57 protein-coding genes, 1 tRNA gene and 1 other annotated feature (2 of these 59 cut by a window edge) are annotated in these 57,671 nt (G+C 40.2%); of the genes, 19 read left to right on the plus strand and 39 right to left on the minus strand.

Annotated elements, in window-relative coordinates; genetic code table 11:
• Positions 1-226, minus strand: a sequence feature (16S ribosomal RNA rRNA prediction is too short); it reaches 44 nt to the left of the window's first position.
• 747 nt (positions 227-973) lie between these two features.
• The 3 genes from BMX30_RS14215 to BMX30_RS14225 all read left to right on the plus strand — a co-directional run bounded on the left by BMX30_RS14215 (position 974) and on the right by BMX30_RS14225 (position 3,787).
• Positions 974-2,461, plus strand: a complete 1,488-nt coding sequence (locus tag BMX30_RS14215) for a potassium/proton antiporter (RefSeq protein ID WP_090746920.1) — start codon at positions 974-976, stop codon at positions 2,459-2,461.
• A gap of 121 nt (positions 2,462-2,582) precedes the next feature.
• A complete protein-coding gene (locus BMX30_RS14220; RefSeq protein WP_090746924.1) occupies positions 2,583-3,497 on the plus strand; it encodes an aldo/keto reductase in 915 nt (304 codons plus the stop codon).
• A gap of 95 nt (positions 3,498-3,592) precedes the next feature.
• Positions 3,593-3,787 carry a hypothetical protein gene (locus BMX30_RS14225; protein ID WP_090746926.1) on the plus strand — a complete coding sequence of 65 codons (195 nt, stop codon included), beginning with the start codon at positions 3,593-3,595 and terminating at the stop codon, positions 3,785-3,787.
• 158 nt (positions 3,788-3,945) lie between these two features.
• Here the strand turns inward: BMX30_RS14225 and BMX30_RS23950 are convergent, their stop codons facing one another.
• Positions 3,946-5,109, minus strand: coding sequence for a CAP domain-containing protein (locus BMX30_RS23950; RefSeq protein ID WP_244532603.1), 1,164 nt, complete (start codon positions 5,107-5,109; stop codon positions 3,946-3,948).
• Between the two features lie 160 nt (positions 5,110-5,269).
• Here BMX30_RS23950 and BMX30_RS14235 point away from each other — a divergent pair, with 160 nt between their 5' ends.
• Positions 5,270-5,551 carry a hypothetical protein gene (locus BMX30_RS14235; protein WP_090746929.1) on the plus strand — a complete coding sequence of 94 codons (282 nt, stop codon included), beginning with the start codon at positions 5,270-5,272 and terminating at the stop codon, positions 5,549-5,551.
• Positions 5,552-5,607: 56 nt separating this feature from the next.
• Here the strand turns inward: BMX30_RS14235 and cotJC are convergent, their stop codons facing one another.
• The 3 genes from cotJC to BMX30_RS14250 form a co-directional block, all read right to left on the minus strand.
• On the minus strand, positions 5,608-6,177 hold the full coding sequence (gene cotJC, locus BMX30_RS14240; protein WP_090746932.1) for a spore coat protein CotJC: 570 nt from the start codon (positions 6,175-6,177) through the stop codon (positions 5,608-5,610).
• Positions 6,178-6,329: 152 nt separating this feature from the next.
• On the minus strand, positions 6,330-6,596 hold the full coding sequence (locus BMX30_RS14245) for a spore coat protein CotJB (RefSeq protein WP_090746935.1): 267 nt from the start codon (positions 6,594-6,596) through the stop codon (positions 6,330-6,332).
• Positions 6,593-6,841, minus strand: coding sequence for a spore coat associated protein CotJA (locus BMX30_RS14250; RefSeq protein WP_090746938.1), 249 nt, complete (start codon positions 6,839-6,841; stop codon positions 6,593-6,595). Before BMX30_RS14250 ends, BMX30_RS14245 begins: the two co-directional genes overlap by 4 nt.
• Before the next feature lie 196 nt (positions 6,842-7,037).
• Here BMX30_RS14250 and BMX30_RS14255 point away from each other — a divergent pair, with 196 nt between their 5' ends.
• The 4 genes from BMX30_RS14255 to BMX30_RS14270 all read left to right on the plus strand — a co-directional run bounded on the left by BMX30_RS14255 (position 7,038) and on the right by BMX30_RS14270 (position 10,267).
• The gene (locus BMX30_RS14255; RefSeq protein WP_090746940.1) at positions 7,038-8,075 is read left to right on the plus strand and encodes a hypothetical protein; all 1,038 of its coding nucleotides are present in this window, start codon (positions 7,038-7,040) and stop codon (positions 8,073-8,075) included.
• Between the two features lie 64 nt (positions 8,076-8,139).
• Positions 8,140-8,667 carry a UGSC family (seleno)protein gene (locus BMX30_RS24095; RefSeq protein ID WP_273701397.1) on the plus strand — a complete coding sequence of 176 codons (528 nt, stop codon included), beginning with the start codon at positions 8,140-8,142 and terminating at the stop codon, positions 8,665-8,667.
• 81 nt (positions 8,668-8,748) lie between these two features.
• Positions 8,749-8,880: a DUF6254 family protein gene (locus BMX30_RS23955; RefSeq protein ID WP_244532604.1), complete on the plus strand. Its 132-nt coding sequence runs from the start codon at positions 8,749-8,751 to the stop codon at positions 8,878-8,880.
• A gap of 430 nt (positions 8,881-9,310) precedes the next feature.
• The gene (locus BMX30_RS14270; protein WP_090746946.1) at positions 9,311-10,267 is read left to right on the plus strand and encodes a DMT family transporter; all 957 of its coding nucleotides are present in this window, start codon (positions 9,311-9,313) and stop codon (positions 10,265-10,267) included.
• Between the two features lie 65 nt (positions 10,268-10,332).
• On the opposite strand, the gene ppc is transcribed toward BMX30_RS14270, so the two are convergent.
• The 3 genes from ppc to BMX30_RS14285 form a co-directional block, all read right to left on the minus strand.
• Positions 10,333-13,095, minus strand: a complete 2,763-nt coding sequence (gene ppc, locus BMX30_RS14275; protein ID WP_090746948.1) for a phosphoenolpyruvate carboxylase — start codon at positions 13,093-13,095, stop codon at positions 10,333-10,335.
• Between the two features lie 227 nt (positions 13,096-13,322).
• A complete protein-coding gene (locus tag BMX30_RS14280; RefSeq protein ID WP_090746951.1) occupies positions 13,323-13,649 on the minus strand; it encodes an ArsR/SmtB family transcription factor in 327 nt (108 codons plus the stop codon).
• Positions 13,650-13,665: 16 nt separating this feature from the next.
• Positions 13,666-15,426: a SulP family inorganic anion transporter gene (locus BMX30_RS14285; protein ID WP_090747416.1), complete on the minus strand. Its 1,761-nt coding sequence runs from the start codon at positions 15,424-15,426 to the stop codon at positions 13,666-13,668.
• 243 nt (positions 15,427-15,669) lie between these two features.
• On the opposite strand from BMX30_RS14285, the gene BMX30_RS14290 reads away from it, so the two are divergent.
• The 4 genes from BMX30_RS14290 to BMX30_RS14305 all read left to right on the plus strand — a co-directional run bounded on the left by BMX30_RS14290 (position 15,670) and on the right by BMX30_RS14305 (position 19,637).
• Complete coding sequence (locus BMX30_RS14290; RefSeq protein WP_170843894.1) at positions 15,670-16,134, plus strand: YusW family protein; 465 nt, start codon at positions 15,670-15,672, stop codon at positions 16,132-16,134.
• Positions 16,135-16,274: 140 nt separating this feature from the next.
• On the plus strand, positions 16,275-17,159 hold the full coding sequence (locus tag BMX30_RS14295) for a YitT family protein (RefSeq protein WP_090746954.1): 885 nt from the start codon (positions 16,275-16,277) through the stop codon (positions 17,157-17,159).
• A 333-nt stretch (positions 17,160-17,492) separates the two neighbouring features.
• Complete coding sequence (gene yhfH / locus BMX30_RS14300) at positions 17,493-17,603, plus strand: protein YhfH (RefSeq protein WP_090746955.1); 111 nt, start codon at positions 17,493-17,495, stop codon at positions 17,601-17,603.
• A gap of 351 nt (positions 17,604-17,954) precedes the next feature.
• Positions 17,955-19,637: a glycosyl hydrolase family 28-related protein gene (locus BMX30_RS14305; protein WP_090746957.1), complete on the plus strand. Its 1,683-nt coding sequence runs from the start codon at positions 17,955-17,957 to the stop codon at positions 19,635-19,637.
• Positions 19,638-19,959: 322 nt separating this feature from the next.
• Here BMX30_RS14305 and BMX30_RS14310 read toward each other — a convergent pair whose 3' ends face one another.
• A complete protein-coding gene (locus tag BMX30_RS14310) occupies positions 19,960-20,181 on the minus strand; it encodes a DUF3953 domain-containing protein (RefSeq protein WP_090746959.1) in 222 nt (73 codons plus the stop codon).
• A 419-nt stretch (positions 20,182-20,600) separates the two neighbouring features.
• On the opposite strand from BMX30_RS14310, the gene BMX30_RS14315 reads away from it, so the two are divergent.
• Together BMX30_RS14315 and BMX30_RS14320 are read left to right on the plus strand one after the other, a co-directional pair.
• Positions 20,601-21,494 (plus strand): YitT family protein, encoded by an 894-nt coding sequence (locus BMX30_RS14315; protein ID WP_090746963.1) that lies wholly within the window; start codon positions 20,601-20,603, stop codon positions 21,492-21,494.
• A gap of 114 nt (positions 21,495-21,608) precedes the next feature.
• A complete protein-coding gene (locus BMX30_RS14320) occupies positions 21,609-21,845 on the plus strand; it encodes a helix-turn-helix domain-containing protein (protein WP_090746966.1) in 237 nt (78 codons plus the stop codon).
• A gap of 76 nt (positions 21,846-21,921) precedes the next feature.
• On the opposite strand, the gene sigH is transcribed toward BMX30_RS14320, so the two are convergent.
• Complete coding sequence (sigH, locus tag BMX30_RS14325; protein ID WP_211482079.1) at positions 21,922-22,569, minus strand: RNA polymerase sporulation sigma factor SigH; 648 nt, start codon at positions 22,567-22,569, stop codon at positions 21,922-21,924.
• Between the two features lie 332 nt (positions 22,570-22,901).
• Complete coding sequence (locus BMX30_RS14330) at positions 22,902-23,336, minus strand: acyl-CoA thioesterase (protein WP_090746972.1); 435 nt, start codon at positions 23,334-23,336, stop codon at positions 22,902-22,904.
• Positions 23,337-23,540: 204 nt separating this feature from the next.
• Between BMX30_RS14330 and BMX30_RS14335 the strand changes: the two genes are divergently transcribed.
• Both BMX30_RS14335 and BMX30_RS14340 read left to right on the plus strand, forming a co-directional pair.
• Positions 23,541-24,740 carry a chromate transporter gene (locus tag BMX30_RS14335; protein ID WP_090746975.1) on the plus strand — a complete coding sequence of 400 codons (1,200 nt, stop codon included), beginning with the start codon at positions 23,541-23,543 and terminating at the stop codon, positions 24,738-24,740.
• Positions 24,741-24,942: 202 nt separating this feature from the next.
• Complete coding sequence (locus BMX30_RS14340) at positions 24,943-25,761, plus strand: GDSL-type esterase/lipase family protein (protein WP_090746978.1); 819 nt, start codon at positions 24,943-24,945, stop codon at positions 25,759-25,761.
• Between the two features lie 72 nt (positions 25,762-25,833).
• Here BMX30_RS14340 and BMX30_RS23575 read toward each other — a convergent pair whose 3' ends face one another.
• A complete protein-coding gene (locus BMX30_RS23575; protein WP_170843896.1) occupies positions 25,834-26,007 on the minus strand; it encodes a hypothetical protein in 174 nt (57 codons plus the stop codon).
• A gap of 231 nt (positions 26,008-26,238) precedes the next feature.
• Here BMX30_RS23575 and BMX30_RS14345 point away from each other — a divergent pair, with 231 nt between their 5' ends.
• Positions 26,239-26,427 (plus strand): aspartyl-phosphate phosphatase Spo0E family protein, encoded by a 189-nt coding sequence (locus BMX30_RS14345; RefSeq protein ID WP_090746981.1) that lies wholly within the window; start codon positions 26,239-26,241, stop codon positions 26,425-26,427.
• A 182-nt stretch (positions 26,428-26,609) separates the two neighbouring features.
• Here BMX30_RS14345 and BMX30_RS14350 read toward each other — a convergent pair.
• The 12 genes from BMX30_RS14350 to BMX30_RS14405 all read right to left on the minus strand — a co-directional run bounded on the left by BMX30_RS14350 (position 26,610) and on the right by BMX30_RS14405 (position 38,082).
• Positions 26,610-26,683: transfer RNA gene (locus BMX30_RS14350), tRNA-Arg, on the minus strand.
• A 189-nt stretch (positions 26,684-26,872) separates the two neighbouring features.
• Positions 26,873-27,649: an enoyl-CoA hydratase/isomerase family protein gene (locus BMX30_RS14355; RefSeq protein WP_090746985.1), complete on the minus strand. Its 777-nt coding sequence runs from the start codon at positions 27,647-27,649 to the stop codon at positions 26,873-26,875.
• A gap of 169 nt (positions 27,650-27,818) precedes the next feature.
• Positions 27,819-29,369: an AMP-binding protein gene (locus tag BMX30_RS14360; protein ID WP_090746988.1), complete on the minus strand. Its 1,551-nt coding sequence runs from the start codon at positions 29,367-29,369 to the stop codon at positions 27,819-27,821.
• Between the two features lie 19 nt (positions 29,370-29,388).
• Positions 29,389-29,826 carry a MaoC/PaaZ C-terminal domain-containing protein gene (locus tag BMX30_RS14365; RefSeq protein ID WP_090746990.1) on the minus strand — a complete coding sequence of 146 codons (438 nt, stop codon included), beginning with the start codon at positions 29,824-29,826 and terminating at the stop codon, positions 29,389-29,391.
• Positions 29,827-29,838: 12 nt separating this feature from the next.
• Positions 29,839-31,362: an acyl-CoA synthetase gene (locus tag BMX30_RS14370; protein WP_090746993.1), complete on the minus strand. Its 1,524-nt coding sequence runs from the start codon at positions 31,360-31,362 to the stop codon at positions 29,839-29,841.
• Between the two features lie 41 nt (positions 31,363-31,403).
• Positions 31,404-32,942: an acyl-CoA carboxylase subunit beta gene (locus tag BMX30_RS14375; protein ID WP_342028075.1), complete on the minus strand. Its 1,539-nt coding sequence runs from the start codon at positions 32,940-32,942 to the stop codon at positions 31,404-31,406.
• Positions 32,943-32,966: 24 nt separating this feature from the next.
• A complete protein-coding gene (locus BMX30_RS14380; protein ID WP_090746998.1) occupies positions 32,967-34,142 on the minus strand; it encodes an acyl-CoA dehydrogenase family protein in 1,176 nt (391 codons plus the stop codon).
• 18 nt (positions 34,143-34,160) lie between these two features.
• Positions 34,161-35,309 carry an acyl-CoA dehydrogenase family protein gene (locus tag BMX30_RS14385; RefSeq protein ID WP_090747001.1) on the minus strand — a complete coding sequence of 383 codons (1,149 nt, stop codon included), beginning with the start codon at positions 35,307-35,309 and terminating at the stop codon, positions 34,161-34,163.
• 10 nt (positions 35,310-35,319) lie between these two features.
• Positions 35,320-35,664 carry an AtuA-related protein gene (locus BMX30_RS14390; protein WP_090747005.1) on the minus strand — a complete coding sequence of 115 codons (345 nt, stop codon included), beginning with the start codon at positions 35,662-35,664 and terminating at the stop codon, positions 35,320-35,322.
• A 5-nt stretch (positions 35,665-35,669) separates the two neighbouring features.
• On the minus strand, positions 35,670-37,034 hold the full coding sequence (locus BMX30_RS14395) for an acyclic terpene utilization AtuA family protein (RefSeq protein WP_090747010.1): 1,365 nt from the start codon (positions 37,032-37,034) through the stop codon (positions 35,670-35,672).
• 18 nt (positions 37,035-37,052) lie between these two features.
• Positions 37,053-37,271, minus strand: a complete 219-nt coding sequence (locus BMX30_RS14400) for an acetyl-CoA carboxylase biotin carboxyl carrier protein subunit (protein WP_090747012.1) — start codon at positions 37,269-37,271, stop codon at positions 37,053-37,055.
• A gap of 25 nt (positions 37,272-37,296) precedes the next feature.
• Entirely contained in the window at positions 37,297-38,082 is a 786-nt protein-coding gene (locus BMX30_RS14405; protein WP_090747015.1) for an enoyl-CoA hydratase/isomerase family protein, read from the minus strand.
• Positions 38,083-38,404: 322 nt separating this feature from the next.
• Here BMX30_RS14405 and BMX30_RS14410 point away from each other — a divergent pair, with 322 nt between their 5' ends.
• Positions 38,405-40,543, plus strand: coding sequence for a sigma-54-dependent Fis family transcriptional regulator (locus tag BMX30_RS14410; RefSeq protein WP_090747018.1), 2,139 nt, complete (start codon positions 38,405-38,407; stop codon positions 40,541-40,543).
• A gap of 57 nt (positions 40,544-40,600) precedes the next feature.
• Here BMX30_RS14410 and BMX30_RS14415 read toward each other — a convergent pair whose 3' ends face one another.
• Entirely contained in the window at positions 40,601-42,169 is a 1,569-nt protein-coding gene (locus tag BMX30_RS14415; RefSeq protein WP_170843897.1) for an AMP-binding protein, read from the minus strand.
• Positions 42,170-42,412: 243 nt separating this feature from the next.
• Positions 42,413-43,192 carry a carbon-nitrogen family hydrolase gene (locus BMX30_RS14420; protein WP_090747024.1) on the minus strand — a complete coding sequence of 260 codons (780 nt, stop codon included), beginning with the start codon at positions 43,190-43,192 and terminating at the stop codon, positions 42,413-42,415.
• Positions 43,193-43,276: 84 nt separating this feature from the next.
• Between BMX30_RS14420 and BMX30_RS14425 the strand changes: the two genes are divergently transcribed.
• Positions 43,277-44,440, plus strand: a complete 1,164-nt coding sequence (locus BMX30_RS14425; RefSeq protein WP_090747027.1) for a pyridoxal phosphate-dependent aminotransferase — start codon at positions 43,277-43,279, stop codon at positions 44,438-44,440.
• Between the two features lie 408 nt (positions 44,441-44,848).
• Here BMX30_RS14425 and BMX30_RS14430 read toward each other — a convergent pair whose 3' ends face one another.
• The 14 genes from BMX30_RS14430 to BMX30_RS14490 all read right to left on the minus strand — a co-directional run.
• On the minus strand, positions 44,849-45,502 hold the full coding sequence (locus BMX30_RS14430) for a CoA transferase subunit B (RefSeq protein ID WP_090747030.1): 654 nt from the start codon (positions 45,500-45,502) through the stop codon (positions 44,849-44,851).
• Positions 45,503-45,514: 12 nt separating this feature from the next.
• Positions 45,515-46,204: a CoA transferase subunit A gene (locus BMX30_RS14435; RefSeq protein ID WP_090747033.1), complete on the minus strand. Its 690-nt coding sequence runs from the start codon at positions 46,202-46,204 to the stop codon at positions 45,515-45,517.
• A 64-nt stretch (positions 46,205-46,268) separates the two neighbouring features.
• Complete coding sequence (locus BMX30_RS14440) at positions 46,269-47,807, minus strand: acyl-CoA carboxylase subunit beta (RefSeq protein ID WP_090747035.1); 1,539 nt, start codon at positions 47,805-47,807, stop codon at positions 46,269-46,271.
• A 54-nt stretch (positions 47,808-47,861) separates the two neighbouring features.
• The gene (locus BMX30_RS14445) at positions 47,862-48,656 is read right to left on the minus strand and encodes an enoyl-CoA hydratase (protein ID WP_090747038.1); all 795 of its coding nucleotides are present in this window, start codon (positions 48,654-48,656) and stop codon (positions 47,862-47,864) included.
• Positions 48,653-49,570, minus strand: coding sequence for a hydroxymethylglutaryl-CoA lyase (locus BMX30_RS14450; protein WP_090747041.1), 918 nt, complete (start codon positions 49,568-49,570; stop codon positions 48,653-48,655). Before BMX30_RS14450 ends, BMX30_RS14445 begins: the two co-directional genes overlap by 4 nt.
• Before the next feature lie 12 nt (positions 49,571-49,582).
• Positions 49,583-49,795, minus strand: coding sequence for an acetyl-CoA carboxylase biotin carboxyl carrier protein subunit (locus BMX30_RS14455; RefSeq protein WP_090747044.1), 213 nt, complete (start codon positions 49,793-49,795; stop codon positions 49,583-49,585).
• A 13-nt stretch (positions 49,796-49,808) separates the two neighbouring features.
• Entirely contained in the window at positions 49,809-51,167 is a 1,359-nt protein-coding gene (locus BMX30_RS14460; protein WP_090747047.1) for an acetyl-CoA carboxylase biotin carboxylase subunit, read from the minus strand.
• 19 nt (positions 51,168-51,186) lie between these two features.
• Positions 51,187-52,824, minus strand: coding sequence for an AMP-binding protein (locus BMX30_RS14465; protein ID WP_244532605.1), 1,638 nt, complete (start codon positions 52,822-52,824; stop codon positions 51,187-51,189).
• Between the two features lie 16 nt (positions 52,825-52,840).
• Positions 52,841-53,983, minus strand: a complete 1,143-nt coding sequence (locus tag BMX30_RS14470; RefSeq protein ID WP_090747049.1) for an acyl-CoA dehydrogenase — start codon at positions 53,981-53,983, stop codon at positions 52,841-52,843.
• Between the two features lie 125 nt (positions 53,984-54,108).
• Complete coding sequence (locus tag BMX30_RS14475; protein ID WP_090747052.1) at positions 54,109-54,747, minus strand: TetR/AcrR family transcriptional regulator; 639 nt, start codon at positions 54,745-54,747, stop codon at positions 54,109-54,111.
• A gap of 206 nt (positions 54,748-54,953) precedes the next feature.
• Entirely contained in the window at positions 54,954-56,066 is a 1,113-nt protein-coding gene (locus BMX30_RS14480) for a GerAB/ArcD/ProY family transporter (RefSeq protein ID WP_170843898.1), read from the minus strand.
• Positions 56,015-56,239, minus strand: a complete 225-nt coding sequence (locus tag BMX30_RS23580) for a hypothetical protein (RefSeq protein WP_170843899.1) — start codon at positions 56,237-56,239, stop codon at positions 56,015-56,017. The genes BMX30_RS14480 and BMX30_RS23580 overlap by 52 nt, the downstream gene beginning before the upstream one ends.
• Before the next feature lie 4 nt (positions 56,240-56,243).
• Positions 56,244-57,401, minus strand: a complete 1,158-nt coding sequence (locus tag BMX30_RS14485) for a Ger(x)C family spore germination protein (RefSeq protein ID WP_090747058.1) — start codon at positions 57,399-57,401, stop codon at positions 56,244-56,246.
• A protein-coding gene (locus BMX30_RS14490; protein WP_090747060.1) for a spore germination protein crosses the window boundary here: on the minus strand, positions 57,401-57,671 show its end. It continues 1,289 nt past the right edge of the window; the window shows 271 of its 1,560 coding nt (coding positions 1,290-1,560); its start codon lies off the right edge, out of view; its stop codon occupies positions 57,401-57,403. The genes BMX30_RS14485 and BMX30_RS14490 overlap by 1 nt, the downstream gene beginning before the upstream one ends.

Raw genomic sequence — 57,671 nt, forward strand, 5'->3', positions numbered from 1 at the left:
GCCTTGGTGAGCCGTTACCTCACCAACTAGCTAATGCGCCGCGGGCCCATCTGTAAGTGACAGCCGAAACCGTCTTTCAGCTTGTCCCCACGCGGGGACAAGAATTATCCGGTATTAGCCCCGGTTTCCCGGAGTTATCCCAGTCTTACAGGCAGGTTGCCCACGTGTTACTCACCCGTCCGCCGCTAATCTTTAAAAGCAAGCTCCCAAAGATCCGCTCGACTTGCATGTATTAGGCACGCCGCCAGCGTTCGTCCTGAGCCAGGATCAAACTCTCCAATAAGATGAGACTTCCGTCACGGGGCGTTCTTCCCCGTGATGGTTAGTCGAATCAATCAGGCGATTACGAACAGTTTTATTCTCGCCGTTAGGTGGGAATATTACTGTTCGTTGAAGCGTGATAAAAGTAGAGTGATTAGCTCATAAAATAAAACGTTGGCTCATGTTCTCTATTTAAATAGAAGAAACATGATAAATAGTGTTTGTTGACGCTTGTTTGTTTAGTTTTCAAAGAGCAATTGTTTCACCATCGCTCAGAAGCGACATGTGTTATATTAACAGAACCAAATACTCATGTCAACACTCTTTTTTACAAGTTATAAGAATTTGAAACTGGATTATTTCCGTTTGTTACGACGGAATAACAATATACAACATTTCCATTCGTTAGGTCAACACTTTCCTAAAATAATTTAAACTAAGTTTATGAATGTGGTGATAATGGAATAGCTAAACTGAATATCACCTCCACCTGATATGAAAAAGAGTAATTATCCCCACTTCCATCTTAGGTGCTTTAGATAAATCTATTACAAGTAGAATTTTATGAACTCAATTAGGCACCATCATAATTCCACTCAAAATTTATAATAATAGAGCTTATCATTATCTATGTTACATAAAATAATGATACAATTATTTTAGTTACATCAATATTCGGATAAGTTTCATAATAAATGGAGGGTGATTTATATTGATTGAAAGTGGTGGTAGTACTGATGCCATCGTCCTGCTAGCTGGCATCTTATTAATTGTCGGTGTATTGACCACGAAGTTTTCCTCTCGCCTTGGCGTGCCCTCTCTTGTACTCTTCATGATGGTCGGTATGGTCATGGGAAGTTTTGTTTATTTTGATAATGCCAAGATTGCCCAAATGATTGGGGTACTAGCACTTGTTATTATCCTATTTGAAGGCGGAATTCAGACAAACTGGTCCTCACTTCGACCAGTGATTGTCCCTTCGCTCTCGCTTGCAACTATTGGTGTTTTAATTACTTCTGGGATTGTTGCCGTGGCTGTAAAGTTTATACTTGGATTCGATTGGCTCGAGGCTATCCTTTTCGGAGCCATAATCGGCTCTACAGATGCAGCTGCCGTGTTTGCGGTTTTAAAAGGACAAAATATCAAACCTAGACTCGGTGCAACCCTTGAAGCTGAGTCAGGTTCAAACGATCCAATGGCTGTATTTTTAACTATTTCCATGATTGAACTGATTACCATCCCGGACCTAAGTATTTTCTCCTTAATCGGTGCATTTTTTGTTCAAATGTTCGTTGGAGTGGTCGCAGGGTTACTATTTGGAAAATTAGCTGTATGGGGTTTAAACCGAATTAATCTTGACTCCGGAGGTCTTTATCCTGTTTTTGCCATAGCTTTTGCCCTCCTTACCTATGGAGTCACAGCGTTCTTCCAAGGTAGCGGATTACTCGCTGTATATATATCTGCAATCATTATCGGAAATACGGATATCGCTTATCGACACTCCATCTTCCGGTTCTCAGAAGGACTTGCTTGGATGATGCAAATAACCATGTTTGTCATCCTTGGTCTTCTCGTTTTCCCTAACGAACTGTTTACTGCAGGGAATTTGATGAACGGAGTCTTAATATCTTTCATTCTGATTCTAGTAGCTAGACCAATTGCTGTTTATTTATCAACGATAAAAATGAATTTTAGTCATAAAGAGCTCATCTTTCTGTCATGGGCAGGATTAAAAGGTGCTGTACCAATTGTTCTAGCGACTTTTCCGCTACTAGCAAATATCCAAGGGAGCAACGAAATCTTTAATGTTGTTTTCTTTGTTGTCCTGATTAGTTGTTTGGTTCAGGGGTCAACGATTACTCCATTAGCTGAGAAACTTAATTTGGTGGGTCCTAAGGTTTCGGAACCGACTCATTCACTAGAATTGATTTCACTAGGTAAAGCCGATGCAGAAATGCTGGAATATCGAATGGAAGAGGGTGCTGAAATCGTGGGAATGAGTTTGTTAGACATCCCTTTCCCCACAGGTTCACTTGTGAATGCGATTATAAGAGAAGATAAACTTATCCCACCGACAGGCAATACGGTATTAGAAGCCGGAGACTTCCTCTATATCCTTGCACCAAGAAAACACAAAAAACAAATTAAAGAACTGCTTGAAAAAAAGAAAGATACTAAAAATGAAGAACAAGTAGGGTGAACAAAACCAGCAGCTTAAAAAGCTTGCTGGTTTTGTTTTTTTTACGACAATAGCGCCCCTTTTTTACCTCTGTATCCCAACATGATAAAATACTTATACTAAAGGAAATTGAGGTGAGGATATGAAGTATCGTAGACTAGGTAAAACGAATCTACACGTTTCAGTTGTTGGAATTGGTACTTGGCAATATGGTGGAGAATGGGGAAAGGATTTTACCCAAGAAGAAGTCGATCAAATTTTAGACAAAGCCCAAGAAACGGGAATTAACTTTATTGATACCGCTGAGTGTTATGGAGACCATCTTTCAGAACGCTTTATCGGAGACTATCTCAGTCGAAGAAAGAGAGAGGATTGGATTGTGGCGACTAAGTTCGGCCACCATTTCCACGGTTATTTAGAGCGTTCAAGGCATTGGAGTCCTGATGAGGTCTTGCAACAATTGGATGATTCTCTTAAATCATTAAATACGGAATACATAGATTTGTATCAGGCACATTCCTGTTCAGATGAGGAGTTTAACAATGATGAACTTTGGACCATGCTTGATAAACAAGTTCAAGCCGGTAAAATTCGACATCTTGGGGTATCGCTTAAAACGAATAATGAAAGCTATCAAACCGAAAGAGCGACTGAATACAATGTAAAAGCACTTCAAGTCGTTTATAACCGTTTAGATAAGGCACCAGAGGCAACTATTTTTCCGTCTGCAGAGAAGCAGGATTTAGGAATTCTTGCCCGGGTACCGTTAGCAAGCGGCTTTTTAAGTGGCAAGTATAAACCTGGAGCTTCCTTTGGAAAAAATGATGTACGATCTAGAAATGAGGATGCCGAGATTCAACAAACTTTAAGACTCGTCGAAGAGATTGCCAAAACTGAAGTGCCAGAAAGCGTACCAATGGCTGCTTGGGCTCTAGCCTGGTGCTTACAACATCCTGCAGTGACAACAGTTATTCCAGGTTGCAAAAACCCAGACCAAGTTGTTGCGAACGCAAAAGCCGCTGATTTGGTTTCAACTGACCATCCACAAAATATTTAAAAATTTTTTTCGACAAAAAAACCACTAGTATTCTTATAAATCCTTGTTATAATGATTGAAGATTTATTAATATTTCATTGTAAAAGGTGGGCATTATGGGAAAGTCTTCTTGTAGGTATGTAATCAACGCTCAAGGAAAAGGTGGAGAAACCTACTATACCCATTGTAAGGACAAAGCCGAGGTAAAAAAATGGATAGCCACTCATGAAGAGAAATTATCAATGAAAGAATTAAAGATAATTGATAAACAAAAGCATCCATTATTAAGCTGGTTATCCTTTAAATTTTAGCATGCTAAAGGCCGTAATCCAATATAGATTACGGCTTATTAAGTTTTTCGTATCCGATTAAAATATATAATTTAAAAGTGATTTATATATACTACAGTCTTAACAAAAGAACAATGGCTAACTTCCATATGGGTTAGCCATTGTTTTAGTTCTTAATATTATTTTCCAATAAACATTTGGGTCCAGTGATGACCGCTCGCATCATATCCCACACCAATATGGGTGAAATCGGGACTGAGAATGTTTTTGCGGTGCCCTGGACTGTCCATCCATGCCTTAACAACCGCTTCAGGTGTCTGTTGTCCTTGGGCAATATTCTCGCCTGCGGTCTTATAACTAACACCAGAGTCACGCATCATATCAAATGGCGACCCATAAGTAGGACTTGTGTGTGAAAAATAACCATTCTGTCTCATATCAACTGATTTTTTCTGGGCAACACCACTAAGTTGTGGATCCGCTTGTAAAGCAGGCAACCCATTTTGTTTACGCTGTTCATTTGTTAAATCAATGACTTGCTGAGCAACCTGACTTATCCCTGCAGGTGCTTGTTGTTCTTGTGTTCCCTGTTTAGGTTGGGCTGCTTGTTCTTGTTGATTTGTGGTTCCTTGATTCGGCTGAGCTTGTTCTTGTTGATTTGTTGGCGCCTGCCCAGCTTGGCCTTGTTGTTCGTTCGGTGTTGCCTCTGGTTGATTTTGTTCGTTTTGTTGTGCCTGGTTCGGTGTAGCTTCCTGTTCAGTATTTTGTTCGTTGTTATTTCTTTGGTTGAATCGCTTTTGTAACTCTCCAGCTGCCCATTGGCGATCTCCACGGCCAATCGGGACATATTGATACTTTGCCTCTCTAATCAAGATCGCTCTTGTATGAGGGTAATCCTTACTTGATTTATTGGTCTTGTAACTAGAGATATTCATCTCGTCATTATCTCTACTTGAATTTTTGCCATATAGGTTAACATCACGATCGTTATCTGCACGATAATTATCTACGCCATTACCCGCGTTGTTTGTATTAAGGTTGTTGCCGTTTCGTTTTGTTCCGGTAAAATTTAAATCACCTGGTTCTTTTTCGTAGTCCTCTGTCAGCGGACCATTATTATCAATGCCACCATCATTGACTTGTCCAATATTATTGGTGTCGAGTCGATTCCTGTTCCCATCTGCGCCATAATAGTTATTTCCATAGGTCCCCATCTGGTTACCAGTCCCTGATGTACCTAATCGACTATTTACATCATTGCCTGCATGATCATTAGCATTACACGCTGCAAGGCCAAGCGTCAAAATCCCCGCTGCAAACAATCCAAATTTCTTATTTATCAAATTGGCCATACCTCCTTTTTATTTTATCTCTGTTATTTTTCAGTTATTTCGAAAAAAATATAGGTGGGAAATAATGAAAGAAGACGCAAATCCATTGCGCTATATAGAGGATTCCTGTAAGGTTAACTGAACAGATTTTTCTTGAAAGGTGGCCCAGTTCATGCTGATTTCACATCCATACATAAAAGTTAATCGGAAAATTATGAACAATGAACAGCACCTTATCGAAATAGAGGAAAACCTTGTCCTATATAAAGATAAAGTCATAAGCGCCTCAGACTATTTTCACTTACAGGACGTTCTAGATATGTCATTTAAGTCAATATCAGGAGATTCTGGTTTTTTATATTTACATACAAATAGAGGTGTATTCTCCTTCCATACAAAAACGAACCCAGTTGAATTCATTCATTTTTATCACCACTTAAAAGAAAAACGCTGACATCAAGCAATGGCTAACCCCATCCTTTTTAAAGAATGGGGTTTTGTTTATGTTATCTAGAATATCGTTTTCTTTCCTCGCTCATCTTTTAGAATTTCAACTGCCTCTCTAAACCTTTGTGAGTGTACAATTTCACGTTCACGTAAAAACCTTAAGCTATCATTTAAATCTGGATCATCTGACATATCAATAATCCATTGATACGTCGCTCTTGCTTTCTCTTCTGCTGCAATATCCTCATATAAATCAGCGATAGGATCACCTTTAGCCTGAATATATTCAGCTGTAAAGGGGTTACCTGCCGCATTATGGTAAAACAAAGCACTATCATGATTAACATAATGGGGAGCTAAGCCAGCAGCTTTCATTTGCTCTGGTGTAGCGTCTTTTGTTAGTTTATAAATCATCGTTGCAATCATCTCAAGGTGCGCAAACTCTTCAGTCCCAATATCGTTTAGCAGACCTATAACCTTATCGGGAATGGTATAGCGCTGGTTAAGGTACCTTAGAGCAGCAGCTAATTCCCCGTCAGCACCCCCGTATTGTTCAATTAAATATTTGGCAAGCGTCGGGTTACACGTACTAACCTTTACAGGGTATTGAAGTTTCTTCTCATAAATCCACATGTTGTGCAGCCTCCTTACCGTTTAAGGGCGTTCAGAAGTCTCTTATCCCCCTATTTCTTTAACTGTGTTAAACATGGCTGTTTTTTCATTTCTATATCTCACTTTGACGGATGCAGTAAACCAAAAGAATTCTTAGCGTTTAAAACAGGAAATTACACCTGCCATGGCCATGGAGCGGATCCCCAACTCCAATTACCATCTGAATAGCTGTTTCCATAATTCTGAAGACTGCCGTACCTTGCTTCAAATTCTTTTTTTAGCTTCTTCGAGTATTGTGCATATTGATTGTACTGTTGGATCGCAGCCTGATCTTGGGGATGTGTATCTAAGTAAAGATTCAACTCAACAATCGCAAAATCAATTGCCTGAATTTCCTCTAGCCGCTGGTAATAATCCTGCGGTAGCTGCTTTTGTTTCATGGAGTATCCCCTCTTTTCGTTTCATACGGATTCTGGTAATAATCATAAAATGCAGGCCACAATGTTCCCCGATAAAGAGCCTCTTTCGGAGAAAATTGCTGTAAATTGGGTGGTTGAAACCCAATATATAGATGTGGAGGTGTCCAGTAATATTTAACTCCAATCGGTCTACACGGGTCATACGGACTGTGGAACGGTTGAAAAGCTTTTATATGGGTAAATTGAGCTTTTGGTTGTTCGGACATGAACACGCCACCCCTTTCTCATTGCTTATCAATGCATTATATACATGCACAGATTGTCTATATGTCGAAAATATTCAAGCACGGATGGTTTAAGTCAATTAATAATATTCAGATAATAAAGGGAAAGAGCATCATCAGCCCGAATATATTTCATTATAAAAACATCTATTAAGAAAATGGAGGTGGAAAGTGTATTATGCTTCAAGCTGAAAAAATTGAAATTAAAAATGCTCTAGAGGCTATTGAATACTATTACCAAAAAGGTTGGACTGATGGATTGCCCATCGTTCCCCCAACGGAGGAAAGAATTTACGAAATGCTCTCAAGCGTAAAAATGGAACCAAACACTGTGATAGGTTCTATCTCTGAAAGAGGAAGGGTTTTTACTGCTGAACTTGTGGCAATAAATGCGGTTATGGCAGGTTGTCTGCCTGGTTATTTTCCCGTAGTAATGGCGGCGGCTCAAGCAATCTCGGATCCTGAGTTCGGACTGCATGGGCCTAGTGCTAGTACACATGGCGCCGCCATTATGATTGCTGTGAATGGCCCTATTGCTCAACAAATTGGCATGAATGATGGTCCAAATGCTTTTGGTCCTGGAAACCGTGCCAACTCAACCATCGGACGAGCCATTCGATTACTTATGATTAACGCTGGAGGTTCTCCAGAATTTGATCGCTCAACACTAGGAACTCCGGCCAAATATAGCTTTTGTTTCGCCGAAAAGGCTACAGAATGGATCCCTCTCCATGTCCAGCGAGGATATAAAAAAGAAGAAAGTACAGTTACTGTTTTTGCCTGCGAAGGACCGAACCAAATTCAAAACCACGCTGCCCTTAAAGGTGAAAGTATTCTTAAAACAATGGCCGACCGAATGTCCCCACTAGGAAGCTTTAATATTGCGAGTGAAACAGAAATGGCCGTCGTCCTCTGTCCCGAGCATTACCACCACTTAGAAAAGGAGGGCTGGACGAAAGAATCTGTCCAACAGTTTCTTTTTGAACATGCTGTTAAGACCCTATCCGATATGAAAAAAGGTGGAATTATCGAAGAGCTGATTTCTCCTGGTGATGACAAAATAATTAAGCACGCAGTACCTTCCCCAGAACAAATTCTATTAATGGTTGCAGGAGGGGAAGCTGGTAGGTTTTCTGCCTGCATGCCTGGTTGGTTTAGCTACAAACAATCTAGAGCAGTTACAAAGTCAATCAACTCTGCTACAGGATTTACTTGAAGCGAATGCTAGATGACCAATCGGCGATTGGTCTTTCAAATTCCAATGAAGAGGTGATTCCATTTTGAGTTTTATTGTGTATAACCCAACCAATAGTCCGAGTATTAAAACAAAAAATATGGCGCCAAGAAACAAGAGTTTAAATGGTAGCGTCATCGGCCTTATCGATAATGGCAAGAAGAATTCGGATATTGTTGTACAGGGTGTTGCTGAGGGACTAAAGAAAAAGCACCAAATAAAAGAGGTCATCATTTATAAAAAACACTCTTTCTCACACGGGCTCAGCAAAGATGACGCGAAGATGCTTGCTGATAAATGTGATTTCATTATTTCAGGGGTAGGCGATTGAGGTTCCTGTAGCTCGGGCAGTTTGCTCGATGGAGTGATTATGGAAGAACAAGGAATTCCGACAGCAGTTATTGTAACCACCCCTTTTATAGCTTCTAGCAAAGCAATGGGCATTGCTCAAGGGATTCCTGAGTATCCTTTTGTGACGATCCCTCACCCTATAGCAGCAACAGAAAAGGATATTTTAGATAAATGGGTGGATAAGATTATAAACGAAGTTGAAGGAATTTTAATAAACGAGTAGCGTTAACAAATTAATTAATTGGATTAAATCCTCTCCCATGGATATTCTACTATTGATTACATCTCGAAAGGGGACGACAATATGACTCAATCACAAAGCCAGAGAGAAAGACAATGGAGAGAACGTAAACAAGAACAGAATCCTCATGGCAAGGTTAAATCCTTTGAACAGCTCGCTGAAGAAGCTGGCAAAACCGAAAGAGAAAACCGCTAAAAATTCATTTTATGCTGAAACTGTTTGAATAAAGTAAGTATTGATAATCGGTTATATTTAAGATAATCCACCTTAACTGGTGGATTATTTTTTATCGACTAGATTACTGAATTTATTGAATATTCTTCTGTAATCGGTTATAGTTTTTTTATCGAAAATGAACGACGAATAGTCATCTCCCCTAACTACTGGAAGTTAACTGACCATATATGGTTTTATACGGCTCTTTTCTCAAATTTGTTGCTTTTTAAGCTGAACACTAAGTGTCGGGACATATATAGGAACTAGAGTTAACAATCATGAGAAAAGAGTTTGCAAATTTACATTTGACGTACAAAATAGCTTTTCGCACGGTAAAATCGGTCTTAAGATTTTAACAACACTCTTTACGAAAACACCTTTTATAAATAGAGAAAGGCGAGGTGGCTACATGAGGCCAATCATTTTAGGGTTATTAGCGGCGCTTTTTTTTGCTGTTACGTTTGTAGTTAATCGGGCAATGGACCTTTCAGGTGGTAGTTGGATTTGGAGTGCATCCCTCCGTTACCTCTTTATGGTACCATTTCTAATCATCATCGTATTAGCACGTAAAAATCTTCGACCATTAATAAACGTAATGAAAGAACAGCCAAAAAGCTGGCTTCTTTGGAGTTTTATAGGCTTTGGTTTGTTTTATGCACCGCTTTGCTTTGCTGCCGCGTACTCTCCTGGTTGGCTCATTGCAGGAACCTGGCAAATTACGATAATTTCAGGTTCCCTACTAGCACCTCTTTTTTGGGAAACAATCGGAAATAAGCGGATTAGAGGAAAAATACCTTTAAAGGGACTCTTAATGTCATCCATCATCCTGTTGGGGATTATATTAATGCAAATCGAACATGCCCAAAGTATACCAATGTCGATCGTTTTATTAGGAATTCTTCCTGTCATTATCGCATCTTTTGCCTACCCGCTGGGAAACCGTAAAATGATGGAAATATGCAACGGACGTTTGGACGCATACCAACGGGTACTCGGAATGACCATCGCTAGTATGCCATTTTGGTTCCTTCTATCCATATTTGGATTATTTACTGTTGGACCCCCTTCGTTACAACAAAGTGTTCAGGCTTTAATCGTTGCCATTTCTTCCGGTGTAATCGCTACTGTGCTCTTTTTTATGGCGACCGATCTTGTAAGAGGAAATATGCAACAACTAGCTGCCGTAGAAGCGACTCAATCCATTGAGGTCCTATTTGCACTCGCTGGAGAAATCGTCCTTTTATCACTTCCGATCCCCTCTCCACTGTCTTGGATTGGTATGTTTATCGTCACTTTTGGGATGATTGCCCATAGCTATGTTTCAAGAATTAAAAAAGAACCTGCAAGCAAGGCTTTGAATGTTTAACACAGCAAAATAAAAAGCAACAGCCTCCCATCCGTAGACGAGAGGATGTTGCTTTTTTATTAAAATCATCCTGTATTTCTTAAACCAGCCGCGACGCCACTTATTGTTAATAATACTTGGGTCACAAGCTCTTCATCCGGCTCTTGGGCATCTCGAATTTCTTTGATGAGCTCTACTTGAATGAAGTTTAATGGATCAACATAAGGATTGCGACGATGAACTGATTCTTTAATATTTGGTGTATGATCAAGTAATTCCTCGTCCTCAACAATCTTTAAGAGGATTTCTTTAGTTCGGTTATACTCTTCTACGATATTAGAGAAAATACGCTCAGCCACGTTTTTATCGGTAACCAATTCACTATACTCTTTTGCCGTGGTAAGGTCAGCTTTCATTAAAGCCATCTGCAGATTATCAACCGTCGAACGGAAAAATGGCCACTCTTGGTACATTTCCTGGAGAAGCTTTAAATTATCCTCGCTTTGTCCAGCAAAGCTTTCAAGTCCAGATCCCGCTGCATACCACCCCGGAAGAAGCTGTCTGCTCTGAGTCCAAGCAAATACCCAAGGAATCGCTCTTAAGTTTTCAAACTGAGCACTATTTTTTCGGCTCATCGGACGTGAACCTATATTTAGTTCCCCTATTTCATGAAGTGGAGTCGCTTCATTAAAGTAAGTAATAAAATCTGGATCGGCAAATACTAAATCTTGGTACTTTCTTAGGGAAACTTCTGTCATTTTTTCAATCGCTTCAACCCAGCGAGCATCCCGATGATGTGCCTGTTCGGACTCATTTAGAACATGGGCTGCGGCTCTCAGCAAGGTGGAAGTCGCTTGTTCAAGGCTTCGGTAAGCAATATCCTCAATTAAATACCTTGAGGAAAGAACTTCACCCTGTTCGGTTATTTTAATTCCTTCGCCGAGTGTTTCTAGCGGTTGAGACATTAAACTACGGTGCAACGGACCACCGCCACGACCGAGAGACCCGCCACGGCCATGGAAAAACTTAAGACCAATCTGATAATTCTTAGCCATTTCTTGAATTTCAACCTGAGCTTTGTAGAGTTTCCAGTTAGCGGTTAATGTTCCCCCATCCTTGCTACCATCAGAATATCCAAGCATAATTTCCTGCTGATTATTCAGTGCTAGTAAATGTTCACGGTATAATGGCATTTGGAACAACGTCTCCATGATATTCCGACCGGCTGTCAAGTCATCAATGGTCTCCAACAATGGAGCTACATTCAGGTCACTTTCCACTGAACCATCTGCATGCAAGCGGTAAATCCCCGCTTCTTTTGCTAGAACAAGAACCTCTAGGATATCACTTGGAGATTGAGTCATTGATATTAGATAAACAGATATGGATCTTTTTCCAAATTCCTTATGTGCTTTTTTAATCAAGGTAAATACATCAAGCATTTGTTGAGTTTCTTTCGAGTAATCCTCGTGTAATAGCAAGAGCGAACGCGGGTCTTCAAGAATTGATTGTAAGACTTTAACCTTTTCCTCTTCTGATAAGTTTTGGTAGTTGTCAGCGACTCTCGCCTTTCGCAAGATTTCCGTTATTGCTGACTCATGCTCCCCACTATGATTACGGATATCAAGTGTAGCCAAATGGAATCCAAACAGCTGTACTTGGCGTATCAGTTTTTGGAGCTTCTTCAACTCATGATTTGTAGGATGATGTTGATAGACACTTCTCTTGATCATCCGTAAATCATCCAGTAGTTCTTCCGAGGATTTATACCCAACCTCAGACTCTCCTACTTCTTTTAAGCGTTGAATAATAACGGCAAATTTCCGACGGTAGACCTCATTTACAATTGGCCATCTTCTATCCTCTTTCAGGTAAGCGGCTTCATCAGAGGGTAGAGATTCTAAAAGTTCAGTGCTCACTTGTACCCTAGCAGTCGAATGACTAAAACGTTTCATCAATTCAACAAGTACATTTTTATATTTCTTTAAAACTAGTCGTTTCTGCTTGTTGAGAGTTTCCCAAGTAACATCAGGTGTAACATGAGGATTTCCATCACGATCTCCTCCAATCCACGATCCGAAACGGAGGAAGTTTGGAACATTCCACTCTTGATCTGGATAATGCTCTTCTAGGCTTTCTTCTACTTCCTGATGAATCTCAGGTAGAACATCAAACAGTGTTTGATCAAAATAATATAACCCGTTACGAACCTCATCAATAACGGTTGGCTTTCGGTGCCGTATTTCATCGGTCTGCCAAAGGGCCATCATTTCATTGAAAAGGCTTTCCTTTAATTTCTTTCTTTCTTTTTTAGAAAGTAGTGGGTTATCAAGAGTTTTTAAAATATCAGCAATTCGCTTTTGAAGCTCTAGAATGGATCTTTTGGTAGCCTCTGTTGGATGAGCTGTTATGACTAGCTCTAGAGAAATTTTATTGAGAACATTTTGGATAAGATCTGAGGAAATTTGATTATCTTTTAAGGATTGGACAGCATGTTCAATTGACCCAGGCTGCGCATTCGTATCGGTCTGAAGCTGGTATTCCCGACGTCTTCTAATCCGGTGATTTTGTTCTGCTATATTAATAAGATGAAAATAAACCGCAAAGGCACGTATTACATGTTTCCTCATTGGGCCATCGAGTTTGGCGATTTCCTGTTTCAGTTTTTCATAGACTTCTGTTTTATATTCACTTCGCAGGTCTTTACACATAATCCGAATCTTTTCAACCTTGTCTAAAAGCTCATTCCCCCCATGATACACAAGGATTTCCCCAAGCATTGCTCCTAACATTTTTACATCACGACGCAATGGAAGACTGCTATCATTTACCATTAATCCTGTTGTCATAACTTCACCTTCCCTATTAGTACAGTTCTTTGAATTTTTTAAATAATATACCATAACTTTGGACGAAGGTGTAGTGAAAAGTAAAATTTAAAGGGTATTTTTTAAAAATAACCCGACTAAATCCTTGAATAATACCCCATGACTGCATATGGATTTCCTTGGTTTTTGTAGAGTACTAATATAATAAACAGGGTTACTCCAACTCTATGTAGCACTTCTATTTATCCTTATGAATCATTCATTTTATCTAGCATTGATATTGCATCTACTAAATGATTATTAAAAATCTGTCGTGCGACGGCAAGAAGTTCGACAATCATAGGGTCTCGCAACGAGTAGATAACTTGATTCCCCTCTTTTCTACCAGTAACAATATTCTTATTTCGTAAGACAGTTAACTGTTGGGAAACTGCAGAGCCCTCACTTCCGATAAGACTCTTCATTTCATTTACGTTTTTATCCCCTTCTGACAACAACTCTAGAATCCGTATTCTGAGGGGGTGAGCTAGTGCTTTAAAAAATTCTGCTTTAAACTGTTGCATCTCTAAGTTCAATCTAATTTCCTCTCTTTCAACTATTAACTTGAAAAAGCTGCTTATTTTCGTTTATCTCTTGCTTTGTTACTGAAAGGAACCCGCATTCTTTAAATGCGTAATGCTTACAGCCGAGGCATTTATTTTGATTAATTTGACTAAGTGCGTAGCTAATTGCTTGCCCGGTATGGTCAAAGAAATGCTCTTCTCCAATGAGATGATATAGACCCGTTTTTTCAAGAAGTACCTTTGGTTGCTGTTGAATTCCTGATACTAACACGACCCCCTGATTGGAAAAATGCTTAACGATACTCGAAAAATTGGCTACTCCAGTCGTATCCATAAAAGGTACTTTCCCCATTCTTAATAGCAACACCTTAGGCTTATAATGTAGCGTATTCATGATTGAATGTTCAAACGTTTGGGCAGCCCCAAAAAAGAGCGGTCCCTCCACATTATAGATTGTCACTTGAGGGCAATCATGTGTATGGGATACAACATGACTCTCTACCTTTTCATGCTTATGTTTTCGGTTTGGCAAGACCTTTGTTATCACCATTATATCACTCATTCTTTTCGTGAAAATAATCACGGCCAAAACAAGCCCAACTTCTACTGCAACGGTTAAATTCACAAAAACAGTTAATAGAAAAGTAACAACTAGGATTAGAGAATCTGCTGTTCTTGTTTGTAACAAATGATAGAAAACATGTCTTTCACTCATATTCCAGGCGACCATCATCAGAATTGGAGCCATGCTTGCTAACGGAATTTTCGATGCGTAAGGAGCAAACAATAGTAACACGAATAAAACAACCATTCCATGAATGATTCCGGACATTGGGGAAACAGCACCATTTTTTATATTTGTCGCTGTCCTGGCAATGGCGCCTGTTGCCGGAATTCCCCCAAATAATGGTGTAATCATATTCGCGACTCCCTGGCCTATTAATTCGCGATTGCTATCATGTTTACTATTTGTCATTCCATCCGCTACAACTGCGGATAACAAGGACTCAATTGCCCCTAAAATTGCAATTACTAACGCCGGCCGAAGTAATTGCTGAATTTTTTCAAAAGTGAGTTCTGGGAACGAGAAAGTCGGTAAAGTATTGGCGATTTCTCCATAAGTTGAACCAATTGTTGCTAGGTGAGTTGGGTATAGAATCGTCGCAATTAGCGTTGAAATTATTAACCCAATTAACGGCCCAGGAACCTTAGGAAACAGTTTAGGTGTTAGAATTACGGTGGTTAAACAAATTAACGCTGTTAAAACACTATAAAAGTTAATTGTCTCAAGATGGAGGGCGATTTCCTTCATATTATCGAGAAATCTTTCATGTTTCTCTACACCTGAGAGGCCGAGGAAATTCGGAATTTGTCCCGTAAAAATAATGACAGCGATTCCTGCTGTAAAGCCAATTGTCACAGGCCTTGGGATAAACTTAATTAATGATCCTAATTTAAAAATCCCCATTAAAACCAGGATGATGCCTGCTAAAAATCCTGCTATAAGAAGATTTTCGAAACCGTAAGTCATCACAACCCCAAACAAGATGGGGATAAAAGCCCCTGTTGGTCCCCCGATTTGATACCTAGATCCTCCTAATAAAGAAACGAGAATACCCGCAATAATCGTAGTGTATATTCCATACTCGGGTTTAACACCAGAAGCAATAGCAAACGCCATCCCTAATGGAATTGCAATCACACCAACGACAATCCCGGAACTCAAGTCTTTTTGGAACGCTTTAAGTGAGTAGTTTTCGTATCTCCCCTTAAAAAAACTCTTTTGCATCACTATAATACGCCCTCCATCATTTATTAATATTTGTATATTCGATTATTTGAATATACTATTATATGAATCTACACCTGTTTCTTTATGATGTCAAAGGCTTTTTTTCGACCTTAAAAGGACACCTTATGACATTCTTCTTACCCACTCCCTTGAGAAAATAGAAAAAAAATCTATTTAGTTTAGTTCGTTTTAGCTAGCTATTTGTGGCTAGAATAAGTAATAAAAAGGAGGTCTTTGGTTTTGAAAAACAATCATATACTCTTGTCTATAATTTTTTTGCTTTTCCTTCTTACCGGGTGCAACACAGACAATGACAGGGTATCAAACCCGCCACCGGATGCACCCGTCGAAGAAGAAACCAACAAGTTAAAGACTGCGGATAGGAATTTATTCGCATTTACAAGTTTTGACTTAGAAGTAGAGTATGAAAATCATCGTTCATTTGAAATAAAGTATGATAATGAAATAGATGGAATGGAAGTTGAACTAGAGGATGACCGAACAAATAAAAGTCAAAGCGGAGACGAGGCATTTGATCAGATTGAGCCAATCTTCCAAACATTTACGTTTGACTCGTCTACTCCAAAGGATGAGGTTATCGCTGAAGTCCTCGAAGCGTTTGATCTGGATACAAATTATCAGAAGTTTGAGTTAGATGTAGATTTTTCTGATGGCAGTGAAAAAGATTACAATAATTATTCATAGTTCTGAACCCGCCTCCCTCTTGGGAGGTGTTTTATCTACGAACTTTAACCAGTTCTATTGTTAGCCATTACAATGATTCCCCGTGGTTACAGTTTGAAACTAAAGAAATTTGTCTATATTAACATTTGTGGAGGAATGTTATGACAAACAAGATTGAAGAAACTGTTGTTCACCACAAATTACCGTTAATTAAAGTAATCGGGCGAATAATTATGATAGCCTTTGGTGCCCTACTCATGGCCATTGGTTTGGAAATTTTCCTCGTTCCTAACAAAGTTGTTGATGGCGGTATAACCGGAATATCCATCATGCTTTCCCATATAACGGGGTGGAAACTCGGAATCTTCCTCTTTCTATTGAATCTCCCATTCGTTTATATCGGGTATAAGCAAATCGGCAAAACATTTGCCTTATCAACGACATTTGGAATCACCATTTTATCGCTTTTCACGTTTATGCTTCATCATGTAGAAGCCTTTACTGATGATGTATTGCTCGCTACTGTTTTCGGTGGCATGTTAATTGGAATTGGTGTTGGAACGGTTATCCGGAGTAGTGGGGCCTTGGATGGAACGGAAATTCTCGCCATCCTAATAAGTAAAAAGGTTCCTCTTACTGTAGGGAACATCGTGATGTTTTTTAATTTCTTTATTTTAGCTGCGGCGGGTTCTGTGTTCACTTGGGACCGCGCTATGTATTCCCTATTGGCTTATTATATTGCTTCAAAAGCTATTGATGCTGTCGTCGAAGGCTTCGAACAGTCAAAGTCTGTTTGGATTATTAGTGATTTCTCTAAGGAAATTTCTGATAGTATCAATGCCCGGCTTGGGCGTGGTGTTACCTTTTTAAACGGAGAAGGCGCCTATACAGGTGATGACAAACGGGTAATATTCGTTGTCATCAACAGAATTGAAGAATCGAAATTAACAAGAATCGTTGAGTATTGGGATCCCAACGCCTTCTTAGCTATTGGAGACATTGCAGAGGTGCGAGGAGGTCAGTTCAAAAAGAAAGATATTCACTAGATCCTCTCTGGATCCTCATCAAAACGGATTAGACAATGGCTAACCTTTTTAAGCCATTGTCTCTTTGTGTTCTATAGGTGGTTGAAAAACAATAATACAAGGTTTCGGAAATATGATAACTCTGAGGAAGACAACCCAATTTAGACCCTAATCCTTAACGTTACCTTCTTGAAGTGGATGATAATATTATCTGTATGTAAGTTTAAATCCAGCCTCTAAAATGCTCGGTATTGAAAATTCAAAAAAATTTAAAAATAATTATATAACAGTATTGATTATTCAAATCTGTTATAGTACAATGAATTTACAATCAACCGACTGGGGGAATAATAAATGAAAAATCCAACTGTAAAAGAGTGCCGTGAATGTGGATCAAAGTTCCAAGAAAAGCAGGAATCGTTTCTATATGAATGTGAACACTGCATGAGAAAACATGAAGAATAAAGTTTAAAAGGAAGCCCTTCTTAGTATCTGAGAAGGGCTTCTTTTATTGTTATACAACACACCCCTTTCTCTGGTTCTGCCTTTGTTTGTTTTATACAGCCATCCACGTCATTCATCACATAGTCCCAAAGTTTAAAAAACGGCATTTACTTTTTTCTGGCACACTGCCTATACAAGTAAGCTATCTTATTATTTTTGATTCGTACACAGGTTTCATCAGGTCTAAAGGGTTAGAATTTTTCCCTCTCAACTCTGACTTAGGCACCCCTAGTAGTGTTCTTATTATTTTTACTTTATCATAGCTATAAACGAGTAATCTTAAGTAGCAATCCATTTAAAGGTGTGGTGAACATGCTCTACTTGAGTAAAAAGCACGACCCTCTAAAAAATGCAGCTTTAATTGAAAGATATTCGCGCCATAAACCTGAAATAAAATCAGCGATTGATGATACGGGTGTTATGTTAAAGAAGTTAACTCAGCATCCCATTAAATCACAGCGGCCTGAACCACAATCATCTCTTAGTTCCTTTTTCGAAAAGATTGTATCAGCGCTGGCAAGGTTCAGCATTGCTACTTCTACCAACGCTGAACTGTCGGCATACGGGACAATGGTTGACCATCAGGGGGCTGTCTTTCCAGAATGGAAACCCAAATTGGATGAAGAATATTTAGAGCTCTTAAAACAGACTACTCGAGAAGTCAACGTACTTGATTTCGGTGCAATTGGTGATGGAAAAACAGATAATACAGTGGCTTTCAAGAAAGCTATCAGCAATGGACGGGTCAAGATCCATATCCCTGAGGGCGTCTTTATTGTAAAAGGGATTCAACTCCCCTCCTGGACTTGTCTTGTTGGTGGTGGTAAAGGAAAAACAATCATTAAATTGAGTGATGACGCCCCCAAAGGTCGAAGGCTCGTAAGCAATTCTAATTTCTTACGTGGGAATCACCACATCTTGGTCGAAGGAATGAGTCTAGATTGGAATGTGGAAAGGCTTGGCGAGGCCAGAAAGACAGCTACATGGGGAAACTACTCTAGCTGCCTGACTTATGCCAATGTGTCTTACGGATGGGTGAAAAACGTTGAAGCAATAAATGCCGGTTTACATGGCTTTGACGCTTCCGCTTCCTTTTATGATTATTCTGGTGACGGCAACCGTGCCCGTGGCGCTAGTCAATATATTTGGTTTGACCAGTTGAACGCTTACGGTTTTGGGGACGATGGAATTACCACCCATCATAGTGAGAACTTGTTTATCTCTAACTGTCACTTGTCCGACCCGAGCGGAAAGGCACATGATAAAGGGTACGCTAACTCGAACGGAATTGAAATCGACGATGGCTCGAGAAATGTTTGGCTTGTGAATAACTCAACAACCCGATGCTTCGGCGGGATTGAAATTAAAGCACATCATAATTCTTCGGCTGCAAATAACGTACAAATCATAGGCCATCTTTCTGTTAACGATAATAGAAGCTACAATTTCCGTCATATTGGCCACCATAAAAAAACAGATCCAAATTCAAGAACGGCTTACCATATTCGAGCAACAAATATAATTTCGATTGCTCCTGTATTCTCCGATTTATATGAAGGATCTACACCACGAGGTATGGTTGTTTCCGCTTATGTTTATGTTGCAGTGAACCATTTTACTTTAATTGGGGACCCAGATTATGATTATCGTCATAACCCAGTCATTGCAGTGCAATACAAAGCTAGAAATATTTCAATGAACCATATTTCCATTAGAGGTTTTCATACAGCTAGTAGCGATATTCGAATTTTCGGTGGCGAACAACATGCTGATAATGTGTGTTTAAAGAACATAGGAATAGAAAACTCCGCACCTATAGCTATAGATATCGGAAAGAACGTTAAACATGTTTCCCTACAAAGCCTCAAGGCCATTTCAACCACCGGAAGGTATGCTATAAAAGCGGATAAAGTTCCAGATGACTTTATAGATATTACGGTTAAAGGATACACCGCACCAGCTATGATTAAAGGAGAAGAAATTAAATATTTTTAAAATCTTTGACCCCAAGTGGAACGTGTTCTCCAACCCCAATAGCTACCGTCAATCGAAAAAGGGCGTGAAAACATAAGAGAAGGTACCATGTACCTTCTTTTTCAAAATATAACCCTTAGCTGTTTGTGTGCTTATTAACTGGGCTCATTTCTTAAAAAATGTTGTTTTTGCTTTAAGTTGGATTACGCTTTGTTTCACGGCAAGTTAGCAATTTTTTATGGGAAATGAGCTTACAAACTTACTATCACATAACAATTACCTTACCTTGCATTAAAATCGGCTTTAGGATTTTATCAACAATCCCTACGAAAACAACCACTAACTAAAACGTATAAATGAAGACGATGAAGAGAAATATTCCTACACCCATTGAAAGAAAGCCTGATTTTCTTTTTTCTTCTTTAAATTCAGTCCAGCCGAGAACCAACATTAAAATCGATATGAAAAGCTGTGCCCATGGAATGACTGAATGGTCCCCTGTAATAACAGAGTATACGGATAGACAAATGACAATGACACCTAGCATGATTTTCACGGTTTGCATCAGGTTACACCTCCATTCTATCTCGACCTCTATTCATACTGTCACGTCTTATAACCCATGCACTAAGATGGAATACCCATATCAAATTTCATTTCTATATTTTATGTATCTATACAATAATTGTAGCAAAAAAGATTCTAATTCCATCTTAAGATTTTGTCGTCTTTCGGGAACGGGACAATACCTTTTAATAGATTCGTTAAGGAACCTTGTTGTTGCTCACGGTTGAAGAGTTTTTACCGAAATCCACAGTCTGATTCAAAAAGGTTTTTTAATAGAGATGTTTTGTTTTGAGATTATTCAGTTTATTTATTTCGTTTCTCTCTAATAGAATATAAAATATGCTAAAATTTTCTATAAATAGCTATGAAAACATTTGATTTATATATTAAGAGTTATTGGGGAGGAAAACATGACTCATGAATCGAGAACAGACTAAAGAGAACCCAAAAAATAAACATAAGGGTACACCAAAGTCAAAAGTAGTAAAAAGGATATTCTTTATTGTTATTGGAGCAATTTTAATGGGTGTTGGAATCGAGGAGTTCCTCGTCCCCAACCAAATTCTTGATGGGGGCATCGTTGGTATCTCAATTATCTTATCCCACCTCACTGGTTGGAGATTAGGTTTCTTCATCTTCGTTCTGAATATTCCTTTCTTCTTTATCGGCTATAAGCAGATTGGAAAAACCTTTGCGTTATCAACTCTTCTAGGAATTACAGTTTTATCGATTACAACTACGCTATTACATAGCTTCCCCGTATTTACAGAAGATTTACTGCTAGCGACCGTTTTTGGCGGTATTGTCCTTGGAACTGGGGTAGGAATTGTTATTCGTTTTGGAGGATCCCTTGATGGTACCGAAATCATGGCGATATTAATGAATAAAAGACTTCCCTTCTCTGTTGGGGAAATGATTATGTTTTTCAATATTTTTATTTTTGGAATTGCGGGATTCATTTTTGGCTGGGACCGGGCAATGTACTCCCTACTAGCTTACTTTATTGCTTTTAAGACGATTGACATTGTTATCGCTGGACTTGACGAATCGAAGTCAGCCTGGATCATCAGTGACCAATATCAAGAAATTGGTGAAGCCATTCTCGCGCGTTTAGGACGGGGAGTCACCTATTTAAACGGGGAAGGTGCTTATACTGGTGATGATAAAATGGTGATTTTCTGTGTCATCACACGACTAGAAGAGGCAAAGTTAAAAACGATTGTCGAGGAGCTAGACCCGTCTGCTTTTCTAGCTGTTGGAAATATTGCTGAGGTCCGCGGAGGGCGATTCAAAAAACGTGATATTCACTAATCAAGGTCAATTATTTTATTCTTATAATCTATTTTTAATTTCTACTAAAAACACTTTGACAACCTTCATTGTATACGTTAATTTAAATATAGCTCGTTGGAAGGGGTGATGTGATTGAATAAGGACATTATTAAATTTCTAAGAAAAAGCCATAATTTAAACCAGCGAGAGTTTGCAAGAATGGTCAATTGTAGTTTCGCCCTGATTGGCCTAGTAGAGGTTGGAAAAAGAAGAGTCACTGAAGACCTTGAAAAAAAAGTAAAGGAAGCCTTTGACCTTGACGATAGCCAAGTTCAATCCATTACTGCCATCATCAAAACCTTAGGTGAAGGTATACCGCCAATTATGTGATACAGCGGTATTTTTTTATGTTAAAAATAAAAAGAGCTGCATATACGCAACTCTTTTTCCCTTTACTGTTCGACAACTAGAGAATGACTTCTTTCCTTTCCAAGTACCGTTCCATTTTTCTTTTTATTCGTTGCAAAGCATTGTCAATCGATTTAACATGTGTGTTTACATTTTTGGAGATTTCCACATAGGAGTGACCGGCGATATGGAGCTCTAAAACTCTCTTTTCTAAATCACTTAACTTTTCTGACATTTTCTTTTCCAAATCACTAGCCTTTTCTTGATCAATGATCATCTGCACAGGGTCCATGTTCACTGGACCAGTGATGATATCCATTAAAGTATGATTGGATTCTTCTTCATAAATTGGTTTATTTAGAGAAATATAAGAATTTAGTGGGCCATGCTTTTGGCGAGTAGCTGATTTTACAGCCGTAATGATTTGTCTAGTAATACACAGCTCAGCGAAAGCCTTAAAAGACGAGAGCTTGTCCACTCTAAAATCCCGAATTGCTTTATAAAGACCAATCATCCCTTCTTGGACGATATCTTCTTTCTCCCCACCAATTAAAAAATATCGACTAGCCTTTGCACGAACAAAACTCCGGTATTTCCGCATCAAAAATTCTGACGCTTCCCAATCTCCGTCTTGGAACAGCTGGACTAAAAATTCATCATTCATTTCCGCATAATAATCTTGCATCAGATTTTCTTTGATGACCATACTCACACTGTTACCTCCGACAATATTATTTGTTTTAATATTCCGACCCATTCCAAAAAGTTAGAACACCCGACATATATTTTAATAGTAACGTAGTATGGTCATAAAAGAAATTTAAACTTATCGACTTTTTTTTACACAAATCGGTAATGAATGTAGTAAGGAGACAAAAATTATACGCTAGCGATGCGTTTACTGTATGGTTTTTATTGTTCGTGTCGAATTTCCTTGGACGTTTTTTCTCATATTTTTAATTTTAATTAAAAAAATAGATGAACCATAGTCCATTCAGCACGGTGAATTTCCTCATTTATTAGGGATATTTGCTATTTCTAGTTTTTCCCTGATTCGATTTCAGCAGAATTACCCTTAGCTACCATTTTATCAAAGTCTATCAAACTATCTCGATCTAATAAGGAGCGTATTCCTTGGGGAACCTTAACCTTTGTACGTGTCTGTCGATTGATTGTGGTTAATACAACCTCTGCCGAAACTACAAGTTCCTCTAAATGATTCACAATCGTCTGGTTTAGCGTATAACTAGTATTTCCCACACGGGCCAGGGTCGTCCGAACAACTAGTTTATTTTGATTGAAAACTTCTCTTTTATAATTAATTCCAATATGGACAACAACTGATTCTACGCCATTTAAAATACTATAGTGGTACCACTTTTTTCGTGCCTCATCCAAGTATTCAAATAACGAGACATTATTCACATGTGCCGTTTTTGTTTCTGCTGCGATTCTCATTTCTGTATAAGCCACTGTGCTTCCCCCAAAAAAATTTTATTGTCGTATATTCTTATATTTCGACTATTTATAATAAAAAACCTGCTAATATATTTAAATCTGCTCATTATTGTAAAGTTATTGTAAAAATTATTATTATGAATACAGTTTGGAAATAGTTATTGTTATAATCAGTTGGAAAAAAGGCAAAAGAATATTTACCCACTTAAGGAGATGAAGATGAAAAAAAAACATCAATCTAGAGATTTTAAAACATTATTGGAATTATTGACTGTATCCACTCGCCTTGGCTTTACCTCATTCGGTGGTCCGGTTGCACACTTAGGATACTTCCATGAGGAGTACGTAAGAAGAAGAAAGTGGATGGATGAAAAAAGCTACGCCGATTTGGTAGCATTATGTCAGTTCTTACCTGGGCCAGCCAGCAGTCAGGTTGGGATTGGAATTGGCGTGATGAAAGCTGGTTTACTCGGTGGGATTATTGCATTTATTGGATTTACACTCCCTTCTGTTTTAGCTTTGATTCTATTTGCTCTGCTTCTACAGGGATTTGATGTCGGAAATGCCGGCTGGATACAAGGTTTAAAACTAGTCGCCGTTGCCGTTGTTGCTCATGCTATTGTAGGGATGGCGCAAAAACTCACGCCAGACCTGAGCCGTAAAGCCATTGCCCTTTTGGCACTCGTCGTAACCCTGTTATGGCAAACAGCCTACACCCAAGTAGGGGTTATCTTATTGGCTGCTTTTATTGGTTTCCTCCTTTATAAACAGCATGCTACCCCTAACGAATCCGAGCGTAAAAATTTCCCGATTTCACGTGGCTTTGCGATTGGCTGTCTTGTGTTATTTTTTGGTTTGCTCTTTCTTTTACCTATTCTAAGAGAAACCACATCATTGCATTGGGTCGCCTTATTCGATAGCTTTTACAGATCTGGATCACTAGTTTTCGGTGGCGGTCACGTTGTCCTCCCCTTATTAGAGCGTGAAGTGGTACCGACAGGATGGATGACCGATGAAGCATTTCTAGCTGGATATGGTGCTACGCAGGCTGTCCCAGGTCCGTTGTTTACCTTTGCTGCGTATTTGGGGACAGTAATCAATGGATGGCAAGGTGGTCTATTGGCAACTGTGGCAATCTTTTTACCAGCTTTTTTGTTAATCCTTGGTACACTGCCGTTTTGGGATGACTTACGACAAAACCCAAAAATTAAAGGGGCGTTAATGGGAGTAAATGCTGCTGTAGTTGGAATTCTGATTTCAGCCTTTTATCATCCAATTTGGACTAGCTCTATCCTCTCACCAATTGATTTTGCCTTTGCTGCGGTGCTGTTTAGTATGCTTGTATATTGGAAACTCCCCCCTTGGGTCATTGTCGTTACTGGGGCATTAGGTGGCTCTTTACTTACATTGTTATCGTAATATCCTAGGAAGAATTCAATTCTTCCTTTTTTTGGGTGTGTTAAAGCACACTGATGATTTTACATATTGTTGATTGGCTCGGAACATTTTATCTCTTCAGTTGAACATTTTCCCTGCATGCTTTTACTATATGAGGAAAATACTACCTAGGTATTGCTAAATTTCTCTTGATATAATATTGAGATATAAAGGGGAGATTTCAATGAAGGTGTTTAAGTATTTGCTAATTTTCTTCCTCTCTATTGGGGTAGCCATTACTACTTGGGTCTTTTACCCTCAATATCAAATTCAAAAAATGAAGAATGAATCAATGGAAGTGGGAAAGGATTTGAGTCGAGAAACGTACTTAGAATATTATCGACAGTCGAAAAAACAGGATATTCATCATCTCGCAATCGGAGATTCGATTATACACGGATTTGGCGTGGATGAAACAGAAAATTTAGTCTATAGCTTCTCTAATCTCCTTGGTCAAAAAATCAACAAAACCGTTCATTATAACAATAAAGGGATTAACGGAATGACGAGTTCCGGACTGAACGAGTTGGTCCAAGAGGGAAACCTTGACGAAGACATTCGAAAAGCAGATATTATTACGATTAATATCGGTGGGAATGATGTATTAAAGACAGCACGCAACCAAGATTACTACGCGGCAATTAATTCTTTCGATACACTACAGTCTACGTTTACTAAAAATCTAACAAATATCTCTGATAAAATTAAAGAAATTAATCCCAAGGCAACGATTGTTTTTTTAGAGCTATATAATCCGTTACCTGCTGACCACCAACTATCAGATTTAGCTGACAGCTTGCTTCCTAAGTGGAATGTGAAAATATATGAGGTAGCTCAACATATCCCATCCTCGATTGTCATTCAAACTACAAAAGTCATTAATGGCAATAATCCACAAAATCTATCATCTGATGGTGTTCATCCAAACCCAGCTGGCTATGCTGCAATTACTGAGCAAATGCTGGTACAATTTGCGAAGGAATATCGGAAACAGGCGGTTTAAAAAGACACAGCCCATCATAGATAGGGCTGTGTCTTTTTAAGTGGAATAAGCCTTGTAAAACCAGTTTATGGATCATTTTATCCTCTCATTTGATAATAGATTTTCAGCTTCAGTCAATCTTCCGAACTTATATCCCTCGACTAGAATATGTTTTTCATGATGCGATAATTTACGGCTCCACTTTTGTTCTAAATGATAAATCACTTCATTATAGAAAATTTGATCGTACTCAAATGTGTGTTTCATAGAAAAATCCTCCATTTATGTAGATGTGAACATTATTCACATACTTATGAGCTTTTAACCATATCCAAGAGCTTTTGCATCAACTAATCCAAAGCTCGTTTAAAAGCTACTATTGCTCATTCCATAATTTGCGGTATTTCCAATTCTATTCAAATTGGGGCTTCCACTTTTTATACTAAATTGGTAGAATGAGTATTAAATTTATATTCTTATTCAAGGAGAAATTACACTATGGAAACTATGATTTCTTCCGTTTTAACCGAGCGTGAACTCTTAGGTTATATCGAATTTTTAAGAAGCGATTTAATAGATATCGGTCTTACCCATGGATTTAATAATCACCGAACCATAAAAGCAAGCCAGGAACTTGATTATTTTATTTTTGAATATCAAAGGCTAACTAGCGCTCTAGGTAATTGAAACAGCGACTGTTTAGTTATTATTATGTACTAACGAACAATATAAGGCTTCGCCTAAAAAAGTATCTTTAATTTTTAATTGTGCCTAAAATACACCTAAAGGGGCTAATGGCAAATCGTTATAAAGTGCGAAGTAACCATAAAAAATACAAAAAAACCCTTGAATAACAAGGGTTTTTTTAGCGTCCCAGAAGAGATTCGAACTCCCGACCTACAGTTTAGGAAACTGTTGCTCTATCCTACTGAGCTACTGGGACATATTAAAAGCGACTCATTTATTATACGATGTCTTCAAAGATTTTTCAAGGATAAATTTACTAAATATAAGAAAAGCAACAGTTTTCGCTAAAAACCTACCTATAACTCCTCCTCCTTTACTCTTAGGTAAAGGAGGAGTTTATACTTCTATAAAAAAACGAACAGCAAGAGTACTGTTCGCTTAGAAACTAATTTCCTTTAAATTCAGGCGCTCTTTTTTCAATAAAAGCGCGTATCCCTTCCTTTGAATCATTGCTTTTAAAGGCAGCCTGTGAATAGCTCCACTCTTCACGAAAACCTAAATCCATCGGCAGATTCATTAATCTTAAAACCGCTTTTTTCGTGCTTTGGACAGCAATTGGCCCATTTTTGCAAATGATATCTGCGTATCTTTCAACTTCATCCATTAGTTGATCCCTAGGCACCACCTTATTAATGAGACCAATTTCTTTTGCTTCTTGAGCAGAAAGTTGTTCTCCTGTAAGAAGAATTTCCATTGCACGGCAATAAGGGATTTGTCGAACTAGCCTGACAAGCGAGCCGGCAGCAGCCATGATTGACCATTTTGGTTCTGGCAGGCCGAACCTTGCCTCCTCACAAGCAATCCGAATATCGGTTGCTTGTAAGATTTCCGTTCCCCCTGCAAGGCAGAAACCGTTAACAGCAGAAATGATTGGCTTCCATACCGGGGTATTCTTCAACATCGCAGCATCCGTTTTTTCAGGATCAATCTTACCTTCCATGATTAATGGAATGGTTTCTTTTAAATCAGCACCTGAACAAAAAGCCTTATCGCCAGTTCCTGTCAAAATGATAACGCGAACATCTTGATCTTCTTGCGCTTTAAGGAAGTATTGCCCTATCATTTCAAAACCCTCTGGTGTCATTGAGTTCATTGCTTCAGGTCGATTCAGGGTGATATACGCCTTATATCCTTCTTTCCTATATAACACAGGTTGGGACATGCTATTCCCCCTCAGTTGGATGATTTTATTTTTCAGGATCCTCTTATTTTAACATCTTGAAAGAACCCCATATCTTTCGAGGTTCTTTATCCTCTAACAATGAGGGGGCGTACTCACCTCTCATTGTTAGAGACTGGTAGTTCCTCAACAAGATAAAGCGCTTTCAAAATTAAATATTTAATTGATTATAATGACTTTGAAATTGCTTCCTTAAATTATGCTTCTGAATTTTTCCCGTAGCCGTCATTGGCAACTGATCAAGGAATACGACTGATTTCGGAACTTGAAAGCCACCCAATTGCTCCTTACAATGACGAATGATTTCCTCTTCTGTACAGGAGGTTCCCGGCTTTAGTACGATGAAAGCAGTTACCGCTTCTGCCCAATGCTCGTGGGGTAATCCAACAGCCACAGCGTTTGCAACTTTTTCATGCATCAGCAATGCCCCTTCGACCATAATCGAAGCAACATTTTCGCCGCCCGTTTTAATAATATCCTTTTTTCTGTCTACAAAGACGAGTTGACCATCTTGATCCCAATAACCGAGATCTCCGGTATGATGCCAACCAAACTCTCTACTTCTCTGTGTTTCCTCTTCATTCTTAAAATAGCCGTTCATAACATTTGGACCACGATGGACAATTTCCCCTACTTCTCCCTTTGGCAGAATAAGACCGTTATCGTCCATAATCGCAGTATCATTAATGAGGGAAGATGTTCCCCAATACGATCCAAAACGACGGAGCTGTTCTTCTGGTCTAAATACCATTGTTGAAGGGTACATCTCTGTTTGACCGGTTCCTAAAGCAAATTCAGGACAGATTTCATTGATACATCTTTCTAATGACCTTTTATCCATTGGAGCCATTGCATACGTGCATCTTTTTAATGAACTGAGATTATATTTAGACCTATTTGGATGGTCAAGAATCATTTTATACATCATTGGCAAGGCAAACATATTGGAAATTTTCTGTTCTTCGATGGTTTTCATTAAAGTTTCTGGTTCAAAACCACTGATAATCACACTTTTCGCCCCGCGATGTAATGCGGACATGGTGAATGTATGCTGGGCACAATGGAATAACGGCATCATTGTTAGTATGATTTCGTCTTCCCCGAAGTTAGACTCAATGATATTTCCAAGACTAGCAATATAAACAGCAACATGACTTGTCATCACGCCTTTTGGCTTGCCAGTCGTTCCACTCGTGAACATGATCTGAGCAACATCCCTGTCTTGTATTTCAACTTCGGGTTCTTTCTTTGTCTGCCCATCTAAAGCCAGTAAAAAGGTATTGGTGTCACCAAGATTCCCTCTTACTGATATAATATTGGAACAAACCTTCCTTAGCTCTCCAAGGTCGTTTTGAACCAATGGCGCATCCGCTAGAATCAGCTTCGCTTCAACTTGATTTAAAATATAAAGTTTTTCATTTACAGAAATGGCAGGGTTCATTGGTACCCAGACGAGACCCGCTTTGGCAATCCCATTGAAGATAACCACGTATTCCCATGAGTTTCCACAGATGGTCGCAATTGTATCGCCCTTTTTTAATCCAGAACTTAATAGAAAGTTGGCAAACTGATTAGCCATTTCATCTAGTTCTTGATAAGTTATTTCCTTTTGCCCATCTAGCAGCGCCACCTTCTCCGGAAATCTCGCAGCATTTCGCCTAATGATATCACCAATGGCAACTCGATTGATTACGTTTTGCATTCTCGCTTTCCCCCACTCATTATATTTTTTCTTTCTTAACAAGTCCCTTAGCAATTCCAACAATACAAACTTCGCCGGTTTGCTTAACAGTTGACTGTTTTACCGTGACAACTCCTGTTCCATTGCCTTTATCTTGAAGGTCTAGAACTTCTAGTTCAACATGGATTGTGTCATGGATAAAGACGGGTTGAATAAACCTTAATTTATCAATACCATAATTGGCGACAATGATATCGGGATCCATTTTCGTCAAACCTGTGGCAAAGGAAAGGACTAGCATCCCATGAGCAATCCTTTGCTTAAAAACAGTGTTCTTGGCATATTCAATATCCGTATGAAGGGGATAATAATCGCCGGTCAGTGCGGAGAACATGACTAAGTCCGTCTCCGTAATCGTCCGACCTCTTGACTCCCATTTTTCACCAATCTCAAAATGTTCAAAATATTTATCGTACACGTCATTTCCCCCTTACACTTGTACTTGCTGTCTTAAAACGGTTTTAAGAATTTTACCAGTCGCATTCCGTGGCAACGCTTCAACAACTTCGACTTGCTTTGGAATTTTAAACCTAGCTATCTTTCCATCTAAGAAGCTCGCTACGTCCTGGACCGTAAGTGTTTGACTCTTATCCTTCAATGAGACAATCGCTTTTACTGATTCGCCCCACTTTTCATCAGGGTAGCCGATTATGGCAACTTCAGCGATATTTTCATGGCGGTATAAGACTTGTTCAATCTCGATTGGATAGACATTCTCCCCACCGGTTATGATCATATCCTTCTTCCGATCAACAATATAAATAAAACCTTCATCATCGAATTTAGCTAAATCACCTGTATAGAACCAACCATTTTTAATGGCCTCTTTCGTTGCCTCAGGTTTATTCCAATATCCGAACATTATATTAGGTCCCTGGACAATTAACTCACCAACCTCACCTGGAGGGACATCACGGTCATTTGGATCAACAATTCGGACGGTAGTATGAACAGGTTCCTTCCCTACCGATCCATTTTTTCTGACCGTATTCTCTTTATCAAGGATGCTTACAAATGGTGCTGTCTCAGTAAGCCCAAAGCCCTCATAGAACGGGATATTCCGCTTTTGGTAAAATTCAATGACTGTAATTGGGCAAGGTGCCCCACCGGAAACAGCAAATCGAAGGGACGAGATATCATAAGATTCAAAGTTCGGAACAACTGTAAGAGCTTGCCACATGGCTGGAACAAGGAAAATACTAGTGATTTTCTCTTCATGGATTTTTTGTAACACCCTACTTGGATCAAAACCATCATCCAAAATTACTGTTCCACCTTTATATAACAATGGCAAAGTAAACACGCTCATGCCACCGATATGAAATAAAGGTGCCACACATAAGGTGATATCGCTATTATCAGAAGGTATACTGTGGATGCAGTTAATGGCATTCCACTGGGTATTTCCATGACTTAGCATAGCTCCCTTTGGCTTCCCTGTTGTCCCCGATGTATACATCATCAAATGAATATCATCCAAAACCACATCAAATTCCGGTTCGGCGTTTGATGCGCCTGCAATTAACTCCTCATATAGTGAATCTTCTTCATGAGGATTGTTCCCCACATGAATGTACTCTTGTAAACTAGAATCCTTCAAGCGTAGCTGGTCCACTACCGGTCTCATTCGCACATCATAAATAAAGTGATAGGCTCTTGAATCATTCACGATATACAGAACTTCATCAACACTTAAGCGGAAATTAATAGGTACAAAGATGGCTCCAATCTTTGCACAAGCAAATACAGCTTCCATCATTTCATTTGTATTTAATAAAAGTGCATCGACACGATCACCCTTTCGCACTCCCAAGTTTAGGAGCGCATGAGACAGACGATTCACTCTTTCATTAAATTCAGCGTACGTAAATCGCCTTTCGTTGTAGACAAGTGCAAGTCGCTCAGGGCTCACTTTACTATGTTTTACAAGCCAGCTTCCAATTCCCTTTATCATTTAACAATCCCCCAAAATAAAAATATCGAAAACTTGTAAACTTAACTAAGAATCGTAGAATGCTTTTTCTCTGGAAGTGGGTAATCTTTGTTTTCAAAGGTTTCATAGCGACTAATTAATTCTTTTCTTAATTCACTTGGCACAACTAAATCATCGACCACTAGTTCACTAGATAGCTTGACAATGTCATACCCTGCTTTGTATTCCTCGCGAAGTTTGTTCACCAACTCAGCCCGTTCTTCTGGATCTTCTACGGCTTGAATTTTATTATAATAAACCGCATTGATGGCCGCTTCTGGCCCCATGATGGCGATTTCAGCTGACGGGAGTGCGATCGTTGTATCTGGCTCATAGGCTGGGCCAGCCATGGCATAAATTCCTGCTCCATACGCTTTCCGGACTATTACACACATCTTCGGAACATTGGCACTAGAGCTGGCGAAAATGAAGTTTCGACCTTTCCGTAAAATTCCTTCCTGCTCGACCTTTGTTCCAACCATAAATCCAGGTGTATCACATAAATAGAGCAACGGGATATTGTAGGCGTCACACGTCCAAACAAACTTTGCACCTTTATCCGCTGATTCAGGGAAAATCGCTCCGCCCTTTTGCATCGGTTGATTTGCAACAATCCCAACCGTTTTTCCATTTAGCCTTGCAAACCCTGTCACTAACTCTTTTGCGTAATTGGCTTTTACTTCTAAAAAGCTGTCTCCGTCGACAACTGCTTCAATTAGCTTACGGACATCATAAGCACGGTTCGGTTCCTTCGGAATAATCTTGTCAATTTCGCTAGAATCCCTCGTTGGTTCAACCACTGGGAAGACAGGTGTTTTTGCATCAAAGGAATCTGGCAGATAAGATAATAGTTTTTTGACAATTTCAGCGGCATCCTCCTCCGTTTTTGCTACAAAGTCAGCTGAACCACTCTTGGTCGCATGCATGGTTGCCCCGCCGAGTTCTTCAATATCGACTTTTTGCCCTGTGGCCATTTGCACCATACGTGGGGAAGCAATCGCCATTCCTGAAGTTTTATCAACCATAATACAAAAATCCGAAAACACCGGCATATAAGCTGTGCCCGCAAAACATGGGCCATAAAGAACCGCTATTTGCGGTACCCTTCCTGAAAGTAAGCTATGATTATACCAAATTCTCCCTCCAGAATACTTTTCGACATGATAGCCACCGGCTTCATCAATCCTTCCGCCGGAAGAATCGATCATGTAGATAATCGGTCGTTTTCCACGGATTGCTGCTTGTTGAATTCTCAAGATTTTTTCGCTATGGTATTTCCCCATACTTCCAGCTTTAACGGTGTAATCACTGGCCATAAAAAAAGCAATGCGATTATCAATTTTTCCTGTCCCGACAACTACACCATCAGCAGGCAACTTTTCCTTATTCGCGTTCGCAAACAAGCCGGTTTCATAGAAAGGCTGTTCATCATCGAAATAGAGTTTCAACCGGTCACGAACAAATAATTTTCCAAGCTTTTTGATTTTCTCATGATCTGGTCCACCCTTTTGGATTCGTTCTCGTTCTGCGAGTATTCTCCGTTCACGTTCCAAAGCAAGCACATCCTTTTCGTTGAATAAAATAGTTTATTGGGTTTGCAATTTGCTAGACTGAGTAATAATTCCTAATTGTTTTGTTAAAATTTCATTCATGATTTGGGTCGTTCCACCACCAATTGTTTGGATCCTCGCATCTCTCCAAATTCGTTGAATTGGATACTCCATCATATAGCCATTCCCACCATGTATTTGTAAGGCCTGATCGGTAACACGGTTCAGCATTTCTGAAGCAAAAGCCTTCGCCATCGTTGCTTCCGTGACACAATCTTCTCCTCTGTTGTATAGATAAAGTGCTCGATAGGAAATATTTCTAGCTTTTTCAATGTCAACCGCCATATCAACCATTTTATGACGAAGCACTTGGAACTCAGAGAGTGGCTGGTTAAACTGAATTCTTTCTTTACTGTATTTAATCGCTAACTGCAACGCTTTTTCTGCCGCACCAATACACCCAAGTGCAAGTGTCATTCTTTCATATTGGAAGTTGTTCATGATATAAAGGAAACCTTCATTTTCCTTCCCAATCAGGTTCTCCTTCGGAACTTTTACATGGTCGAAGAAAATTTCTCCCGTATCAGATGAGCGCCAACCTAATTTCTTTAGCTTTTTCCCAACGGAATAACCCTTTGAATTGGTTTCGACGATAAACAAACTAATATTGCGATGGGTCGGTTCTTCTCTCGTCTTTGCAGCTACGATTACATAGTCTGCGTTGACACCGTTTGTAATAAATGTTTTTGAACCATTTAAAATGTAATAATCTCCATCCTTTTTAGCGGTTGTTTTAATCCCTGAAACATCTGAGCCACCGCTAGGTTCTGTTACCCCTAATGCAGAGATTGCTTCCCCCTTAATACCAGGTACCAAATATTTCTGTTTTTGCTCATGGGTCCCATATCGCCAAATATTCGTCATCGCAATCGTTGTATGAGCGCCAATCGCTGCCCCAACGCCACCAGCACCACATCGTGAAAGTTCTTCCGTAAAGACGGCCTCCATAATTAAATCGAGTCCACTACCTCCATACTCTTCTGGAAACTTAATCCCCAAATATCCTAATTCACCCATTCTTCGGTACAAGCTTCTAGGCGTTTCACCCTCGTTTTCCCATTGTTCAATGTATGGAGTTACTTCCTTTTCTAAAAAAGCCCTGACCGCTTTGCGAAACATTTCATGTTCTTCAGTAAAAATCCAGTGCGACATCATACCCCTCCTCTCTTTTTACAACCCAATTTGTTTGGAAATGATTTCTTTCATAATTTCATCCGTCCCTCCACCAATCCGTGGTAAGCGACTATCCCTCCATGCTCGTTCAATTGGGTATTCAGCCATATAACCATTCCCACCGAAAATTTGCAGCGCTCGGTCTGCGACCCAATGCCCCATTTGTGCAGCAGCGAGTTTCGTGATTGAAATCTCCTTTGAAGGAACTTCTCCATTCGAGAATCTGTAAGCGGTTGCATAAGTTAGTTCACGACAAACTTCTATTTCTGTTTTCATTTCGGCAAGTAAATGGGCAATCACTTGAAAATTTCCAATCGGCTGATTGAAGGCTTCTCTTGATTTCGCATAAGTTAATGCCTGCTCATAGGCATATTCAGCTCCACCGATTGCCCCAGCTGCTCCGATCATTCGCTCTCCCTGAAGCTGCCACATGATTTGGTAAAAGCCATGGCCTTCTTTTCCCAATAGGTTTTCATGGGGGACACGGACGTTATCAAAGATGAGCTCTGCTGTGTCAGAAGAACGCATTCCCACTTTGTCTAGCTTTTTCCCTACAGAGAAACCTAGCCGATCTGTTTCAACGATAAACAGACTAATTCCCTTAGGTCCTGGGTCTTCAGAAGTTCGAGTAACGAGAGTGACAAAATCAGCACGCGTCCCGTTCGTAATAAACGTTTTCGTCCCATTGATGACCCATTCATCGCCATCTCGTTTGGCTCTTGTTTGAATGCCCATCACATCGGAGCCATTATTCGGTTCTGATATTCCGATTGCTGCAATCTTTTTCCCTTGAATGGCTGGCTTTAAAAACCGCTCATGTTGGTCTTTCGTTCCAAATTTAAAAATTGGCGGCGTTGCCATATCTGTTTGAACTGCAATCGCCATTGGCAAGCCACCGCATCCACATTTATTAATTTCCTCTGCAAGAACCATACCTGAGAAATAATCACCACCTTGACCGCCAACTTCTTCCGGATAGTGCAAGCCCAAAAGGCCAAGTTCTCCCATTCTCGTAAACACAGATCGAGGAAATATCCCTTCTTCTTCCCACTCGTCAACAAAAGGAGCAATTTCCTTTTCAACAAACTTACGAATCATATTCCTTAATTGAACATGTTCTTCCGTAAAATATGGTGCATACGTCATCTCTTTCACCTCATTTTTTTATATCTACTAATAAATGATCAGCGACTTCTATTTCCAATCGAAGCATATTCGAACCAAAGCATTTTCCAAGGTTATCAAGTCGGAGAGAGGAGGAGCCTCCCCCTGCCAATGCCTCTTTGCAAACAAAATTCAATCCAAATATATTAGGTAGCTCATAACGAAGAACCTCCCCTTTGACCAGGCCTGCGAAATGAGCTTTTATCCGCTCTGGTGTCAATTGTGCTAGAAACTCTTCATAGATTGCTTGATTAGGAGCGAACACACCAATATTGACAATGTTGCCTTTATCACCAGAACGCGCCTGGGCAATGTCCTTCAGTTTTACAACCGCCATCCTCTCTACACCTCCGCGATTTCGACTTTAATTTGCTTTTCGACTTCTTCGCGTGGAAGCAGTGTTGCCCACATCCCTAATAACGCTCTTGGAGCCGTGTTCCCGGAAAATCCACTCATCGATGGTGGTCCATTTAGTGCTAGGGGTGGAAAGAGTCGACTAAACAAACCTGCTTCTTGCTTTGTTTTTGCTTTGACAGCCATTCGCAAATACACTTCGTTTAATTCACTTTCATTTTCATGAGCGAGTGGACCACTTAATGAGTTATATCCCATAAAATCAGTCCTAATCTCTTCATAATTTAAGCCCTTCCGCTCCAATTGAATCCGGATAATTTCATCAACCTTTTTGGCCTTCAGCATCGCATCTGGCCAAGAGAACCCGACAATAACTTGGCCGGCATAACCGTTCTCATAGCCCATCACCACTTTTAATGTATCTGGTCTGGGTTTTCCTCTCGTCCCAGTCACTTTCACTTGATTAGGTCCGACATTTTCCAACCTCACATTTGTCAGGTCAACGATGACATCCGGTGTAAGATACGCTGATGGGTCGTGGATTTCATACAGCATCTGTTCTTTCACTGTATCGACCGTAACTAATCCTCCCCGCTCCTCAACTTTACTAACGATAAATTCCCCGTTCCGAGAAACCTCGGCAATCGGATAGCCAATCTGGTCAAAGCCCTCAATATCCTGCCAGTTTCCGCTAAAATTCCCCCCTGTTGACTGGGCCGAACATTCAAGTAAATGTCCCATAAACACACCACTCGCTAATTTATCCCACTCCTCTTGACCCCAATCAAATTCATAGATTAATGGGGCTAAAAACTGGGCTGTATCCGTTGTTCTTCCTGTCACAACAATGTCAGCACCTGCCTCCAAAGCTCGAACAATCGGTTGTGCGCCAATGTATGCGTTTGCAAATTCTAATTTTTCTTTAATGTGATCAATCGACTCGTCAGTATCTAAATGATTAAGAGAATAGCCTTTCTCCTCAAACTCTGGAATTCTATCTAATACATTGTCACCTGTTACGACTGCCACTTTTAAATCTTTAATTCCCATTTCCCTTGCCACTCGAAGGATTTCCTGCTGAGCCCCAATGGGGTTGATTCCGCCACCATTTGTTAAAAGCTTGATTCCTTTATCTTTTACATATGGAAGCAGTGCTTTCATTTGAACTGAGATGTCCTTCGTAAAGCCTGCATTCTCATTTTTCCGCTTATCCTTAACCAAAATCGCCATCGTAAGTTCCGCTAAAGCATCAAAACAAATATATTGGACATTCCCTTTTTCTGCAGTTGCGACCGCTGGCTCGATTGTGTCTCCATAAAAACCTTGGGCAGCACCTATCCTGACGGTTTTCATACGTAAAGTCCCCCGTTTCTAATCGTTGTTCACTTTCACAAGGATATCGCCTTCTTGAACAAACTCTCCCTCAGCGGTTTCAATGGCCATAACCACCCCAGCATGAGTCGCTTCAATGGGAATTTCCATTTTCATTGATTCCAAGATGATTAGGACATCCCCTTCTTTTACAACATCGTTTTCTTTCACTTCAATTTTCCAAACATTCCCTGACATGGACGCTAATACATTCTCCATTCCACCACTCCTATTTACGTTTAAATTATTTTCCAAGCCAATTCGGCGGCCGCTTTTCAAGAAAGGCAGATGCCCCTTCTTTTAAATCCTCACTCATAAACGACACCAGTCTTAAATTTGTTAAATAATCGAATGACTTCATTAGATCCATTTGTTCTGTATTAAAATAGGACTCTAAACTCAACTTAACCGCTAAGGGGCTAAAGCTAGCGACTTGCTTAGCCAACTTCATCGTTTCATCTTCCAATTCATTCGGAGCAACGACCCGATGGACTAAATTTAAATCTTTTGCCTTATCTGCTGACATGATTTCAGCTGTCAGCATCATTTCCATCATTATCCGGTCGCCTACGGCTCGGCGTACCCAAGGCATAATTACGAATGGTACAAGCCCTAACCTCAATTCGGTCAATCCTAATTTTGCCTCGGTTGAAGCAACAGCCAAGTGACACATCGCCACTAAACCAGTCCCTCCCCCTAGAGCTGGTCCATTTACACTTGCGATCAGTGGTGTAGTGACTTCAGCTCCTAATTTGAATAGTTCAGTACTCGCCTTTCCCTCAAAATATAGTTCTGGAGCTGTTTTTTCTAAATTTTTTTTAAACTCATTTAAATTTCCGCCAGCTGAAAATGCCTTACCAGCACCTGTCAAAATTATCGCTCTGATATTAGAATCAGCATCCGCTGTCCTGATGGCAGAAATAAGTTCTGTAGTGGATGCTTCCGTCAATGGATTTCTCATCTCGGGTAGATTCAAAGTGACCTTTGCTATGTTTTCGACAACCTCATAGGTAATTGTTTCATAGCCCATCTTTCAACCTCATTCCTTATGAATCTGTTTTCTTTACTTAGTTCTAATGCAAGATGCGTGCCACCTATAAATACAACTAACATCCCTTCGAACAATTAAAGGAGTAACAACTAAGCTTGTAGTATTAATTTTTATTTTTAATTCCTTTACGCTCCTACACAAAATACAATTCCTGATAAAAATACTGTACGTGAAAGCGAACATCACTTAACAGGTGTTCACTAAAGTTTACAGAGATTTCATTGTAATTAAGGAAAACTAACGTTATAATCAAAGGTACAGGAATAATTTTTAATATTCTGAATAATTGAGGTGAATCTATTTGAAGGTTAACAGTTTTACTACTGTAAACTATGTGAACTTGTCCCCTACTGCAACAATACGGGAGGCAATCTCAGCCTTTCTTAGGTATCGAGTCGATATCGGCTGCATTACAATGAATAATAAGTTGATAGGGATTGTACATAAGAACTCCATTTATCGAGCTTTAATTCATGATACTTCATTAGATACTCCTATTAAGCCTCTCATCAATGAGAGCGTTATCACTATTCAAAAAGACCAAACGCTATACGATGCTAGAGACATCATGATTAAGGGGAATGTAAGTCAGGCTGTTGTTCTCGATGAGAATGATGAGGTTTATGGCATCATGTCAAAGTCAGACTTAGTAAACTCTCATATGACCGCCTTTCAAGATACAATGGGGCGGATGAAATCGCTAATTGAAAACCTTCAAGATGCGGTCATTTCAGTCAACTCCAATTTAAGGATTACAACTTTTAATCAGACAGCACTTAATTTGCTAAACCTAAATGGAAAACATTTATTAGATGCACCTATTGATCGGTTCCTTCCCCCGTTTAGACGATGGTTAATTGAAACTTTGAAAACAGGTAAAATCCAAGATGCCAAAAGAATAAGCTTCCAAGACCTCACGGTGATTGCATCGTTTATCCCCATAAGAGAAATGAACATAGTCACTGGGGCAATGGTTGTCCTCCGCGATGTTACATCCTATGAAAGTATTGCCCATGAACTTGAAACAACGAAACGACTAAAGAAGATATTAGATAGTGCACTCGAACTTGCCTATGATGGGGTTGCTATCACAGATAATCATGGCCAAATAACAATGGTGAATAAAGGTTTTATGGAGCTTTATCAAATAAAAGAACAGATAGAAGTAATCGGCCGTCCCATCTCTAAAATCGCACCCCAAATCCCTTCCGAGAAAAGCTTAAAACACAATGAAAAAATGGAAGGAGAACTTATCCCTATTCATAATCATCAATGCATTGTTGCCCAAATGCCAATTTATCAGGATGGAAAGAAATTCGGTGCCATCTTTAAGATTATTTTTCAGCAGTTAGAAGCCTGGAAAGATATCCTCCAACATATGGAGAAGCTAGAAAGTGAAATCAGTTATTATCGCGGGGAATTATACCGAATCTCTAAAGATACAAATCCTTTTGCCACTGTCGTCTCCATTAACGCGGGAATGGAAACTTTTAAACAAGAAGCATCCATTGCTGCAAAGTCATTGTCAAATGTTTTGATTACAGGTGAAAGTGGCACTGGGAAAGAGCTGTTTGCAGAAGGCATTCATAACCTATCCGACCGAAAAGGAACATTTATTAAAGTAAACTGTGGAGCCATTCCTGAGGAATTATTGGAATCTGAATTTTTCGGGTATGCTGATGGTGCTTTTACCGGAGCAAAAAAGGGTGGGAAGCCTGGTAAATTTGAGTTAGCTGACAATGGTACACTTTTTCTCGATGAAATAGGCGATATGCCCCCTTCCTTACAAGTAAAATTATTAAGAGTTCTTCAGGAACAGGAGTTTGAGAGAATTGGTGCGACAAAGACCACAAAGGTCAATGTTCGCATAATTTCCGCCACGAACAAAGACTTAGCTGAACTTGTCAGGCAAGGAGTATTCAGGGAAGATTTATACTATCGAATCCATGTGATTAACCTTCATATTCCACCGTTAAGAGAACGACTAGATGATATTCCGTTATTGTGTAACCACTTCATCAATAAAATTAATAAAAAAACAAATAAAAACATTGTCGGGGTCTCCCCAGAGGTAATTAATAGTTTTCAGCACTACCATTGGCCTGGGAATATTAGGCAATTAGAAAATGCATTAGAAAGGGCGTTCCATTATAGTCATTCAAAATGGATTGAGCTGGAACATCTACCAAAAGAATTAGATCTGCTTAAAACTAAAAATCCAATCCATTTCTCGACCAGACCAGAAACCAATCTAGAACTAGACCGTAAGAAGTCCATTAATCAAACGGAAAAAGATGTCATCCTTCAAGCCTTGAAGAAAAGCAAGGGTAATCGCACGAAAGCGGCCGAACTATTAGGAGTGAGCCGCACGACGCTTTATCAGAAAATGAAAAAGTATCATATAAAAGAAGAGATGGAATTAAGGTTTACCTCCTCTTAATCTGTAAGAAGCAACCGGGAAAGATACAATCCTAATGGTTGCTTCTTTTATTAAGTTCTATTGTAATTGAGCTAAATATTGTTGTTTTAAAATTGTTTTCTGTATCTTCCCTGCAGGGGTTTGTGGAAGGTGATTGACAAAAACTATCTGTCTTGGAACTTTATAATCAGCTAAATGCTGATTGCAGTAAGCTATGAGTTCATCACTAGAAATAGTTTGACCTTGTTTAGGCACGATATAAAAAAGGCCGACCTCACCGAGAAATTCATCGGGAACACCAATACCTGCTGCATATGCTACCTTTGGATGTGATAATAAAATGTTTTCAACCTCAACTGGATATACATTATATCCTCCTTGAATGTACATTTCTTTTTTCCTACCTTTGTAGACAACGTATCCTTCATGATCTAGATAAGCAATATCCCCTGTATAGAGCCAGCCATCACCGCTAAACACTTTTTCGGTCTCTTCCTCTAGCCCCAAATAGCCTTTAGCTACACATCTCCCTTTTATCGCTAACTCCCCGTCTTCGCCAGTCGGAAGAGCTTTCCGTTCGTTATCCACAATTTTCACCTTAAACTGCCCAATCGGTACCCCAATACTTTCTTGTACCATTTCAATAGAATCTGTTAAGCGCGAAAGAATACAAGCACCCGACGATTCACTTAATCCGTACAAATTAATAATCTTTGCCTCAGGCAGCTGTAATTCAATTGCCCGGCATAATTCCGGGTCAACATTGGATCCACCAATAATGCATATATTTAGCGAACTTAAATCAAAACTCTTAATCTCTGGATGACTTAAAAGCATAATATACATGGTCGGTACACCGCCAAAAACTGTAGGTTTCCATTGATCAATCACTTTTAAAATTGTCTCTGGAATAAACTCTGGAATTAACACAACGCTTCCGAAGCTTAATAAAGAGCAGTGGATCGTACACGTAATCCCACCTACATGATTTAGAGGAAGGCATCCAATTGTGCGGTCCTCTTCTCCAATGGAAAGATGGTCCACTTGTGCTTTGGCTGATTCCAGTATGCTTCGATTTGTAATTAAAGTCCCTTTAGGCTTGCCAGTTGTCCCAGATGTATAGATAATAATCACCGGGTCATCTTCTTGTACGGTTTGTTTTGCTGCTTCTAACCTTTGTTTATCAAGTGGACGACTGATTAACTCCTTGAAGCTGGGACTACATACCGTTCCTGTTTCAATATATATAAATTTTTCAACAGTTGGAATCCTATCTCTTATCCCATCAAAGAAACTTGGATAATTAAAACCTTGAAATTCCGAAATCGAGACGATTCCCTTTACTTTCGCATTATTTAACATATAAACCAACTCTGAATCACGATATCGGACATTCAGAGCGACTACGGCAACTCCTATTTTCGCCGCAGCAAAGTAAGTATAAAGCCACTCAAACTGATTTAATGCCAACACGGCGAGATGATCTCCTTTTTTAAATCCTTCTTCTAATAGTGCAGAGGCCAAAACATCGGAAATTTCGTCGAGCTCCTTAAAAGAAATGCTTTGTTCATTGCAGATTAAAAATCGCTTATTAGGATGCCTTACAACAGCTTCCGTCAATGCATTATGCACAGTCCAGTCTTGCAAAATATCCACCCCCTAAAAATATTTACAACCTTAGATGATACTTGTAAAACTATCATGCAATAAACATGCCAATTAGAATGGTGGTAATTCTCTTGTTTTTATAGATTAATGATGTGTTTTACTTACTATTGTTATAAAACCTAAACACTCTGTTTAGTTTTGGGCTGGATTCTTTGATATCAATAAAAAGAAAGACACCGGAATTCCTCCGGTGCCAGTGCTAGTTTATTAACCATAAACTGTTTAGTTATATAAATCTGTCCGCCGATCTTGATAGACAGGAATCCTTTTTCGTACATGCTCTACCTCTTGCAGATCAACTTCAAGGTAGTAAATTCCTTCATCAGTTTGATTATTAATTAAAACTTCTCCCCATGGAGCAACAACCATGGAGTGACCATTAAATTCGTTATTAGGGTCGGCTCCAACACGATTTACAGCGACAACAAAGCATTGATTTTCAATTGCTCTTGCTTGTAAAAGAAGTTGCCAATGATCAATCCTTTTCTTCGGCCATTCTGCAGGGACAAAGATAACTTTTGCACCGGCTAATGTATGGGCTCGAATCCATTCCGGAAAACGCAAGTCATAGCAGATTACCCCGCCACATGTCGTCCCATCCAATTCAAAAACATTGTCTCTTTTCCCTTGTTCCATATAAAGATGCTCATCCATTAATTTAAATAAATGGGCTTTGTCGTACTCTGCGATAATGTTTCCGGTTCGGTTCGCAACATACATCGTGTTATAAAAACGATCTTCTTTTTTAGTCGCGACTGAACCACCGACAATATTTACGTTATGTTTTTTTGCCAGTCTCGACAATATTTCTTTTGTTTTAAACCCGTTATCATCTGCCAGTTCACTTAGCCTATTTAGAGCATAACCAGTATTCCACATTTCTGGAAAAACAATGACATCCACATCAGATTTTACTGCTTGCTCTATATAGTTTTCAACGGCTTGATAGTTTTTCTCAGTCTCACCAAAACCAATGTCCATTTGGACGATTGCCAACTTCATATAATCCCACCTCTAGACAATTATATTTAAAGGTTATAAAATTTGAAATATTATCGCAATGATTTTTTTAAAAAGGTGGATTCTATGGATTACTCAGATAAATTAAAAAAACTACCTGTTCAATTTTTTGCAAGCCTTGTCAATAAAGTGAATAAAGCCGTGAATGAAGGCCGTGATATCATAAATCTAGGGCAGGGAAACCCTGATCAGCCTACTCCTGACCATATTGTTAAAGCCTTACAAGCTGCAGCTGAAGACCCGCTGACACATAAATACTCTCCATTCAGAGGAATATCCGAGCTAAAGGAAGCAGCAGCTGAGTATTATCGTAAGCAATATGGAGTCACCGTGAATTCTAAGACTGAAGTCGCGATTCTATTTGGCACAAAAACTGGGCTTGTCGAACTTCCAATGTGCTTGTTAAACGAAGGCGATTTAATGCTCTTACCTGATCCTGGTTACCCAGATTATTTGTCTGGTGCAGTGTTAGCAAACGTTGTGTACGGGACTTTTCCACTAAAGGCTGAGAACAAATTTCTACCAGATTACGAGGCTATCTCAGTAGAGCAAAAGGAAGCAGCAAAATTACTGTACTTGAATTATCCAAACAACCCAACTGGTGCGACAGCAAACCACGCTTTCTTTGAAGAAACCGTAGAATTTGCGAAAAAGCATAATATCACGGTACTACATGATTTCGCCTATGGAGCCATTGGGTTCGATGGTCAAAAGCCCACTAGTTTCCTAGAGGTAGATGGCGCTAAAGATATTGGAGTCGAAATGTATACCCTCTCGAAAACTTATAATATGGCTGGCTGGCGTGTTGGCTTTGCGGTCGGAAATCCAGTCATTATTGAAGCGCTCAATCTGATACAGGATCATTTATATTGTAGCCTTTTTCCAGGAATACAAAGAGCAGCAGCGGTAGCTTTAACTGATGACCAAAGCTGTGTGGATGAACTTGTTCAACGGTATGAGGGACGCCGAAATTCCCTTATTCAAGCTTGTCATAAAATTGGATGGCAGGTTGAAGCTCCTTCAGGGTCATTCTTCGCTTGGTTGCCTGTTCCTAGAGAGTATACTAGTGAGGAATTTGCTGATCTTTTATTAGAAAAAGCAGATGTAGCAGTGGCGGCGGGAAGTGGTTTTGGTGAATTTGGCGAAGGGTATGTGCGTGTTGGATTATTGGTGGACGAAGATAGGCTGACTGAGGCTGTTAAGAGGGTTGGAGCACTGAATCTGTTTTAATAAATAGTCCCGGCCAATATACCAATTTATTGGTACTGTTAAATACTATGGTAACTTTTACTCCAGGCACTCAGAAAACAAGGCGTTTCGGAGAATCCTTCTTGTGCTCGATAAAGATGTATTCTTAGAGAAAATTTGACTGTTTTCATCTTCATAAGACCGATGAAGATGTTTTCTTAGAGAAAACTTGGCTGTTTTCATCTTCATAAGACCGATGAAGATGTTTTCTTGAAGAAAATTTGACTGTTTCCATCTTCATAAGACCGATGAAGATGTTTTCTTAGAGGAAGCTAGACTGATACCATCTTCATAAGATAAACCTCCGAAGTCTCCCCTTCCGCAGGAGGGGGAATACTTTCGTAGCCAAAACTAGAAAAAAGCAAGGAGAACAATTTCTCCTTGCTGCTTTTAAAACGCCTCTAGCCTTACATCGTCAGCTACAATCAATTCCGCTTTTGTACATTCTTGTATTTGTTCAACGGTAAACCCTTTTGCAACCTCAACTAGCTTCAACCCGTTATTAGTGACTTCCATTACGGCGCGGTCAGTGATGATGCAATTAACCACACCTTTCCCAGTAAGTGGGAGGGTACATTCCTTCAGGATTTTTGATTCCCCATGTTTATTCACATGCTCCATGACAACAATGGTTTTACGAGCACCATGGACCAAGTCCATCGCCCCTCCCATTCCTTTTACCATTTTCCCAGGAATCATCCAGTTTGCTAGATCACCTGTTTCAGATACTTCCATTCCACCTAGAATGGCTACATCCACATGGCCTCCCCGAATCATTGCAAATGACTCTGAGCTGTCAAAGTAGACGGATCCTGGAATAACCGTTACTGTCTCCTTGCCGGCATTGATTAGGTCCGCGTCAACCTCCTCCTCTGAAGGATATGGGCCGATTCCAAGGAGCCCGTTTTCCGATTGAAGCACGACTTGTTTATTGTCACTAATGAAATTGGCGACCATTGTCGGCATTCCAATTCCCAAATTCACATAGTTCCCATTTTCTATTTCTTTTTCTGCACGCCTCGCAATTTTCTCCCTTGTATTCATAGCAATCCCTCCTTACGCCCTTATCGTTCTCCGCTCAATACGCTTTTCTTGCTCTCCCTTGATTAAGGACTGAACATAAATTCCCGGTGAGTGAATAAAATTAGGATCTAGGTCACCGATTTCCACCAATTGCTCGACTTCAGCAATAGTCACTTTGCCCGCTGCCGCCATCATCGAATTGAAATTTCGTGCTGTTTTCCGGTAGACAAGATTGCCCATTTTATCTGCTTGAAAAGCACGTACAAGACTAAAGTCGGCGGTCAACGACTCTTCAAGGAGGTATTCCTTGCCATTATATACCCGTACTTCTTTCCCTTCCGCAATGGGAGTACCAACTCCTGCCGGTGTAAAAAAGGCTGGAATTCCCGCACCACCCGCACGAATTTTTTCTGCTAGAGTTCCCTGAGGCGTTAACTCTACCTCAATCTCTCCTGCAAGTAACTGCCGTTCAAATTCTTTATTCTCCCCCACATAGGATGCGATGATTTTCTTTATCTGCTTGTTTTTAAGGAGTAGTCCTAAACCAAAATCATCGACACCGCAGTTATTTGAGATAATTGTTAAATCCTTAGTCCCTTTTTCAGCCAAGGCCTTGATCAGGTTCTCAGGGATTCCACATAAGCCAAATCCGCCCACCATCAAGGTCATGCCGTCCTTTATATCCTCGACTGCCTCGGAAAAATCTGAATAAACATTCTTCACCGTACAACCTCCTTCGTAACAATGTACAAGTCTACTTATCTATATGAATACCTACTAGCCTTCATTACACAGGATACACGCCATGCTTGCGTTCAGAGAATACTAGATATTTAGACATATAGACCTCTAGACGTGCCGCGAGCTCATCACGTAGACGATTCGGCTCAACGACATCATCGATAATTAACTCCGATGCTAAACGGTAAATATCAATATCCTCTCGGTATTCTTCGCGTTTCTCAGCAATAAAAGCTGCTCTCTCTTCCTCTGGTAGTGCGGCGATTTTATTCGCATACACAGCATTTACTGCTGCTTCTGGACCCATAACTGCAATCGCTGCAGATGGTAGAGCTATACAACAATCTGGTTCGAAAGCTGGGCCCGCCATCGCATATAGTCCAGCTCCATACGCTTTGCGAACAATAACAGTCATTTTGGGAACTGTTGCTTCGCTCATCGCCGAGATCATTTTCGCACCGTGACGGATAATCCCCGCTTTTTCGACATTTGTTCCAATCATAAATCCTGGCACATCCGCAAGGAATAACAATGGAATATGGTAAGCGTCACAGAGGTTGATAAACTTTGCTGCTTTGTCGGCACTGTCGTGGAAAAGGACCCCTCCTTTAACACGCGGCTGATTGGCAATAATCCCAATCGGTTGGCCATTTATTCGTGCAAGCGTAGTGATAAGTTCAGGAGCAAACAATTTTTTAATTTCACACGCTGAGCCTTCATCGACCAAGCGATCAATCAGCTGGTACATATCAAATGGAGCATTTTGGTTTTTTGGAATCAATTCTTCGATGGTTTTTTCAAATGCAGCAGGAGCCTTAGCTTCTGTTTTCACTGGTTTTTCAGAGAAGTTATTTGGAAAATAAGTTAAGTATTTTTGCGCATAAACAATGGCTTCTTCCTCAGTTTTTACCAGGACATCACCACACCCGGAAACCGAGCAATGCATCTTTGCACCACCCATTTGTTCAAGGGTAACTTTTTCTCCGATGACCATTTCTGCCATACGCGGGGAACCTAAGTACATGGAAGCATTTCCTTCGACCATAACGACAATGTCACAGAATGCTGGAATATAAGCGCCACCGGCAGCAGAAGGCCCAAACAATAGACAAATTTGCGGTACTTTACCTGACATCTTCACCTGGTTATAGAAGATTCGTCCAGCCCCTCTTCGACCTGGGAACATTTCTAATTGGTCAGTAATACGAGCCCCGGCCGAGTCTACTAGGTAAAGCATTGGACAACGCAGTTTTTCAGCTGTCTCCTGAATTCGAATGATTTTCTCTACCGTTCTTTTGCCCCAAGAACCTGCTTTAATCGTAGAATCATTTGCCATTACACAAACCGTACGGCCATGGATTTTCCCAATCCCAGTCACGACTCCATCAGCCGGAAGATCACCAGCTAGAATGTTGGCAAACATACCATCTTCCGCTTGAAGGCCATCATCAAACAATAAATTCAATCGATCTCGAACAAACATCTTCCCTTGTTCCTGATTCTTTTGGTGGTATTTCTCGCTTCCCCCCTGCAGGATGGAATCTTTTTTCTTTTCATAATCTGATTTCGTATGCGTCTCCGTCATCATAATCCTCCTAAATAAATGGAAGGTGCCAGGCACCATCCATAAATTAACATTTTATCGTCCTTTGTATTCTGGTGGGCGTTTTTCGGCGAAGGCTTTTAAGCCTTCGATTCGATCTTCTGTAGGAATTAAGGCATCATAGGCAAGTTCTTCGATTTTTAGCCCGGTGGCTAAGTCTACTTCGATGCCTTTATTGACGGCCTTTTTGGCCTGCACCAGAGCAATCGGTCCGTTTTTCGCCATGGTCTTTGCGAGTCCGAGTGCCTTATCAAGTAATTCTGTACGAGAAACTGCGTATTCTAAAATCCCAATTTCGGCTGCTTCTCCTGCCGTTAACCGCTGAGCAGTGAAGATGAGCTCTTTTGCTTTTCCAGGACCAATTAACCGAGGGAGACGTTGAGTCCCACCAGCCCCAGGAATGATGGCAAGTGAGGTTTCCGTTAAGCCAACCTTTGCCTCAAGTGCCCCAACCCGAAGGTCACATGCCAGTGCTAATTCAAGTCCACCACCAAAGGCCACGCCATTCAGCACGGCAATGACTGGCTGCGGTAAGGCTTCCACCTCGTTAATTGTTGCCCCAATCAGGCGTACGGTTTGTTTCGATTCCGCATCTGACATGTTTCTTCGTTCCTTTAAATCAGCTCCAGCGCAAAAAGCTTTTTCGCCTGCACCTGTTAGGAGGACAACCCGAACTTGTAGATCATTTTTTAAATCCTCTAATCTTTCCCGAAAGTCATGCAACATTTGTTTCGACAGTGCATTTGCGGCTTCAGGACGATTTAAAGTGACGATAGCAATGCCATCACTTCGCTTTTCCACTAGCACTGTTTTGACGACTGTCTCATTCACGAAATACGCTCCTTTCCCTCTGCACGAAATATCTCCATCTGGCGACTCTTTAGTTCCTTTCCAAGGGTCCGTTCAATCAGCTGGGCAGACTTTAATGCGGCATCGAGGTCGATTCCCGTTTCTATTCCCATTTCATGAAGCATATAGATAAGATCTTCTGTTGCAACATTTCCCGAAGCCCCTTTGGCATAAGGGCAACCACCTAATCCACCTAGTGCACTGTCAAAAGTGGTAATTCCCATTTCTAATGACTTTACAATATTCGCCAACGCTGTACCTCTCGTATCATGAAAATGCATAGCTAGTTGACTTGAAGGAAACTCACGTAACAGTTCTTCGAGCAACCGCTCAACCTGAGTAGGCACGCCTACCCCAATTGTTTCTCCTAACGAAAGCTCATCGACCCCCATTGCAAACAGGCGATCGGCTACCTTTTTCACTTGATGAGGTTCCACCAAACCATCATACGGGCAGGCAATCACGGTCGATACATAGCCACGAACCGTTTTCCCCGCCATTTTGGCTTCCCGCACCACCTCAGCAAGAACAGGGTATGTTTCATCAATTGTCTTATTGATATTGCTGAGATTATGTCCCTCACTTGCAGACATAAACACACTTACTTCATCAGCATTCATTTCGAGTGCACGATCAAGTCCCTTGATATTGGGAACCAGGGCAGCATAAGTGATGCCCTGGTTTCTCTTAATTTTTCGCAAGACATCCGCAGCATCTGCTAGCTGTGGAATCCATTTTGGATGAACAAACGAGCTAACTTCGATATAAGAAAGCCCTGTCTCAGAGAGTGAATTGATCCAATTGACTTTGTCTTCCGTCAGGATAAGTTGTTTTTCATTTTGCAACCCGTCCCTAGGTCCGACCTCTTTGATTGTGACCTTTTTTGGTAGTTTCAAAAGTCAAGCCTCCTATTCAACATCAACAATGATGTCGCTGTCGTTGACAAAATCTCCCTCTTGAACATGAACCTTAGTTACTGTCCCATCTGCTTCCACACTGACCGGAATTTCCATTTTCATTGACTCAAGAATAACAACCTCTTGCCCCGCTGTTACTTGGTCTCCTTCCTTTACTAATACTTTCCACACATTACCTGCCATTCCAGCTTCTATCTTTGCCATTTTTCATTCTCCTTTACTTAGTTGATGTTAGTAGTGGTAAATAAAATTCATTCACAAATTGTGTAGTTGTATATCCCGATAAAAACTGCTCATGACTCACCGTCTTAATTAACATCGGGATGTTCGTTTTAATGCCTTCAATTTTATAGTTTTCTAGTGCATTCTTTATTCTTTCACAAGCCTCTCCACGCGTTGGTCCCCAGGCAACAAGTTTACCAATCATAGGGTCATAGAAAGGAGTTACCTGTGAACCCGATTCGATGGCACATTCATTTCGAATCCCTTCTCCTACTGGTAACTGGAATTCCGTGATCTTTCCAGGTGAAGGGAAGAAGGTCTTAGGATCCTCCGCATAGATCCGGACTTCAATTGCATGACCATTTCGGTTAACATCCTCCCTAGTAAAAGAGAGCTTCTCCCCTATAGCAACTTTTAATTGTTCTTCCACAAGGTCAAGTCCCGTAATTTCTTCAGTAACCGGATGTTCAACCTGTAATCTAGTATTCATTTCAAGGAAATAGAAATTTTGCTCCTTATCTACTAAAAACTCTATGGTTCCAGCATTAGAATATCCGATATGATGGGCAGCCTTAACCGCAGCATCCAACATTTTTGAACGAGTTTCTTCATTAATAAAGGGAGATGGCGCTTCCTCGACTACTTTTTGATTCCGTCTTTGGATGGAACACTCCCTCTCCCAAAGAGGAACAACATTTCCATGAGTATCCGCTAGTATCTGCACTTCAATATGATGTGGTTCACTTATATATTTTTCTAGGAACATCGCACCGTCTCCGAAGAAAGATTCTGCTCTCTTTTTATTTCCTGCAAAGGCCTTGAGGAGCTCTTCTTCTGAGTTGACTAGCTGCATGCCAATACCGCCCCCACCTGCCGACGCTTTTAGCATGAGTGGATAGCCAATTTTCTCGGCTGCTAGTTTCGCTTCTTCTTCACTTTCAAGGGAAGTATTGATCCCCTCTATAATCGGAACTCCTGCTTCCTTCATCGTTTTGCGCGCCTCAATTTTACTTCCCATTGAAGCAATAATATCTGGAGAAGGTCCGATAAACACAAGGCCATTTTCCATGCATTTTCTCGCGAAACCGGCATTTTCAGATAAAAGACCATAGCCTGGATGAACAGCCTCAGCCTGACTCTCTTTGGCAACACGAATAATTTCATCTGCGTTTAAATAGCTCTGGTTAACAGGTGGTTTTCCAACACAATATGCTTCATTCGCCTCACGCACGAAAATGCTTTCTGCATCCGCCTCGGAGTATATGGCCACCGTTTGAATCCCTAGTTTTTGGCATGTACGAATGACCCTCAAAGCAATTTCACCACGGTTAGCAATTAAAATTTTCGAGAACAATAGAATCGCTCCTTCTTAGTTAATGGGTTAATAGATTGATGGACTCTTCACGAAGCTTAAATTTTTGGATTTTCCCAGATGCAGTCATAGGATAAGCTTCGGTAAAAAAGATATGTCTTGGTATTTTATGATGAGAGATCTTTCCTTTAAAGTACTCTTTAATTTCCTCAGCAGTGGCCGTCACTCCATCTTTCAAAATAATCCAAGCCATTACTTCTTCACCATATTTTTCATCTGGAACGCCAACAATTTGGGCATCAAGCACTTTCGGATGAGTATAAAGGAATTCCTCGATTTCACGCGGATAAATATTTTCCCCGCCGCGAATGATCATATCCTTCAGTCTTCCTGTAATTCGGCAATATCCGTTAGAATCCATCACAGCTAAGTCACCGGTATGGAGCCAACCGTCCTCATCAATCGCATCCCTTGTCGCATCAGGATTCTTATAGTAACCCTTCATCACATGGTAACCCCGTGTGCATAACTCTCCTTGTTGATCATATGGAACTTCTTGCGTTGTACCAGGATGAACGATCTTTACTTCAACATTCGGAAGGGCTCTACCTACGGTTTCAACACGCAAAGTCACTTGGTCATCGGTGCGTGTTTGGGTGATTACTGGAGAAGCTTCTGTCTGGCCGTAACAAATGGTGATTTCAGACATGTTCATCTTGTTCATTACATTCTTCATTACTTCGACCGGGCAATTAGAGCCCGCCATCACACCAGTCCTTAGAGTAGACAAATCATAATTTTCAAAATTCGGATGGTTCAATTCGGCTATAAACATCGTGGGTACACCATGAAGGGCGGTACATTTCTCTTGTTCCACTGTTCGGAGCACAACCTCTGGGTCAAATTCTTGTACTGGTACCATCGTTGCTCCAACACTAACTGCGGCCAAGGTCCCGATTACACAGCCAAAACAGTGAAAAAAAGGAACTGGGATACAAAGACGATCTTGGTCGGTCAACTTCATACAATGGGCGATATTATAAGCATTGTTGGTGAGGTTGCTATGGGTCAGCATGACCCCTTTTGGAAATCCAGTTGTCCCTGAGGTGTACTGCATATTGATGACATCATCCGGTTCTAGTGTTGATGTTCGTTGCCTCAATGCCTCATCTGATATTTCCCCACTCATGTTCATAACATCTGACCAATTATAGGCGCCGTTATATTTCTTTTCACTAAAAACAATCACATTCTTCAAGAGTGGTAGTCTTTTAGATTCTAGCTGACCCGGTTTCGATGTTTCTAGCTCTGGACAAAGCTCATAAATCGTGTCGATATAGGAGTTTCCTTTGTAATCTTCAATTAAAAATAGCGTTGTCGCATCGGATTGTCTTAACAAATATTCTAACTCTGCCGAGCGATAGTTCGTATTAACAGTAACTAAAACAGCACCCATTTTTCCTGTTCCATATTGTAGACTCACCCACTCTGGAATATTAGAGGCCCAAACGGCAACATTCTCCCCCTTTTCAATTCCCAGAGCCATAAGGCCTTTCGCGAGTTTTTCGCAATAAGAATTGAATTCGCGATAAGAGTATCGAAGCCCGCGGTCTGGGTAGACAAGAGCATCATGGTCTGGCATTTCTAAGGCTTTTTCAGCTAACAAATCCCCTACGGTTTTACGGATCAATTCGGTCATTTTCTTCCTCCTACCTTTAGCATCCTAAGTGGCGGGCAATGACTAGGCGTTGAATCTCCGATGTTCCTTCGCCAATTTCCATTAACTTGATATCGCGCAAATACCTCTCTACGTCGTATTCCTTCATATAACCGGAACCACCATGAATTTGAATCGCCTGGTTACATATCCGGAACCCAGCTTCAGATGCGAATAGTTTGGCAAAAGCCGCTTCCTTGCCAAATGGTTTGCCTTGGTCCTTCAGCCAGGCGGCCTTATACACCTGGTTCCGTGCCAATTCTAGTTCCATTGCCATGTCAGCAAGTTTAAATTGGATTGCCTGAAACTTTGAGATTGATTGCCCAAACTGTTGGCGTTCTTTAGCGAATTGCAAGGCTTTGTCTAAAGCGGCCTGGGCAATTCCAACCGATAACGCCGCAATCGAAATTCGACCGCCATCCAGTGTAAATAAGAACTGGCTAAAACCTTTTTTCTCATCACCTAATAGATTTGCTCTTGGGACCCTAACATTCTCCAGGATAATTTCGCAGGTGTTTGACCCGCGGACTCCCATTTTGTCGTAGTTGCAAGAGATCGTTACCCCTGGTGTATCACTAGGGACAATAATAGCTGAAACAATGTTTCGCCCATCCTCCCTTTTCCCAGTGACAGCGGTTACAATAATTTGCCTTGAATAGCCTGCATTGGTAATCCAACATTTCTCCCCATTGATTACCCACTCGTCACCATCCAAAATAGCTCTCGTTCTAGTTCCACCCGCATCTGAGCCAGCGTTGGGTTCGGTCAAACCAAACGCACCCATGGTTTTTCCTTTCGCCATTGGGACCAACCATTCCTGCTTTTGTTCTTCAGTTCCAAAATAATATATAGGGCTTGCGCCAAGGCTTGTGTTCGCGGCATAGCTCAAGCCCGTTCCACCACATGCTTTTCCTATTTCCTCAACAGCTATACAATATGAGATGGTGTCTCCTCCGGCACCGCCGTACTTTTCAGGGAAGGGAATCCCTAATAACCCTAGTTCGCCTAATTTTTCAAACGTTTCGTATCGCATTTTTGAGGTTTCATCAACTTCCCTTGCATATGGCACAATTTCCTTATCGGCAAAATCCTGGACCATCTCTTTTAGCATTTGTTGCTCATTTGTCAGTTCAAAGTTCATTTAATACTCCTCCTCATTGGACGGACTAGTCGGTCTGTTTTGTGGAAGGACGACACCTAAACTAGCAATAAGTGTATCCGTTATGTACCGACTAGTCGGTCTGTTTCCTGTTTTAAAATAGCCAGCTACTTTTGTATAGGCTGACCCTTGATCAAAAATGCTTGCACAGCTTCTTGATTTTTTGCCTTCTCAGTAAGAAGTGAATGTAGAAGTAAATCGTTAAAAATAAGTGCAATTGATTCAATGGTTAGTGGTCCGTCTTTGTTAAACCACTTGTACGTCCAGTTCACCATTCCAATGATGGCCATAGCTGATATTTCAGCTGGAACTTCAGTCCGAAATTCCCCATTTTCCTGGCCTTCATGAATCACCTGGATAATAAGTTTCCGATAATCATCGCGTTTTTCATTAATTTGTTGATTAAACTCGCCTGTTAGATACATGCTTTCCTGATAAAAAACAGTGATATGTGGTTTGTATAAGTCAAATACCTTGGTGAAGGATTGAATCATGGCACACAAACGGGAAACAGGTGTATCAAAATTATCATATGCTTCCCTTGCCTTTTCGAGAACATAGGAGATAAAAACATCGTGGATGTAATAGAGCAATTCATCTTTTGATTTAAAATTGTGGTAAAATCCCCCCTTTGAACTCCCAGACTCTGTAACAATCTGGTCAACGGTGACTCCGTGATACCCATTTTTTTCGAATAGAACGAGAGCCGTTTCAATGATTCTTTCCTTAAGTGTCGGTTTTTTCATCTTCATCATCCTTTGGAAAATATCGTATCATAGAGTAACAGGGCAATCAACCTATTTGTCAGAAAAATTAAAAATTTGTTTTAAAGTGTAAATTTGGACTAATTACGTCGCTGTACTAGCCTATTCCTACAGTACTATAGCATGTAATTGTATGGGCAAATTTATATATAAATATCCTAGCGAATAATACCGTAAAGGATGTTTCGCTAGGATATTTTTCTTCTTATGATAAAGATGATCCCTATGAGTAATTCTAAGGCAAGGCCCCAAACAGCCCAAGTATAAAAGGAGAATTCAATATGCTCCGTATTGTTTCTAAAAAGTAACACGGACAAATGTGCAAGTGCAATACCTAATGGAATAATAATTATGTTATTCGGTTGTTTCTTTCCGCTAGTAAGACAACGATTGACTAAATATACATCCAATGCTATTTTCGCTATGAAACACGGGATCCATATCGTGACTATTACTAAGTCAAGACGGTCCAAAAAGTCGGTAAGATTAATTTGTTGAATCATCTGGAGGGAAGGATAAGAAGATACCGAAACAATATCAACACCCAAAACGGCTACTTCTACAGCGACTACTAGTGCAAATAAACACATAGCCACCACTATTCCTCTTACTGTAGCCTTTTTTGCTCCAGCAACATCATCAAGATTCTGAATAAGAATTAAGATAAAGATTGCTTCCCCTGCCCACGATAGTAATAAAAAGGAGGATTTTGCAAGCCCTGGAAGCAAATCCACATCCATAATGGGTTGGAAATTCCCAAGTTCCATTCCATTCATAAGCATGAAGGGAAGGGCGATAATGACGGCGGCTAAAGTTATAAATTGGATCACTGTCACCCTTGCAATGACCTCTAAACCAGCTGCGGCCATATAAATGACGATAAACCCAGCCAAGATAGACATCACATCGATTGGTGTAGTTGGCAAAAGGACAGTGGCGACAAAATCAATTAGTGCTCTTAAATCGCGTATGGCGGCTGTAATAAATAAGATTCCAAAACAAACTAAAAACACTCTCTCTAACTTTGTAGGTTTCCCAAGTAAAAAGGTTTTCGAGAGTCGCTGTAGTTGTTTGGTCTTACCAACAACGAGCCAAAGAAACCCACTTATAACTCCTAATACAACCAACGGACTCAACCATGAAACCTGGTTTGAAGATTCAGCAAGAACTTGTGGGAGACTGATAATTACACCAGTAAACAGAAAATTCGCTACTAGAATTGAAAGTTGAAAGGAAGAGATCTTTTCAGTCAAGATTTCACCACCATTTTTACCAGACTGCCAATTGACTGGTTCAGCCAATAAACGACCATCCCAAAGTCCTCGTATAAAGAAACCATCACAGACAACCCTAAGGTGACGAAGACAAAGGCATATAACATTTTTTGCTTTTTGCCTGTAAAAGGCTTTGATTTTACAATACTGAACGTATAGATAAAAAGGACTATACTTGATAGGACCAATCCCGTGCCCATAATACTACTCCTTTACCTTCATACCTGTGTTGGTCATTCTCTGTATTTCTCCTTCTATTTCTACCTTCACCTCTAGGTCCTTAAGATGTGCACTCCAATCATCTTTCCATTTCTCGTCCCAAGTAGGGTTATGGTTTCGATATAAGTACCAACCAAACCCTGCAATATCACTACCTTCTGCATGGGCATGGTTCAGCAATTCCTCCACTTGATTTGTTATTTCTTCTTCCATTTTCTTAATGACTTTTTTATAGATTTTTGGGTCATCAAGGCTGATATAGGGCTCGTTTTCCATCAAAGTTGAGGTTGCTTTAATCTTAACGGTAAACGCCGGCTTGCCGTTAACCATTCTGAAGTCTTTTGTGACCTTGTCTTGAATAATTCTAAGCGTAATTTCCCCTTCCTCACTGTAGGGGAAGGTGATGCTTTTTCCCCTCATTCTATTATGAAGCCATAACACAGCGGGAGACTCTTTTTCATTTGTAATAAAATTCACTTTATCCCCTAACAAAATGGCGAATGATTGCATTTTGATTTCCTGGCCAGACTCTCCCTTAACTTGCTTATCGGACTTTTCTATAACCGGGATAACTCCCTCTTTTCCTGGCCTCTTAATATCCTGTAAAACTTCATGGGCTCTCATTTCTAGACTAGTTTTAGCCATTTCCCTGATTGCTTCACCCGGAAGTTGTTCAAGTCGATTTTTTAAATTTAGTACTTCGAGGGCTTCTCCTTTTGACATAATGATGAAACTAGAGAGCCTTGATTGTGGCTGAATAAGGATCGTATTTAATATCTCCCCCATTCCTTCTTTTGCCATTTTCTCACCAACAATAACAACCCTTCGGTGAGCAAAATACAATTTTCTAGACATTCTTGCTTGGAGATCGTCGTTACTTTCTCGGATGTTGCGCCCAGAACCAGAATCGACAAAGTATGGCCCATCTTCTCCGGTCCCTCCACCTCCTCCGCTTGAACCTGCACCACCTAGAGAACTAGGCAATGGGACTTGAACAGATACTCGATAAGTTCCATCCTCTTCCTTATCAAACCCTGTGGCGAGAACATACGCTAAATCATTTACTTCAACTCTGTCCCAGCAAGCCGTTAATAGGGTTGAAGAAAGGATGAGGGCCAATAAAAGTAAGGAAGTTCGCCTCATTATGCATTGCCTCCTTCAAGGCCACTCCTTTGTTTCTTAGTAGGCCTTACATTCTCTTTCTGTCTCCTCACATCATCCTTAACTGTTTGTGATGGTCTTTTGTCAAGCGCCCACCATGGTGCTCTTATAAAAACATCTCTTAATTCCCTTAAGTTTAATGGTCCGAGTGGTGAAAAATAAGGGACCCCGAAGGATCTAAGTTTACAGAGATGAGTGAGAATGAATGTTGAGCCTAGTACAATTCCATACAGGCCAAAGACCCCAGCTAAG

Source organism: Mesobacillus persicus (genome assembly GCF_900109925.1).
In the GTDB taxonomy this organism is placed as follows: Bacteria; Bacillota; Bacilli; order Bacillales; family Cytobacillaceae; genus Mesobacillus_B; species Mesobacillus_B persicus.

Coding starts and splice junctions, on each gene's coding strand:
- BMX30_RS14465 (WP_244532605.1), bottom strand. CDS start 52,824: ATGACCGAATTGATCCGTAAAACCGTAGGGGATTTGTTAGCTGAAAAA.
- BMX30_RS14485 (WP_090747058.1), bottom strand. CDS start 57,401: ATGAGGCGAACTTCCTTACTTTTATTGGCCCTCATCCTTTCTTCAACC.
- BMX30_RS14395 (WP_090747010.1), bottom strand. CDS start 37,034: ATGAAAACCGTCAGGATAGGTGCTGCCCAAGGTTTTTATGGAGACACA.
- cotJC (WP_090746932.1), bottom strand. CDS start 6,177: ATGTGGATTTATGAGAAGAAACTTCAATACCCTGTAAAGGTTAGTACG.
- BMX30_RS14455 (WP_090747044.1), bottom strand. CDS start 49,795: ATGGCAAAGATAGAAGCTGGAATGGCAGGTAATGTGTGGAAAGTATTA.
- BMX30_RS14420 (WP_090747024.1), bottom strand. CDS start 43,192: ATGAAGTTGGCAATCGTCCAAATGGACATTGGTTTTGGTGAGACTGAG.
- sigH (WP_211482079.1), bottom strand. CDS start 22,569: ATGGTCATCAAAGAAAATCTGATGCAAGATTATTATGCGGAAATGAAT.
- BMX30_RS14270 (WP_090746946.1), top strand. CDS start 9,311: ATGAGGCCAATCATTTTAGGGTTATTAGCGGCGCTTTTTTTTGCTGTT.
- BMX30_RS14355 (WP_090746985.1), bottom strand. CDS start 27,649: ATGTCCCAACCTGTGTTATATAGGAAAGAAGGATATAAGGCGTATATC.
- BMX30_RS23580 (WP_170843899.1), bottom strand. CDS start 56,239: ATGGGCACGGGATTGGTCCTATCAAGTATAGTCCTTTTTATCTATACG.
- BMX30_RS14470 (WP_090747049.1), bottom strand. CDS start 53,983: ATGAACTTTGAACTGACAAATGAGCAACAAATGCTAAAAGAGATGGTC.
- BMX30_RS23575 (WP_170843896.1), bottom strand. CDS start 26,007: ATGAAACACACATTTGAGTACGATCAAATTTTCTATAATGAAGTGATT.
- BMX30_RS14430 (WP_090747030.1), bottom strand. CDS start 45,502: ATGAATACAAGGGAGAAAATTGCGAGGCGTGCAGAAAAAGAAATAGAA.
- BMX30_RS23955 (WP_244532604.1), top strand. CDS start 8,749: ATGACTCAATCACAAAGCCAGAGAGAAAGACAATGGAGAGAACGTAAA.
- BMX30_RS14295 (WP_090746954.1), top strand. CDS start 16,275: ATGACAAACAAGATTGAAGAAACTGTTGTTCACCACAAATTACCGTTA.
- BMX30_RS14245 (WP_090746935.1), bottom strand. CDS start 6,596: ATGAAACAAAAGCAGCTACCGCAGGATTATTACCAGCGGCTAGAGGAA.
- BMX30_RS14440 (WP_090747035.1), bottom strand. CDS start 47,807: ATGACGGAGACGCATACGAAATCAGATTATGAAAAGAAAAAAGATTCC.
- ppc (WP_090746948.1), bottom strand. CDS start 13,095: ATGACAACAGGATTAATGGTAAATGATAGCAGTCTTCCATTGCGTCGT.
- BMX30_RS14385 (WP_090747001.1), bottom strand. CDS start 35,309: ATGACGTATGCACCATATTTTACGGAAGAACATGTTCAATTAAGGAAT.
- BMX30_RS14345 (WP_090746981.1), top strand. CDS start 26,239: ATGGAAACTATGATTTCTTCCGTTTTAACCGAGCGTGAACTCTTAGGT.
- BMX30_RS14475 (WP_090747052.1), bottom strand. CDS start 54,747: ATGAAAAAACCGACACTTAAGGAAAGAATCATTGAAACGGCTCTCGTT.
- BMX30_RS14380 (WP_090746998.1), bottom strand. CDS start 34,142: ATGTCGCACTGGATTTTTACTGAAGAACATGAAATGTTTCGCAAAGCG.
- BMX30_RS14390 (WP_090747005.1), bottom strand. CDS start 35,664: ATGGCGGTTGTAAAACTGAAGGACATTGCCCAGGCGCGTTCTGGTGAT.
- BMX30_RS14340 (WP_090746978.1), top strand. CDS start 24,943: ATGAAGGTGTTTAAGTATTTGCTAATTTTCTTCCTCTCTATTGGGGTA.
- BMX30_RS14405 (WP_090747015.1), bottom strand. CDS start 38,082: ATGGGCTATGAAACAATTACCTATGAGGTTGTCGAAAACATAGCAAAG.
- BMX30_RS14235 (WP_090746929.1), top strand. CDS start 5,270: ATGCTGATTTCACATCCATACATAAAAGTTAATCGGAAAATTATGAAC.
- BMX30_RS14225 (WP_090746926.1), top strand. CDS start 3,593: ATGGGAAAGTCTTCTTGTAGGTATGTAATCAACGCTCAAGGAAAAGGT.
- BMX30_RS14335 (WP_090746975.1), top strand. CDS start 23,541: ATGAAAAAAAAACATCAATCTAGAGATTTTAAAACATTATTGGAATTA.
- BMX30_RS14425 (WP_090747027.1), top strand. CDS start 43,277: ATGGATTACTCAGATAAATTAAAAAAACTACCTGTTCAATTTTTTGCA.
- BMX30_RS14285 (WP_090747416.1), bottom strand. CDS start 15,426: ATGCAAAAGAGTTTTTTTAAGGGGAGATACGAAAACTACTCACTTAAA.
- BMX30_RS14305 (WP_090746957.1), top strand. CDS start 17,955: ATGCTCTACTTGAGTAAAAAGCACGACCCTCTAAAAAATGCAGCTTTA.
- BMX30_RS14220 (WP_090746924.1), top strand. CDS start 2,583: ATGAAGTATCGTAGACTAGGTAAAACGAATCTACACGTTTCAGTTGTT.
- BMX30_RS14250 (WP_090746938.1), bottom strand. CDS start 6,841: ATGTCCGAACAACCAAAAGCTCAATTTACCCATATAAAAGCTTTTCAA.
- BMX30_RS14315 (WP_090746963.1), top strand. CDS start 20,601: ATGAATCGAGAACAGACTAAAGAGAACCCAAAAAATAAACATAAGGGT.
- BMX30_RS14360 (WP_090746988.1), bottom strand. CDS start 29,369: ATGCAAAACGTAATCAATCGAGTTGCCATTGGTGATATCATTAGGCGA.
- BMX30_RS14310 (WP_090746959.1), bottom strand. CDS start 20,181: ATGCAAACCGTGAAAATCATGCTAGGTGTCATTGTCATTTGTCTATCC.
- BMX30_RS14370 (WP_090746993.1), bottom strand. CDS start 31,362: ATGATAAAGGGAATTGGAAGCTGGCTTGTAAAACATAGTAAAGTGAGC.
- BMX30_RS14255 (WP_090746940.1), top strand. CDS start 7,038: ATGCTTCAAGCTGAAAAAATTGAAATTAAAAATGCTCTAGAGGCTATT.
- BMX30_RS14400 (WP_090747012.1), bottom strand. CDS start 37,271: ATGGAGAATGTATTAGCGTCCATGTCAGGGAATGTTTGGAAAATTGAA.
- yhfH (WP_090746955.1), top strand. CDS start 17,493: ATGAAAAATCCAACTGTAAAAGAGTGCCGTGAATGTGGATCAAAGTTC.